This is a genomic window from Streptomyces sp. NPDC023723, from assembly GCF_040639815.1.
Lineage (GTDB): Bacteria > Actinomycetota > Actinomycetes > Streptomycetales > Streptomycetaceae > Streptomyces.
Window position 1 is genome coordinate 190373 of the sequence record NZ_JBFAAP010000001.1, and the last position, 54179, is coordinate 244551.

The window sequence follows — 54179 nt, forward strand, 5'->3', positions numbered from 1 at the left end:
GGCACCAACCGCCGCACCGACGCCTACGGCGGCGACCCGGTGGCCCGGACCAGGTTCGCGGCGGAGATCGTCGCGGCCGTGCGGGCGCGAGTGTCGGCGGACTTCCCGGTCATCTTCCGGTACTCGCAGTGGAAGCAGGACGCCTACGGCGCCCGGCTCGCCGAGACCCCGCAGGAGCTGGAGGCGATTCTCACCCCGCTCGCCGCGGCCGGCGTCGACGCCTTCCACGCCTCCACCCGCCGCTACTGGCGGCCCGAGTTCGACGGCAGCGACCTCAACCTGGCCGGCTGGACCAAGAAGCTGACCGGCAGGCCCGTCATCACGGTCGGCTCGGTCGGCCTGGACGGCGAGTTCGGCCAGGCGTTCCTCGGCAAGGGCGCCGAACTGCGCGGCCTGGACGACCTGCTGGAGCGCCTGGAGCGCGACGAGTTCGACCTCGTCGCCGTCGGCCGCGCCCTGCTCCAGGACCCGCACTGGGCCGAGAAGGTCCTCGCCGGCCGCTTCGCCGAACTGGCCCCGTACGACGCCGCGTCGCTGAAGACCCTCAGCTGAGCCGGGTGCGGACGGCCGCGTAGGGTCCGTGAAATCACCAGCTGGTATCCAGTGAGGAGTGGTCGATGACGGACATCCAGGCCGCCGAGGCCGTGGTGCGCACCGCCGCCGGTGCGGTGCGCGGACGCCGCGAGGACGGCCTCACCGTCTTCCGCGGCGTCCCGTTCGCCGCCCCGCCGGTCGGCGCGGCCCGGTTCGCCGCCCCGCGCCCGCCGGCGAAGTGGGACGGCACGCGGGACGCCTACGCCTTCGGCCCGCCGCCCCCGCAGGACCTGCTGGTGCCGGGCCGGCGGGGCCCCGGCTCGGGCGACGGTGACTGGCTGACCGCCAATGTCTGGACGCCCGACGCCGACCCGGCCGCCCGCCGCCCGGTGCTGGTGTGGATCTACGGCGGCGCCTACAAGCTCGGCCACGGCGGCAGCCCCGGCTACGACGCCCGGCGGATAGCCGCCGACGGCGACCTGGTCGTCGTCACCTTCAACTACCGCGTCGGCATGGAGGGCTTCGCCCGCATCGGGGGAGCGCCCGCCAACCGGGGACTGCTCGACCAGGTGGCCGCGCTGGAGTGGGTCCGGGCGAACATCGCCGGCTTCGGCGGCGACCCCGGGCAGGTCACCGTGTTCGGGGAGTCGGCCGGCGCCGGGTCCATCGCCGCGCTGCTGGTCATGCCGGCGGCGGCCGGACTGTTCCGGCGGGCGATCGCGCAGAGCGTGCCGGGCACGTTCTTCTCCGACGAACTGGCCCGGGACATCGGTGCCGCCCTCGCCGCCGAGGCGGGCCGCCGCCCGACCGCCGCCGACCTCGCCGCCGTCGACCCGGACCGGCTGGTCGGCGCCGGGCAGACACTGGCCGCCAAGATGGCCGGGTACACCGGCCGTTGGGGGCAGGCCGCGCCGACGGTGACGCCGTACTCGCCGGTGGTGGACGGCGAGGTGCTGCCCGTGCTGCCGTGGCCGGCGCTGGCCGCCGGGGCGGCCCGGGACGTGGACCTGGTCGTCGGGCACAACCGCGACGAGTTCCGGCTGTTCGTCGCCCTGGCCGGACAGCTCGGGCAGATCGGCGAGGAGCGGGCGGCGGCCGCGCTGCGGATGTACGCCCCCGGCCCGGACGGAGCGGCCGCCTACCGGGCCGCCTTCCCGGCCGCGAGCGCCGGGGAACTGTACGAGAAGGTGCAGACGGACTGGCTGTTCGCGGTGCCGACGATGCGGCTGGCCGAGGCGCAGCTCGCGGGCGGCGGCCGGGCGCACGCCTACGAGCTGACCTGGCCGGCCCCCGGCGGCGGCGGTGCCCTCGGCGCCTGCCACGCCCTCGACCTGCCGCTGCTCTTCGGCACCTTCCGGGCGGACCTGGGCGCCCTGCTGTTCGCCGGGACCGAACCCGACGCGACGGCACTGGCCCTGTCCGCCCGGTTCCGCGCGTCCTGGACCGCGTTCGCCCGGACCGGCGACCCGGGCTGGCCGGCGTACGACACCGAGCGCCGCCTGGTCCAGGTGCTCGACGCCGAGCCCGCCGTCGTGCCCTACCCGGAGGAGAAGACCCACCGCCTGTGGGACGGCCACGAGATCACCGCGCTGCCGCTGCTCGGCTAGCGCATGGTCAGGGCATCGGCATCAGGGCGTCAGGGCATCGGCTCGATGTCCATCCGGACCGGCGTCCCCCACACCCGCAGCACCTCGTAGTCGGTGAACTCGTGAACCAGCCGGTAGGCCGGCGCCGGGCGGGGGCCCCGGCGCTCGGCCGCGAGATACAGCTCGGCCTCGCGGCGGTCGCGGCGCGGGGTGCCGCACAGCTGCCACGCCTGGCCGTTCCACGCCTCCGGGAGCCAGCGCTGCTGGGGCTGGGGGCGCTCGTCGCGCAGCCCGTACCGGGACTGGACCGGCTCGGCGGGGCGGGGCCGGCCGGGACCGCCGCCGTACTCGGCGCGGCGGGCGGAGCGGCGCCGGGTCTCGCACAGCAGGCACAGGTCGGGGGCGGCCTCGTCCACCGGCCCGTTCGGATGCTCCGGGCAGCGGGTGCTGGGCGCGGCCGTGCCCGCGCTCTCCTCCAGCAGGTCCAGGGCGCGGCGCAGATCACCCCGCATCTCGTGCAGCTTGGCGTCGGGGGTGTCGGTGCTCAGGGCCTCGCCGTGCTCACCGAGGAGACGCAGGGCGCGGCCCAGGGCGGTCAGCTGGGCGTGGTTCATGTCCTTCAGAATCGCACACCGCACCGACAACGCCCGTCCCGCGCAGCCCGCCGAACAGATAGGTGGCCGCGAAGCCGACCACGTACCCGGTCAGCAGCCCGCCGCCGTACACCGCCGCCACCACCGCCAGTCCCCGGTCCCCGGCCAGCAGCGGGAACAGCGCCCAGCCGGACGGGCCGATGGCCGTCGCCCCGACCTCGGTGCCGAGCATCGCGAACAGCCCGACGAAGGCGCCGCCCGCCGCCCCGCCCGCACAGGCGGTCAGGAAGGGGCGGCCGAGCGGGAGGGAGACGCCGTAGATCAGGGGTTCGCCGACGCCGAGCAGTCCGGCGGGCAGCGCCGACCTGATCGTCGTGCGCAACGACGTGTCGTGGCGCAGCCGGACGTACACCGCGAGCGCCGCGCCGACCTGGCCGGCGCCCGCCATCGCCAGCAGCGGCAGCAGCACGGTGTGGCCCTGCTGCTCGATGAGGGTGGTGTGCAGCGGGATCAGCGCCTGGTGCAGGCCCAGCATGACCAGGGGCAGGAACAGGCCGCCGAGGAGCAGTCCGGCCGCCGCGCCGGTGGTCGCCAGCAGCCAGGTCGCCGCGGTGCCGACGGCGGACGCCACCTCGCCGGCCGCGTACATGAGGACGTACAGCGTGGCCAGGCCCGCGACCAGGACGGTCAGGGTGGGGGTGAGCAGTACGTCCAGGGTGCCGGGGAGCCGGGCCCGGCACCACTTCTCCACGTACGTGCCGAGCAGCGCCGCCGCCAGCGCGCCGAGCACGCCGCCCTGCCCGGGGACCAGCGGCGCGCCGAACGCGGTCACCTGCGCCACCCCCGGATAGACCACCACGGCGGCGACCGCGCCGCCGAGCACCGGCGTGCCGCCGAACTCACGCGCCGTGTTGTGCCCGACGAACACCGCGATCAGTGCCATGAAGGCGGCGGAGAGCGCGGTGAGCGCCGGGGTGAGTCCGGGCAGCAGCCGCAGATTCCGCAGCAGTCCGGCGGCGCCCGCGAGCAGGCCGCAGCCGATCAGGGCCGGGATGAGCGGCACGAAGACGTTGGCGACGCGCCGCAGTCCGGCCTTCACCGGGGTGGCGTTGCGTTCCTTCTGCCGGGCCTTCAGCTCGGCCCCGCGCCGGGCCAGCTCACCGGCCGTGTCCGCCGCGCCCGGCAGCAGCGCCTCGAACGCCGCCGCCACCCGCCCGACCACCCCCGGCCCCAGCACCACCTGGTACGAAGCCCCGTCCTCGACCACCCCGAGCACCCCGGGCAGCGCCCGCAGCTCGGCGTCCCGCACTCGCTCCCGGTCGGCCAGGGCCAGCCGCAGCCGGGTCACGCAGTGCGCGACGGAACGGACGTTGTCGGCGCCGCCGACCAGCGGCAGCAGGGCGGCGGCGGTGGCGTGGGGGTCACGGGGACCACGGGGCTCGGGGTGCACCCCCCGAGCCTGCGGCTCACCCCCGCGTCGCGCCCAGCGCGGCACGCAGCCGGCCGCCGGAGTCCTCCAGAAGGCGGGCGGCCGTCGGGCCGTCCACCCCGGCCAGCAGGATCAGCACGGCCTGCTTGACCTCCCCGCCGGCGGCGTCGAGCGCCCTCTCGATCTCCTCGTCCCCGGCCCCCGTCGCCAGCGCGACGATCCGCCGCGACCGGGCCCGCAGCTTCTCGTTCGAGGCCCGTACGTCGACCATCAGATTCCCGTACGTCTTGCCCAGCCGGACCATCGTGATCGTCGACACCATGTTGAGCACCAGTTTCTGCGCCGTGCCCGCCTTCAGCCGGGTCGAGCCGGTGATCAGCTCGGGTCCGGTGACGACCTCGATGCCGTGCTCGGCGGCGGCGGCCAGCGCGCTGCCCGCGTTGCCGGCCAGCCCGACGGTCAGCGCGCCGAGCGCCCGCGCGTGCTCGACGGCGCCGACGGCGTACGGCGTCCGCCCGGAGGCCGACACACCGACCACCGTGTCGTCGGGGGTGAGGGCGAGCGCGCCGAGGTCGGCCCGGGCCAGCTCGGCGGAGTCCTCGGCGCCCTCGACGGAGGACACCATCGCCGCCGGCCCGCCCGCGATCAGCCCGACCACCTGCCCCGGCGCCGTGTTGAAGGTCGGCGGACACTCGGACGCGTCCAGCACCCCGAGCCGCCCGGCGGTCCCGGCCCCGGCGTACACCAGCCGCCCGCCGCGCCCCATCCGCCCGGCGATCGCGTCGATGGCGGCGGCGATCTCGGGCAGCCGCGCCGCCACGGCGGCGGCCACCTGGGCGTCCTCCCCGTTCATGAGCCGGGCGAGGTCGACAGTGGGCAACTCGTCGATCTCGGCGAACTCCGGCCGGAAGGCTTCAGTGGACAGACCGTCGAGCTGGGACCGCAGGTCAGGTGTATAGGTCATGGAGGCTCGGCTCTTTTCGGCTCAGGCGAAGGTGACGTACGTCAGGGGCGCGGGGTACCGCGCGACCAGCCACAACGAACCCGCGGCCGCCCACGCACGCTCAACCCCTAGGATCTACCGCGCCGCCCCCCATGCCGATGAGCCAACGCCTCGTAGGACGCCGACAACGCCGGCCCCGCCGCGTCGTAGGTCCGCTGCGCCACCCCCACGAACAGACAGTCCACCACCAGCAACTGCCCCGTCCGGGAGGACATCGCGGCCGGCCGCAGCTCGCTCTCCCGGGCCGTGGACGTCGTCAGCACATGGTCGGCGTACTGCGCCACCGCCCCGTCCGGCCGCCCGGTGACCGCCACCGTCGTCGCCCCCCGCTCGAACGCCACCCGCAACGGCTCGATCACGTCCCCCGTCGACCCGGAGTGGGTGACCGCCACGGCGACGTCGCCCGCCCGCAACTGCACCGCGTTCGTCACCGCCAGGTGCGGATCACTGTGGGCGTGCGCTATCAGGCCGATCCGCAGCAGCTTCTGCACCAGGTCCTGGGCGACCAGCCCGGACGCCCCGATCCCGTACACGTCGGTGCGCCGTGCCCCGGCGAGCGCGGTCACGGCCGCCGCGAGCTGCCCGGTGTCCAGGGCGGCCGCCGTGTCCGCGAGGGTCTGCTGCTCGTCGTAGGCGAGTTTGGCGACGACGTCGGCGAGCGGGTCGTCGACCGCGATGTCGGTGGTGAGGGCGGGCGCCCGCCCGGACTGCTGGTGCGCGGCGAGTCCGGCCAGCGCGAGCCGCAGGTCGCGGTAGCCGGGGTAGCCGAGCAGCCGGGCGGTGCGTACGACGGTCGCCTCGCTGGTGCCGGTCAGCTCGGCGAGGCCGGTCACGGTGAGCGCGGCGCAGCCCGCCGGGTCGTGCGCGACCGTCTCGGCGACCCGCTGCATGGAACGGGTCATGGACGGTGCCAGGGTGCGCACCTTGGCGGCGAGCGCGCCGGGCGGCGGTGCGAAAGTTTCCTTCACGTCATCGGGCACCCTGTGAAAGGTATTTTCATTCCGGGGGTGGGTCAACAGCGCGCACAATGGGGGCATGGACCCCATCAGCCCCCTGGAACAGGCGCTGCACGCCGCGCGCGCCCTGGTCCTCGCCGATCTCGTCGCGGGCGAGGTCGCCGAGGCGGACGTCGTCTCGCTGGTCGAGGAGTCCGTCGCGCAGCGGCGGTGGTGGGTGGAGCAGTGGCCGGACGGGGCCCCGTTCGTGGCGGGGCTGGTCGCGCAGGACGTGCAGGACGCGCTGCTGGAGCGGTACGGCCGCTGGCCGCTGTGCCCGGTGTGCGCCGTCGGCGACCCGCACGCCCTGGAGGTGGCACCGGAACTGGGCGCCGACCCGCACTGGGTGTGCTCCGAGGCGGGCGTGAAGGTCGCCGCGGTGGGCTCGCTGGGCTCGGTCATCGGCGGCCCGGCCGCCCCGTGAGCGTCTACATCGACCCGCCGGCCTGGCCCGGCCACGGCCGGCTGTGGTCGCACCTGGTCAGCGACGTCTCCTACGACGAACTGCACACCTTCGCCCGCCGCCTGGACGTGCCCCGCCGGGCCTTCGACCGCGACCACTACGACCTGCCCGCGCACCGCTACGCGGACGCGGTGCGGGCCGGCGCGCGGGAGGTGAGCAGCCGCGAGGTGGTGCGGCTGCTGCACGGCGCGGGGCTGCGCCGCCGCAAGGGCCGGGGTCAGCCGCGCAGTTCGTAGGCGACGTACTCGTCGTCCTGGTCGCCCCGCGCGAGCCGGGTGAAACCGGCCCGCGCCAGCACCGCCCGCGAGGCGTGGTTGTCCGGTTCGGCGAGGGCGAAGACGCGGTGCACTTCGGGCCGGGCCAGCGCCCGCGCCGACAGCGCGCGCAGCGCCTCGGTGGCGTACCCGTGGCCGCGGGCCGCCTCGACCAGGTCGTAGCCGACCTCGACCCGGCCGTCCTCGTCCGGTACCCCGTGGAAGCCCATCGCGCCGACCGCCAGCCCGTCGGTGCGGCGCACCAGCACGTACATCCCCCACTCGGGCCGGTGCACGCCCCCTTCGTACGCCTTCACCACCAGGCCGGCGCCCTCCCGGGTGCCGTCGATCGGCCCGCCCGCGATCCAGCGGAAGCCGCCGTCGCCGCCGAGGGCGAGGTCGTTCGCGGCGGCCGGGGTGACGCCCTCCAGGGTGAGCCGCTCGGCGTGCACCACGAGGTTGTTGCACCATTTCCAGCCGTCCACCGGCGGTCGGCCCGGCAGTTCGTCCCGCCCGGTGGCCCACAGCAGGGTCCGCCAGGCGTCGGCGGCGGGCCGCACGTGCGGGAAGATCCGGGTCAGGACGTATGAGCACAGCTCCGCGGACGGCTCGTACGCCACCCCGAGACCGTCGGCCATGTCGTGGGTGTGCAGCAGGACTTCGGCGACCCCCATGGCGGCGAAGCCGTCCCGGTTCGCGTCCCGGAAGGGGTACGGGTGGAAGGCGCGGACGTCGCGGGGGGTGGTGCGGACGGTGGCGGCGAGCAGCGCGCCGGTGGTCCGGATCACCTGGAGCAGGCCCGCGTTGCCGGTGCCCTTGTCCAGGGCGATCTCGAAGGGGACGTACGCCTCGGTGGCCCGCCCGGCCAACTGTCCGGCGTAGGCGATCAGATCGCTCGCGACATGCGCCGCCGTCCGGCGGCAGCTCCACTCCAGCCGCCCGGCCCGCACCGCCGCCCAGTCCCGGTCCACCGCCGTCCGCAGCGCCGCCACGGCGCCCGCGACGGCCGCCTCCACCTGTTCCGCGCCGAGTTCGCCCGTGTTCCGCATGGCGGGCAGGCTACGGGGCCGGGGAGCCGCCCGGCGACGGCATTTCCAGCTCGGCCAGCTCGGCCAGTTCGCCGGTGAGGTTGCGCCGGGCGGTCGCCGCCCACTCCCGCTGCCCATGCGGGGTGCGGAACAGCCGGGGCAGGTCGAGGAGTTGGCGCAGGATCGCGGCCCGGCCGGTGCGGAAGGCGTGGTCCGGCACGAAGTGGTACTCCTGGCGGACGGCCGCGGTGTAGGCGGCGTACGCGGCGGGCGGCGCGGCGAGGATCGCCAGGTCGGCGTCGCACAGCACCTGCCCGTCGCGGTCGTCGTCGGCCGGGTCGTGCGTGACGGTGAGCCGGACCAGCCGGGCCACCTCGGCGGTCTTCGCGTCCGGCAGACCGGCCTCGCGCAGCGCCCGCTCGGCGAGCCGCGCCGACCGCTCCTCGTTCTCGGACCGCTCCGGCAGGTAGACGGCGTCGTGGAACCAGGCGGCGAGGCGGACGATGTCCGGGTCGGTGGCGTACTCCGCCAGTACGTCGATGTGGTCCAGGACGGCGGTCAGGTGCGCGGCCGTGTGGTAGTGCCGCTGCGGTTCCTGCCAGCGGGCCAGCAGGTTGGCGGCGTACGGCGCGGGGTCGCGGCCGGCGGCGTCCGCGCCCCGGGCCCCGGCCAGGGCGCGGGCGAAACGGGCGCGGAGGGCATCGGCATCGGCGTCGGTATCGGTATCGGCATGGGCATCGGCCATGCCGCCATTCTCCCGTGACCGGCCCCCGGCCCCCTAGCGTGGGCGGCATGACGACACCTGCCGATGTGCACGACGTACGCGACCCCGAACTGCCGGGCCGGCTGCTGGCCGCCGAACGGGACGCGCTGGTGCCGCTGCTGCGGTCCCGAGCCGAGGCGGACTACGCGCTGCCGGTGCCGGCCTGTCCCGGCTGGACCGTCCGGGACGTGCTGGCGCACTGTTCCGCCGCGCTGACCCGGGTGGTGGAGAACCGCTTCGAGGAGGGCGTCTTCTCGCCCGAGTCCAACGAGCGGGACATCGCCGAGCGGGCCGACTGGAGCAACGAGCGGATCGTGGCCGAGCTGGAGCGCGGCCTGACCGACGCCGGGCCGGTGATCGCGCGGGCGGACGGGGCGCTGGACCGGCTTGCGCTCGGGGAATGGGTGCACGCGGGCGACGTGCGGGTCGCGCTCGGGGCGCCGGAGGCGTACGCCGGGCGCGTACTTCCCGAGGCGCTGGCGCTGCTCGCCTCGGTCACCGCCGACCTCGGCCATGTCCCGCTCCACGCCGACCTGGACGACGTGGACGAGCCGCTGAAGCTGGGGGAGGTGAGCGGCGCGCGTCCGCCGGGCCGGTTCATCGGCGACGCCGCCACCCTCGTACGGCTCTACGCGGGGCGGCCGGTGGACGGCGCGGCCTATGAACTGGCCGGGGTGGCGGAGCGGGAACTGGACATCTTCGGGTGAGGTGATCGGCGCAGCCCCGGGGCGCGGGGGTGCAGGGCGCTAGTCTGTGATTGGACTAGACCTGTAGTCGTCGATGAATGGGGCCCTATGAGCAAGCGTGCAGTCCTGGAGGTGATCGCGCTCGACGTCGAGGACGCGGTCGCCGCCCGGGCCGGAGGCGCGGACCGCCTCGAACTGGTCACCGACATGGCGGCCGACGGACTCACCCCGTCGGCCGCCACCGTCACCGCGATCCGCGCGGCCGTCGACATCGACGTACGGGTGATGCTGCGGCTCGCGGACGGCTTCGCGGCCGGGGACGTCCAGCGGCTGGTGCGGGTCGCGGGGGAGCTGCGGGAGGCGGGCGCCGACCAGTTCGTGCTGGGGTTCCTCGACGCGGACGGGGACGTGGACCTGGCGGCGGTGGAGCGGCTGGCGGCGGTGCTCGACGGGTGCCGGTGGACGTTCCACCGCGCCATCGACCGGGCCGCCGACCGGGGCGCGCTGCGCAAGCGGCTCGCGGACTTTCCCGGCCTGGACACGTATCTGACGGCCGGGGCGGCGGGCGGCGTCGACGCGGGGCTGGACGTGCTGGTCGCCGAAGGGCGGCGGCAGGGGGAGCCGGGGTACGAGCAGCAGCTGCTGGTCGGGGGCGGGCTGCGGCTGGAGCATGTGCCGACGCTGCTGGACGCGGGGATCGACGGGTTCCACATCGGCGGCGCGGCGCGGCCCGCCGGATGGAGCGGGCCGGTTTCGGCGGAGGCGGTCGCGCGGTGGCGGGCGGTGCTGGGGGACTGACCGTCCCTTGGGCGGTGACTGGCGTTGTCGCGGGGGTGGGTGGCGCGATCCGGTGCGCGGCGGGTGCCGACCCGGTGCCGTGCCGGTGCTGGTCGGGTGCCGACCCGGTGTCCGTGCCGGCCGGGTGCCGTCCCGGTGCTGGCCGGAAGCGGTCCCGGTGCCGGCCGGGTGTTGGCCGGGCGCTGACCCGGTGTCCGTGCCGTCCCGGTGCCGACCCGATGCCGCCGCACCCACCCGCGCCCGCCCGGCGGCACAGCTGCCAGCGGTTGCGCGGCTACGCGGCCATGCGTTACGCGGCCATGCGCTACGCGGCCACCCGCCTGGCCACGCGGCCACGCGGCCACGCGGCCACGCGGCCACGCGGCCACGAGGTCACGAGGTCATGCGGCGACGAGGCAACGCGGCCATGCGGTCACGCGGCGACGAGGTCACGCGGCCACGCGGCCACGCGGCCACGCGGCCACGCGGTCACCCGCCGAGCTGTTCCGGCAACGGCCCCCCGTGCGTCACGATCAGCCCCGACACCGCTCGGGTCAGGCACACGTACAGCCGCCGCAACCCCGTCCGCTCGTCCGGCTCCCCGTCCACCACCGCGCCCGGCTCGTCGAGGACCACGTAGTCGTACTCCAGACCCTTGGCCAGCGAGGCGGGGACGAGGGTCAGCCGGACGCCCTCCGTGGTCTCCGTACCCGGCGCGAGATGGCCGATCCCCGCCGCCGCCAGCTCTCCGGTCAGCTCGGGCACCCGGGCGTCCGCGCAGATCAGGCCCACCGACCCCTCCCGCTCCAGCAGTTCGGCGCAGGCCGCCACCGGGTCCCCGGCGTGCCGGATCTCGAAGAAGCCGGGGTTCTCCCGGATGGACGCCACCGGCGTCAGCCCCGGCGCGATGTGCGGCAGCAGCCGCGACGCGTACCCGATCACGTCCGTCGGTACCCGGAAACCGGCCGTCAGCTCCTCGACCACCGCCCCCTCCTTGCCCAGGTGGGACAGGGCCTCCGGCCAGCTGCGGGTGGCCCACGGCGTGGTGCCCTGCGCCAGGTCGCCGAGGACGGTCGCGGAGCCGGTGGTGCAGCGCCGCCCCACCGCCCGGTACTGCATGGGGGAGAGGTCCTGCGCCTCGTCCAGCACCACATGACCGAGGGAGTGGGTCCGCTCGACGAGGTCGACCGCCTCGTCGATCAGCACCGCGTCCGCCGCCGACCACTTGGCCGTCTTCACCGACCGGTACGGCTTCGCCCACAGCACCGCCTTCCGCTCCTCCGCGTCGAGCAGCCCCTCGGCGTGCGCGGCGAGGAACTCCGGCTCCGACAGCAGCCGCAGCACCAGCCTGGCCGGGTCGACGGCCGGCCACACCGCCTTCACGCACGCCTTCACCGCCGCGTTGCGCGCCACCGCGTTCTGCACCCGGTCGTCCGGCGCCTCACCGGCCCGTTCCATCTGCACCAGCACGGCGTGCGCGATCCGCTGCGGCAGCGCCTCGCGGGCCGCCCCGTACCGGATGTCCCGGTCCAGCAGCTCCCGCACCAGCTCCGCCACCTCGTACGCGGCCACTCGCCAGCGCCGTGAGCCGCGCACGACCACGACCGGCTCGACGGGCATCGAGACGTGCGAGTACAGCGCCCGGCGCAGCACCTGGGCCATCCGCGCGTCGCCCTTGACCACCGCCGTCGCCGCCTCGTCGGTGCCGCGCACCTCGACGTGTGCCACCAGGTCGGTCACGGTCGCCTGCCGCACGGTCAGCTCGCCGAGCGCGGGCAGCACCTGTTCGATGTAGTGCAGGAAGGACTTGTTCGGCCCGATCACCAGGGTCCCGGTGCGGGCGAGCCGCTCGCGGTGCGCGTACAGCAGGTACGCCACCCGGTGCAGGCCGACGGCGGTCTTCCCGGTGCCGGGGCCGCCCTGCACACACACCGAACCGGACAGCCCGGCGCGCACGATCTCGTCCTGCTCCGGCTGGATGGTGGCGACGATGTCCCGCATCGGGCCGACGCGCGGCCGTTCGATCTCCCGCTGGAGCAGCTTGCTGGTGGTCTCGGTCCCCGCCGGGTCGTCCAGCCGCTCGTCCTCGTACGCGGTGATCTCCCCGCCGGTGTAACCGAACCGGCGGCGCAGTGCGACGTCCTTCGGGTCCTTCTTGGACGCCTGGTAGAACGCCTGCGAGACCGGCGCCCGCCAGTCGATGACCATCGGGTCGCCGTCCGCGTCGTGCACATGCCGCCGCCCGATGTAGAAGCGCTCACCCGCCGCCCCCTCCGCCTGCCCGGCGCCCGGCGCGCGCAGACAGTCGAGCCGGCCGAAGAACAGCGGGGTGTCGCTGAGGTCGGCCAGGGCCTTGATGCGGTCCTCGATCTGGCGTTCCAGGACGGCGGCGTTGACCCAGTTCGCGGTGACGTCGCTGATGTCGAGGGACTCGACGTCCGCTCGCATGGCGCGCAGCGCGGCACGGGACGCGGCGAGGTGGGAGCGCTCTCGGGACAGGGGATCGTCGACGGGCGTGGACAAGGGGGTGCCTCCGGCGGAGCTGTGGGTGGCGACTGCGGATGCCGTCCGGTTTCCGTCCGGACGGCGGCACTCCACTGCGTGAGGGAGGCGGCAAGAGCGGAGATTCTAGGGCGGCGCGGCCGGCCCGCGCCAATCCTTTTCCGCGCCCCCGCCCCGCCTCCCCACCTCCCCGTCCCGCGCGCCCCGCACGCGCCCCTGAGGGCCGGCTCCTCCCTGAGACGTACGCGGCAGCCGGCGGGTGGGCCGCGAGACGGAGGCGGCCGACGGGGAGAACGGGCCCGGAGACCGATGCCGGTCAGGGGGCCGCCGTCGCACCCTGGACGTATGAGCGCAGCAACCATCTCCCCCGCGAGGGCGGTCCACCCGACCGCCGTGCACCGCCTGGCCCACGCCCTGCGCGCCGTCCGGGTCTTCACGGGCGCCGCCTTCGACGTGGCGGTCCTGGGCCGGTACGAGGACGAGGCGGCGGGGGTGCGGCGCAGGCGGTGAGCGTCGGGCGGTGCGCGTCAGCCGTCCCCGGCCAGCAGCTCGTCCGCGTCCATGATCCGGTACGCGTACCCCTGCTCCGCCAGGAACCGCTGCCGGTGCGCGGCGAAGTCCTGGTCCAGGGTGTCGCGGGCGACCACCGAGTAGAAGTGGGCCTGGTGGCCGTCGGCCTTCGGGCGCAGTACCCGGCCCAGCCGCTGCGCCTCCTCCTGCCGCGACCCGAAGGTGCCCGACACCTGCACGGCGACCGTCGCCTCCGGCAGGTCGATGGAGAAGTTCGCGACCTTCGACACCACCAGCACGTTGATCTCGCCCTGCCGGAACGCCTCGAACAGCTTCTCCCGCTGCGCGTTGGACGTCTCGCCCTTGATGACCGGCGCGCCCAGGTGTTCGCCCAGTTCGTCGAGCTGGTCGATGTACTGCCCGATGACCAGGATCTGCTGCCCGGCGAACCGCCGCACGATCGCCTCGGTCACCTTCCGCTTGGTCGCGGTCGTCGCGCAGAAGCGGTACTTCTCCTCCGTCTCGGCCGTGGCGTACGCCAGCCGCTCCGTCTCGGTCAGGTTGACCCGCACCTCCACGCAGTCGGCGGGCGCGATGTACCCCTGCGCCTCGATCTCCTTCCACGGCGCGTCGAACCGCTTCGGGCCGATGAGGGAGAACACGTCCGACTCGCGGCCGTCCTCGCGCACCAGGGTCGCGGTCAGCCCGAGCCGCCGCCGGGCCTGGAGGTCGGCGGTGAACTTGAAGACCGGGGCCGGCAGCAGGTGCACCTCGTCGTAGACGATCAGCCCCCAGTCCCGGGAGTCGAACAGCTCCAGGTGCGGGTAGACGCCCTTGCGCCGGGTGGTCAGCACCTGGTACGTCGCGATGGTGACCGGCCGGATCTCCTTCCGGGTCCCGCTGTACTCGCCGATCTCGTCCTCGGTCAGCGAGGTCCGCTTCACCAGCTCGTGCTTCCACTGCCGGGCGGAGACCGTGTTCGTGACGAGGATGAGGGTCGTGGACTTCGCCTGGGCCATCGAGCCCGCCCCGACCAGTGTCTTGCCCGCGCCGCAGGGCAGCACGACGACGCCGCTGCCGCCGTGCCAGAAGTTCTCCACCGCCTGCTGCTGGTACGGGCGCAGCGCCCAGCCGTCCTCGGCCAGCTCGATCGGGTGCGCCTCGCCGTCCACGTACCCGGCGAGGTCCTCGGCCGGCCAGCCCAGCTTCAGCAGCGTCTGCTTGATCTGCCCGCGCTCGGAGGGGTGCACGGCCACCGTGTCCGGGTCGATGCGGTTGCCGACCAGCGGCGCGACCCGCTTCGACTTCAGCACCTCCTCCAGGACCGGCCGGTCGGTGGTGGTCAGGACCAGACCGTGCGCCGGGTGCTTGGACAGGGTGAGCCGGCCGTAGCGGTCCATCGTCTCGGCGATGTCGACGAGCAGCGCGTGCGGCACCGGATAGCGGCTGTACTGCACCAGCGCGTCCACGACCTGCTCGGCGTCGTGCCCGGCGGCCCGCGCGTTCCACAGGCCCAGCGGCGTCACCCGGTAGGTGTGGATGTGCTCCGGCGCCCGCTCCAGCTCGGCGAACGGAGCGATGGCACGGCGGCAGTCGCCGGCCAGCTCGTGGTCGACTTCCAGGAGCAGCGTCTTGTCGGACTGGACGATCAGCGGACCATTCACGGGCGGCACCTTTCGCGCGCGTACGGCCGATGACGACGAAACGGCTCGGCCAAACGTCCAGTGTGCCTGATCGGACAGCCTGTCCTACTGGATGTCTTTTCATTCCAACGTGTGGTGTGAATGCACCTTTCCCCGGTCGGCCCCCGAAGATGAGCCACCGTGCCCCCTGTGCAGAACGCTCCGATGCCGACGCTCGGCTACGCCCTGTTCGCCACCCGCTGGTTGCAGGCTCCGCTGTATTTCGGCCTGGTGGCCGCCCAGGGCGTGTACGTCTACAAGTTCTTCAACGAGCTGTGGGTCTTACTCCTGCGCTGCGTGAGCGGACGGGCCAGCGAGACCTACGTCATGCTCGCCGTGCTCAAACTGGTCGACGTCGTCATGATCGCCAACCTGCTGATCATGGTCATCGTCGGCGGCTACGAGACCTTCGTCTCCCGCATCGGCCTCCAGGGCCACCGTGACCAGCCCGAATGGCTGTCGCACGTCAACTCCAACGTGCTCAAGGTCAAGCTGGCCACCGCCATCGTCGGCATCTCCTCGGTCCATCTGCTCCAGATGTTCGTGGACGTCCACCACACCTCCCGGCACGCGCTGCTGTGGGGACGGTCATCCACATGGCGTTCATCGTCTCGGCGGCGATCCTGGCGTACATGTCCGGCCCGATGACCCGGCGGGCGGAACGCGTCCACCTCCCCGAGCAGCAGCAACCGCAGCCGCAGCCGCAGCCGCCGCCAACCCCCGCCCCCGTCCCCTTCCCGGCCCAGCGGCAGGCCGCGGAGCCGGTGGTGCCGGTGGCGCCGGTGCGCGAGACCGCCGGGGCGGAGGACCGGGTGCGGGACGCCGGTTTCCCGGGGCGCAAGCTGCTGGAGGACTTCGACGAGAGCCATCCCCTCGCCTTCGACCGGGAGACCGTGGCCCGGCTGGGCAAGCTCGACTTCGTCACCGCCCGGCGCAACGTGGTGTTCACCGGCCCGCCCGGCACCGGCAAGACCCATCTGGCCGTCGGCCTCGGGGTGCGGGCCTGCCAGGCCGGGCACCGGGTGCTGTTCGCGACCGCCGCCGAGTGGGCCGCCCGGCTCGACGCGGCCCGCGCGGCCGGCCGGCTCACCGAGGAACTGGCCGACCTCGACGCCTACCCCCTGCTGATCGTCGACGAGGCCGGCTACACCTCCTTCGACCCGGCGGCCACCGCCCTCCTCTTCCGGCTCGTCGCCCACCGCTACGAACGCGGCTCGCTGATCGTCACCGGGGACCGTCCGCCGGCCCGCTGGGACGAGGTCTTCGGCGGCCCGTCCGTCCCCGCGATGGTGGACCGCCTCGTCCACCACGCCGAGCTGGTCCGCATCGAGGGCGACAGTTACCGCACCCGCCGGGCTACCGGAGTGTGGGCAGACTGATGTTGTTGAGCAGCGGTCCCTCCACCGAGATCAGCTCGCCGTTGGCCCGGGTCTCGGTGCCGGCGCCGGGCAGCGGCAGCGGCAGCGCGGTGGCCTGCGGGACCAGCGCGGCGATCATCAGCGCGGCGGCCACGAGCAGGGCGCTGAGCGAGACGGCGACGGCGGAACGTACGGAGACGGAGGGCTTCGAAGTGATCATGGCGGAGCCTTTCGCGGGCGAGCGGGCCGGCCCGGGAGGGGCCGGCCCGCGAGGGAGGGGAGGGCAGGGGGGCGGCTCAGAGGGTGACGCCGCCACCGAGGTCGATACCGATCGCGGCGGCCTCGGCGGCGAACGCGGTGAGCAGCGCGGCGGTGGTGGTCAGGACGGCGGCGACACGACGAACGGCACGCATCGGGAACTTCCTTTCGTTCTGGTTCAGGACACCCGGTGGCTGCCCGAGCCGGAACGACCCGATGCGGTTTATGAAGAAAGCTCCCCCCGGGGTGGGAAACCCCCGGCGTGGCGGGCATGAACCGCCGCGTACACCCGAAAGTGCGAAGCGGCGCGGGCCGCGCCGGCCGGCCGCGTAAACCGGGGGTTCAGCCCGTCTCGTCGGCGAGCTCCGCGACCCCTGTGATCCGGTGCAGCGCGAAGGTGCGGACCTCGTCCGCGGTGTGGTCGTACGCCGTCACGAACCCGCCCTCCACCCGCACCGGGGCGATCACCCGCTGACTGGCGGCGCCCTCCGCGTTCACGTACCCGATCCACAGCGACTCGCCGGTCAGCACCGCCGCCTGCACGGTCGCCAGCGTCTCGGCGGCACCGGTACGCGGCGGCTCCCCGCCGGCCGGCGCGGCGCCCGCGTCCGGCCGGCGCGGCGCGGTGGCGGCCAGGTCGCCGGCCCGGATCGCCCGGATCGCGGCGCTCAGCAGCGCGTCGTCCGGCACCGGCGGCCCCTCCGGGACCGGCTCGGGGGCGGTGCGCGGCGCGGTGCGGCGGGCGTCGGCGCGGGCGATCAGCACATCGCCGCCGTCCGATTCGGCGGCCGGCGCGAACCCCATGCCGCGCAGCCCCTCCAGGAGCGCCGCCGGGTCGGCCCGCGCGGCCAGCACGGTCGGCGCGAGCCGCCGCAGCCCGAGGCCGGCCGCCCGCTTGTCGGCGAGGATCTCGTCCAGCGTCGCGTCGTCGTCGCAGCGGACGTACGCGGCGGCCGCGCCGATCCGCAGCCGCCCGTGCCGCCGGGCCACGTCGTCGATCAGGTACGTCAGCGGCTGCGGCACCGGCGTCCGTGAGTAGCGGGCGAGGAAGGTGTGCAGGTCGGCGGCGGTCTGCCCGGAGTCCAGGGCCCGGCGTACGGAACCGGGCGTGAACCGGTAGACGGTGGCCCCGCCCTTGGACTCGACGTCCGCCACCAGGTCAAGGAGCTCCGCCAGCGGCCGCCGCAGCGGCCCCGGCGCCACCGCCGTCAGATCGGCCTGGAGCAGCACGTGGTCCAGCGGCTCGGGCAGCAGCGGCGCCAGCACCCGGGCGGCGGCGGCCGTCGCGGCGGCCTGCTCGGCGGGCGCCAGCGGCTCGGGCGCGGGGGGCGTGTGGTGGTGCACGGGGAGTTTGGCACCCGGACCGGACGCCTCCCCGGGCCCGTGGTCCGCTTCCCGCGCGGGCGCCCCGATCAGCGCCCGCCCCGGTGCCGCCAGCGCGCCCCGGCCGGTCACCCCGAGCAGTTCCGCCTCGGCCAGCGTCCACCGGGCCAGCCGGGCCCGCGGGTCCTCGGTCTCGGGCCGCTCCGCGCGCCGCGGCCCGCGCGGCGGACGCTCCCAGCGCAGCCGGGCCAGCACCGACTCGGCCTGCGGCGCGGCCCCCTCGGGCAACTGCGCCAGCAGCGCCAGCACCCGGTGCCGTACCTCCGGCGCCGCCGACCGGTCGAGCCCGGGACCCAGCGCCGACAGCGCGCGGTCCTTCGCGTCCCGGCCGCCGACCAGCCCACTGGTCCGGGTGCCGAGCAGCCACGCCTGGGCCAGCCGCGCCCAGCGCTCGGCCGGCGGCAGCTCCCGCCACTCGTCGTACGCCGGGGTCGCCGCGTACCGCTCGTCGGCCTCTCCGTCGGAGGCCAGCAGCCCGGCCGCGTAGGCCAGTTCGACCCAGAACGCGGCGACCGGCTCGGCGACGTCCAGGGCGACCGCGGTGCGCTTCAGGTCGCGCACGCTCAGCCCGCCCGCCCGCAGCACCGCCGGACCGCCCTCGTCCCAGTCCTTCAGCAGTTCCGCCACGACGGCCAGCGCCCCCTGCGCCTGTCCGGCGGCGGCGCCGTCCACAGCCTCTGGACGGTAGGTGGCGGCGGGCGTCACCGGCGGCGGTACCGGCGCGGGCGTCCGGTGCGCCCGCCCGGCCCGCAGGTGCAGCGCCACCTCGCGGGGCAGCACGACCGTGCCCGGCGCGGTCGGCAGCAGCAGCCCCCGGTCGAGCAGCCAGCGCAGATGCGCCGCCGGATCATGGGTGACCTGCCCGTACGGCGGCCCCCACACCAGCCGGTCCAGCACCTGACGGGACTCCTCGGGCGAGCCGGCGAGCAGCGCGTCCATCGCCGCCCGGTCGCTGAACAGCGCGGTCAGCGCGTCCACCGCGGACACCGGATCATGCGTCGAGGACAGCCCGGCGGCGGCCAGCACCTCCTGCACCCGCCCCGGCGACATGCCCGCCGTGGCCTCCCGCACGGTCGGCCCCAGACCGGTCGGGGAGGGATGCTGCGGCGAGGGCACCAGCAGCTCGCGCGCGGTGCGCACCAGCCGCAGCCGGTCGTCGCCGCCCCACACCAGCGCCTGCTCGCGCAGCACGCCGAGCGCCCGCGGCAGCGCGGCCACCACCTCCGGGTCCCGGCCGTCCCCGGCCATCAGCCCGGACAGCTCCGCGTACGTCGCCGGATCGCCCGCCACCGCCAGCGCCTCGGCCGTCTGGAGCGCGAACCGGTCGAGCCGCTCCAGCGCCCGCACCACCGAGGCCCGGGTGCCGGCCCGGGTGGCGAGCTGGGTGAGATCGGTGGGGACCGGCGTGACGAGGTCGGGACGGCTGCGCAGGAGGGCGGCCAGGGAACCGTCGTCCCTGCCGCGCAGCGCCTCCGCGAGGGACCGGGGTGGAGCGGGCTTCTCCTCGGGGCTCATCCGCCCCACGGTAGCGGGTCGCCCCCGGCCCACCGAGCCCTTCCCGGGCGGCGGCAGGCGGTACCGTCGTCCGGCGGGGTACCAACAACGAGCCACCCCGGAGGGGTTCGTGGGCATCGAGAGCGACCAGGTCGTCTACGAGTATCTGAGCCGCGTCGGTGACGTGGCCCAGCAACAGCAGCTGCCGTCGGCCACTCGCATGCGTCTCGTCGCCGATCTGCGCAACGAGATCGACAAGCGCCGGTCCAGGACGGTCGTCGACTCCCCGGCCGCCGTCCGCCGCATCCTGGAGCGGCTCGGCAGCCCCGACGAGGTGGTCGAGGCGGCCGGCGGCGACCCCCGGGCCGCGACCGCGACCTGGGAACCGCCGCCCTCCGTGCCCGTCCAGCCGGACGGCGGCCCGCAGCGCAAGGAGCGGCTGGGCGGCCTGCGCCGGGTGGTGCCGCGCCCCCGCCCCGCCGATCCGCCCCCCGCCCCCGCCGAGCGCCCCACCCCGCCGCACCTGGCCCAGGCGCACGAACTGGGCGACGCCACCGTCCCGCGCCCCGACTGGTGGCGCTCGCAGAGCGGCCCGTTCGGCGGCGGCGACCAGGTGCCCGGCTTCGTCGGCGGCATCGAGATCCCCGACCTGCTCAAGCCCCCGCCGCCGCCCGGGGGACCGGCGGCGGAACCGGAGCGGGCCGCCGTCCCGGCACCCCCCGAGGAGACGGCGAAACCCCGCCGGTCGTGGTGGCCCCGCAAGACCCTGCTGGCTCCGGCCGCCGGCCGCGCCAACCCCCTCCTCCTGCTCGCCGCCGCCCTGCTCCTGGTCGGCGCGTTCCTCGGCAACCTGCTGCCCCTCGCCCTCGGCTGGGTCCTGGCCTTCCTCTCCCGCCGCCTGACCCCGGCCCAGGCCAAGTGGGCGGTCCTGGGCCTGCCCGGTCTGGCGGCGGCGGCCGGCGTCGGCTATCTCTGGGGCCGCACGGAGGGCCGCTGGGGCGACCCCATCGCCGAGGGCCACATGAACGAGGCGCTGACGCAGACGTGGCCGTGGGTGCTGAAGGGGGCGGCGCTGGCCTCAGCCGCGTACCTGCTCTGGAAAGCCCGCCGCGTCGGCGACTGAGGACGCCGGAAGCAGAGAGCTGCCTGGGGCGGGCGCGACCGGCCGCAACGCACCCGCACGCGACAATGGACCCCATGCCCACCACAACCACCGTCGGCTTCGACCTCGACATGACCCTCATCGACAGCCGCCCCGGCATCCACGCCTGCTACACCGAACTCTCCGCCCGAACCGGCACCCACGTCGACGCCGACCTCGCGGTGACCCGCCTCGGCCCGCCGCTGGAACAGGAACTCGCCCACTGGTTCCCGGCCGAGCGGCTGACCGCCACCGCCGACCTCTACCGCTCCCTCTACCCGGCGTACGCCATCGCCGCCACCCCCGCGCTGACCGGCGCCCGGGAAGCCGTCGCCGCGGTACGGCACCGCGGCGGCCGGGCGATCGTCGTCACCGCCAAGTACGAGCCCAACGCCAGACTGCACCTGGACCACCTCGGCATAGCACCGGACGCGGTCATCGGCGACCTGTGGGCCGAGCAGAAGGCCGTCGCCCTGCGCGAGCACGGCGCGGACGTCTACGTGGGGGACCACCTCGGCGACATCCGCGGCGCCCGGGCCGCCGACGCGCACGCCGTCGCCGTCGCCACCGGCCCGTACACCACCGGCGAACTGCGCGCGGCCGGCGCGGACACGGTCCTCGCCGACCTCACGGAGTTCCCGGCCTGGCTCGACTCCTACCTGGAGGCGGCGGCGGCCCGGGCCTGACGCCGCCCGGCGGCGATCGACCGCAGCACCCCCGCCCCGGCGATCAGGAAGCCGACCCCCATGAGCATGCTCAGCAAGAACATGTACGTGGGGAACGGCGTCGTGCCCAGAAACAGCGGGGCCACCGTGACCACCGTGGCCACGGTGCCGAGGAAGAAGACGATGGCGCCGGCACGGATCAGCCCGTCGCCGGGCGCGGCGGAATTCGTTTGGGTTTGTTCACGCACTCGACCAGGGTAGTTCCCGACCCGAGGGAACGACCGGGGGACGTCTTGTCACCGGCCTGAAGACCATTAGCCTGGGTATCGGCGGGTCCCAAGACCCGCCCGAGTGCTATCAAGAGCAGTTTTCCGCAGCGGTTTTCCGACGAGTACGAGGACGAGGACAGACGTGCCTACCGGCAAAGTCAAGTGGTTCAACACCGAGAAGGGCTTCGGCTTTCTCTCCCGTGACGACGGCGGTGACGTCTTCGTCCATTCCTCGGTCCTCCCCGCCGGAGTCGAGGCCCTGAAGCCGGGCCAGCGCGTGGAGTTCGGCGTGGTCGCCGGCCAGCGCGGCGACCAGGCCCTGTCCTTGACGCTGCTCGACCCGGCCCCCTCCCTCGCGGCGGCCCAGCGCAAGAAGCCGGACGAACTCGCCTCCATCGTCCAGGACCTGACGACCGTGCTGGAGAACATCACGCCGATGCTGGAGCGGGGCCGCTACCCCGACAAGGCGGCCGGCGCGAAGATCGCCGGTCTGCTGCGCGCGGTCGCCGACCAGCTCGACGTGTAGGACCCGTCAGGCGAAGGCGAGCGCGTCGGGGCCGAGGGCCGGTACCAGTCCCTCGGCCGCCGCCCGGGTCAGCAGCCCGCGGACCGCCGCGTAGCCGGCCTCGCCGAGGTCGGCGGTGAACTCGTTGACGTACAGCCCGATGTGCTGGTCGGCGACGGCCGGGTCCATCTCCTGGGCGTGCGCCATGACGTACGGGCGGGAGACCTCGGGGTCGTCCCAGGCGGCCCGGACGGAGGCGCGGATCGCGTCCGCGAGCCCGGTCAGCGCCTCGGCGCCCAGCGACCGGCGGGCGATGATCGCGCCGAGCGGGATGGGCAGGCCGGTGGTGGCCTCCCAGTGCTCGCCCATGTCCGCGAGCTTGTGCAGACCGTAGTTCTGGTACGTGAACCGGGCCTCGTGGATCACCAGTCCCGCGTCGACCTTCCCGTCCCGCACGGCCGGCATGATCTCGTGGAACGGCATGACGACGATCTCACCGACCCCGCCGGGGACGGTGTCCGCCGCCCAGAGCCGGAACAGCAGGTACGCGGTCGACTTCTCGCTCGGCACCGCGACCGTCCTGCCACGCAGGTCGGCGCCGGCCTCCCGGGTCAGCACCAGTGGCCCGCAGCCCCGGCCCAGCGCGCCGCCGCAGGGCAGCAGCGCGTAGTCGTCGAGGACGTACGGCAGCACGGCGTACGACACCTTCAGCACGTCCAGCTCGCCGCGCTCGGCCATGCCGTTGGTGAGGTCGATGTCGGCGAAGGTCACGTCGAGGGCGGGGGCGCCGGGGACGCGGCCGTGCGCCAGGGCGTCGAAGACGAAGGTGTCGTTCGGGCAGGGGGAGTACGCGATCCGCAGGGTGCTGCTGTCAGTGGTCATGGGGGTTCCAACTCTTCAGGGCGGGGGTGAGCTTCCCGAAGGCGGCCGTGAGGGCGGTCAGGGCGTCGCCGATGCGCCAGGCGGCGCGGTCGCGGGGGCCGACGGGGTTGGAGACCGCGCGCAGTTCCAGCACGGGCACGCCGTGCGCGGCGGCGGCCTCCGCGACGCCGAAGCCTTCCATGGCCTCGGCGAGGGCTCGGGGGTGGCGGGCGCGCAGCGCGTCCGCGCGGGCGGCGGTGCCGGTGACCGTGGAGCCGGTCAGCACGGTGCCGGGGCGGGCGCCGGTCGCCTCGGCCACCGCGTGGACCAGGGCGGGCGGCGGCCGGTGGGTGACCGTGCCGAAGCCCAGCTCGGTGACCGGCAGGAAGCCGTCGGCACTCTCGGCGCCCAGGTCGGCGGCGGTGATCTCGTCGGCGACGACGAGGGAGCCGACGGGGGCCCCGGGCGCGAAGCCGCCGGCGATGCCGGCCGAGACGACCAGGGCGTAGGGGCGGCCGTCGAGGGCGGCGGCGGTCAGCGCGGTGGCGGTGGAGGCGGCGGCGAGCGCGGGGCCGACGCCGGCCGCGAGCAGGTCCCAGTCGTCGGCGACGCGGTGCACGGTGGCGCCGGGCAGGGGTATCTCCTGGCCGGGGCCGGGAAACGCCCGGGCCACCGCGTCCCGTTCGGCGGGGACCGCGGTGGCCACCAGGACCCGGACGGCAGGCGTGGTCAGTCGCCCTTCTTCAGCTCGAAGGCCCACACGCCGGTGAACGACGTGCCGCCCTCCTTGCCGTTGCCGGCCACGATGGCGACCTTGGTGGAGTCGCCCTGCGCGCCGTACTGGGCGTTGAAGAACACGCTGCCCGGGACCGTGCGGTAGGTCTTCTTGCTGTCGTCGGTCAGCGGCTGACCGTTCATCAGGATCGTCCAGCGCTTGTCGGCGATGTCCGGGTCGACACCGAAGCGGACCGTCTCGTCCGGGTCGACCGTGATCGACTCGATGTCCTTGTCCTGGAGGCACTTGGTCAGGTCGGCGGTCTTCAGGGCTTCGTCGCCCTCGCCGCCACAGGTGGCCTCGGAACTGATCGAGTCGCTGCCGACGGTGATCGTCGACAGCGGCGTCGGCTTGTCGCAGGCCGACAGGACGAGCAGTCCGGCGGATACGGCGCCGGCGGCGGCGACGGCACGGCGGCGTCGCGCGGCGCGGTGTCCGAGAGCGGCTGCGCCGCGGGGCAACGTGGTCATGGGCGAAGGTTATCGGGCCCTTATCACCAGCCGCCCACCTGGGTACGGCGTGCCGTGCTCACGCCACCCTCGGCCTGCGCCGCGCATACGGCACCACAGGCACCGGCGGTCGGCCCGCGTGCCGGCGGGGTGCCTGCCCGGTGGTGCGTGGTGCCCGGGCTCACGCCACCCCCGACCGGCGGCCGCCGTACCGTGCCGAGCTGATCAGGCCGCGTACGGTGCTCAGCCAGCCGGTCGCGATGATCACGGCGCCCACCGTCAGGCCGAGGGTGCCGTTGAGCGGCAGCGCGATGCCGACCGCGCCGCCCAGCACCCAGGCCATCTGGAGCAGTGTCTCGGAGCGGGCGAAGGCGGAGGTGCGGACCGGTTCCGGCACGTCCCGCTGGATCAGCGCGTCCAGGGACAGCTTGGCCAGCGCCTGCGCGAACCCGGCGATCGCGGCCAGGAACGCCACCAGCACCGCGCCGAAGAAGACGGCCGCCACCGCCGCCGCGGCCAGCACACCGGCCAGCACCGTCACGATGATGATCTCCGGGGCGCGGGACCGCAGCCAGGCCCCGACCGCGGTGCCGAGCGCGTTGCCGGTGCCCGCCGCCACGCCGACGATGCCGAGCGAGACCGCCGCGCTCTGCCCGGTCATCGGGTGCTCGCGCAGCAGGAACGCCAGGAAGAAGATCAGGAAGCCGGTCAGGCAGCGGACCGCCGCGTTGGCGGCCAGCGCGTGGGTGACCGCCGTACCGACCGTGCGCAGCCCGGGGCGCTTGACCTGCCGCCGGTGCGGGCCGTGCAGATGGGCCCCGTCGGCGGCGAGCAGCGCGGTCGCCTCGCCGCGGGCCGAGTCGACCTTGCGGGGCAGCGTGAACGACAGGAACGTTCCGGCGACGAAGATGACGAACGCGCCGTACAGCGGCCAGCGCGGCCCGATCTGCTGGAGCCCGGCGCCGATCGGGGCGGCGGCGCCGGTGGCGAGCAGGCCGCCGAGGGTGACCCGGGAGTTCGCCTTCACCAGCGAGAAGGCGGGCGGCAGCAGCCGGGGCACCACGGCGCTTCTGACCACGCCGTACGCCTTGGAGGAGACCAGCACGCCGAGCGCCGCCGGATACAGCTCGATGCCGCCGCTGATCACCGCCCCGGACAGCACCAGGGCGAGCAGCGCGCGGGCCGCCATGGCGGTGGCCATCGCCGCGCGGCGGCCGTGCGGGACGCGGTCAAGCAGCGGGCCGATCACCGGGGCGAGCAGGGTGAAGGGGGCCATCGTGATGGCGAGGTAGAGGGCGACCCGGCCGCGCGCCTCGTCGGTGGGCACCGAGAAGAAGACGGTGGAGGCGAGGGCGACGGTGATCATGACGTCGCCGGCGCCGTTCACCCCGTGCAGCTCGATCAGCTTGCCCAGCCCCGACTCGCCGGCCCCGTGCGCGTGCGTCACCCGGCGGATGCCCCGGGCCGGGCCGGTCACCGGCAGGTGCAGCGCGCGGCCGACCGCGCGGAAACGCCCGGGACCGCGTCCCCGGACCCCGCCCTTCAGTTCCGTCCGTTCCGTCCGTGCGGCTGCCACCCCGTCATAGTGCCCCGAGAGCCGGGGGTATAGCGCGGTCATGGCACGGATGGAGCTGATCGGGTCGGGTGGGACGGCACCGGGCGCCGGACGGGAAACTCCCCCGGTGTCCCCCGTCGGTGTAGGCCCAGCGCAGCTGAGCAGGTAGCGTGCGTAGCGCGTCGTGGCGAATGTTCTCGGCCGCGCGCCTCTCAGTCATCCCGCAGAATGGATGACGTAGGCGCGCCCGAGCGCGTCGGGCGCGGACGTCGACGCGGTCCCCGGGTCCGCTCCGTCCGTACCCCGCCGCAAGTGGCGCACCCGTGAGACGGCGTATGGAGAGAAGCGATACCTGTGAGCGCAGCGACAACGCGAAGCCGCACCCCTGACCGCCTGTGCGCCGAGGCCGTCGACCTCGCCAGGGCAGCGGCCCAGGAGGCGGCCGCGCCCGGTGTGGTCGGTGCACCCGCCGGGCTGGTCTCGGAGGGTGACCGCGTTGTCACGCACTACTTCGAGTGCATGGAGCTCGGGTACCGCGGCTGGCGCTGGGCGGTGACGGTGGCGCGGGCCTCCCGCGCCAAGCTCGTGACGGTCGACGAGGCGGTGCTGCTGCCCGGCCCGGACGCCGTGCTGGCCCCCGAGTGGGTGCCGTGGAGCGAGCGGCTGCGCCCCGGCGACATGGGACCCGGCGACCTGCTGCCCACCGACGCGGAGGACCTGCGCCTGGAGCCGGGCTGGTCCGGCGAGGACGAGCCGCCGCCGAACTCCGCCGTCTCCGAGCAGATGGCCGAGCTGGCGGAGGCGGAGGACGCCGAGGTCACCGCCGCCTCCCCGGCCGAGCTGGCCCTCGCGCCGCCGCGCGGCACGATCGCGGCGGTCGCCGACGAGCTGGGGCTGCGGCGGGCCCGGGTGCTGTCCCGGTACGGGCTGCACACGGCCGCGGACCGCTGGGAGGAGGCGTTCGGGCCGAAGACGCCGATGGCGCAGGCGGCGCCCGCGCCCTGCGTGTCCTGCGGGTTCCTGCTCCGGATCGGCGGCTCGCTCGGACAGGCGTTCGGAGTGTGCGCGAACGAGTTCTCGCCGGCCGACGGACGGGTGGTGTCGCTGGCGTACGGGTGCGGCGGGCACTCCGAGGCGGCGGTCATGCCGAAGCCGCCGCAGCCGGCTTCGCCGGTGATCGACGAGACGCGGGTCGATCCGTTCCCGCTGCGGCGGGCGGCCGACGCCGGGTCGGTGCCGGTGGGTGACGACGCGGCGTCGGCCGACCTGGGGCACTCCTGAGCGGGTCCCTCTTTCGGCCTGAACGGCCTCGTCCTCAAGCGCCGGACGGGCTGGGAGTACCGGCCGGCGTCCAGAGTGGCCGGACGGGCTGGGAAATGCCGCCCGGCATCGGCAGGTGATCCGCGCGGTACCTTCGACCCCACGCCGTTGAGGTCGTCCAGGGCCGATGAGGAGAGATCAACGTGAGCAAGTTCGTGCGGCCCGCCGCCGAGGGCGCGGACCCGTTCGGTACGGCGCGGCTGCGGCGCGGGGTGCTGGACGCCTGGGCGGCCAGCGGCGCCCGGTTCCGGGAGGACGCCAACGCCGAGGAGGACCTGGTCCTCGGCGGCTACCGGGACCGCCTGGTCGTGGAGCTCGCGCAGAACGCCGCCGACGCCGCCGCCCGCGCCGGGGTGCCGGGCCGGCTGCGGCTCACCCTGCGTGACGGCGTGCTGATCGCCGCCAACACCGGCGCCCCGCTGGACGCGGCCGGTGTCGAGTCGCTGGCCACGCTGCGCGCCTCCGCCAAACGGGACACCGCCGAGGGCGCGGTGGGCCGGTTCGGGGTCGGCTTCGCGGCCGTGCTGGCCGTCACCGACGAGCCCGCCGTCGTCGGCCGGCACGGCGGCGTGCGCTGGTCGCTGGCCGAGGCGCGGGACCTGGCCGCCGACGTCGCCCGGCACGCCCCGGGCCTCGGCGACGAGATCCGCCGCCGGGACGGACACGTACCGCTGCTGCGGCTGCCGCTGCCCGCCGAGGGCACCGCGCCCGACCCGTACGACACGGCCGTCATCCTGCCGCTGCGCGATTCCGCCGCCGCCGATCTGGCCGAGCGGCTGCTGGCCGGCGTGGACGACGCGCTGCTGCTCGCCCTGCCGGGGCTGGCGGAGGTGGTGGTCGAGACGGCGTCCGGGAGCCGGACGCTGCGCCGCCGCACGGACGCCGCCGTCACCGTCGTGGAGGACTCGCGCGAGGGCGTCAGCCGCTGGCGCACCGCCACCGCGCACGGCCCGCTCACCCCAGACCTGCTCGCCGACCGCCCGGTCGAGGAGCGGCTGCGTCCGCACTGGTCGGTGACCTGGGCGGTGCCCGTGGACGACGAGGGCGCCCCGGTCCCGCCGCGGACCAGCCCCGTGCTGCACGCGCCCACCCCGAGCGACGAGCCGCTCGGCGTCCCCGCGCTGCTCATCGCGTCGTTCCCGCTGGACTCCACCCGCCGGCACGCCGCCCCCGGGCCGCTCACCGACTTCCTGGTGCAGCGGGCGGCGGACGCCTACGCCGGGCTGCTCGCCGACTGGTCGCCGGTCACCGACCGGATCATCGGCCTGGTGCCGGGCGCGCTGGGCCGGGGCGAGCTGGACGGCACCTTGCGGCAGGCGGTCCTGGACCGGCTGCCGCGCACCGCCTTCCTGCCGCCCGCCGCCGTGCCGGGCGACGATCCCGAGCTGCCGGTGTCGCTGCGGCCCCGGGACGCCGAGGTGGTCGAGGGGGCGGGCGCGGAGACCGTACGGGTGCTGGCCGAGGTACTGCCGACGCTGCTGCCGGCCGGCCTGGAGCGGCGCGTCGAGCTGCGCACGCTGGGCGTGGCGCGGCTGCCGCTGTCCGAGGTGATCGACCGGCTGGCCGGGCTGGAGAAGGAGCCCGGCTGGTGGCGGCGGCTCTACGACAGCCTGGCCGGGGTCGACCCGGACCGGCTCTCCGGGCTGCCGGTGCCGCTCGCCGGGGGCACCGACCGGGCTCTCGGCTCCGGGGGCGGCCGTACGGTGATCGGCCCCCGGCAGGTGCTGCTGCCGACGCCGGACGCGCCCGCCCTCGACCCCGAGGTGCTCGCCCGGCTCGGGCTGAAGGTCGCCCATCCGGACGCCGCCCATCCGCTGCTGGAGAAGCTCGGCGCCCTGCCGGCCACCCCGCGCGCCGTGCTCACCACCCCGCAGGTGCGCGCCGCCGTCGCCGCCTCGCTGGCCGACGAGGGCGGCGCGAACTGGGAGGACGACGCCCTCGACGCGGAGGAGCTGGCCGACACGGTGCTGGGGCTGGTCCGGGACGCCGCGCTGGAGCCCGGCGAGGAGCCCTGGCTCGGCGCGCTGGCGCTGCCCGACGAGGACGGCGAGCTGTCCCCGGCCGGCGAACTGGTCCTGCCCGGCGGGCCGTTCGCCCAGGTCATGCGGGCGGACGAGGTCGCCGCGGTGGACGCGGAGCTGGCCGAGAAGTGGGGGCCCGAGCCGCTGGCCGCGTGCGGGGTCCTGGTCACCTTCACCCTGGTGCGCGCCACCGACGTCGTCCTGGACCCGGACGAACTGGAGCCCCGGGACGGGGACTTCGCCGAACCCGACGACGCCGGGCTGCTCGACGCGGTGGACGTGTGGTGCGAGGACATCCTCGACCGGTTCCCCGACACCCCCGTCCCGCCGGTCGCCACCGAACTCGTCGCCGTCCGCGACCTGGACCTCGTCGACGACGACAAGTGGCCCGAGGCGCTCGCCCTGCTGTCCCGGCCGCCGCTGCGCGACGCGCTGGTCCAGCCGGTGCGGATGCTGCTGCCGGACGGCACCCACGAGACCGTACGGCCGTACACCGCGTGGTGGCTGCGCGGGCACCCGGTGCTCGGCGGGCGCCGCCCGGCCGGACTGCGCGCGGCCGGCGGCGACCCGCTGCTGCGCGGCCTGTACGACGAGGCGGACGCCACCGGCTTCGACGACGAGCAGGTACTGCGGGCGCTCGGGGTACGGACCTCCGTCGCCGCGCTGCTCGACGAACCGGGCGGCGCGGCCGAACTCCTCGACCGCCTCGCCGACCCGGACCGCCCCGTCACCGCCGCCCAGCTGCACGGCCTGTACGGGGCGCTCGCCGACCTCGACCCGGACCGGGTGACGCTGCCGGACGAGCTGCGCGCGGTGCTGGACGGCGAGCTGCGGGTGGTGGACGCCGCCGACGCGGTGGTCGTCGACTCGCCCGACCTGCTGCCGTTCACCGGCGGTGTGCCGCTGCTGCCGGTGCGGCCGGCCCGGGCCGCCGAACTGGCCGAACTGCTCCAGGTACGGCGGCTGAGCGAGTCCGTCACCGGCCGCGTCGACTCGGCCGGCACCGAGCACGAGGTACCGGAGCCGGTACGGGTGCTGCTCGGCGCCCGGACCCCGGCGTCCTACGTCGAACACGAGGAACTCGTCGTGGACGGCGTGGAGCTCGACTGGCGGTTCGCCGCGGACGGGGTGCTGCACGCCGCGACTCTGGAGGGCGTCGCGGCCGGTCTTGCCTGGTCAGCGGGCCAGTGGCCGCGCCGCTTCGAGGTGGCGGCACTGCTGGAGGACCCGTCCCGGACGGCGGAACTGGCGCGGGACCGCTGGTTCGACTGACGGCGGCGGGGCGGCGACGGGCGGGAACGGAGCGATCTCGGTCACATCTTCTTCACCTCCGTACAACCATTCGTTTCCCTTGTTGATCTGATCACGCGAGTCAACAGACTCCCTGATCACTTGGGCCCCGGCGTGACACGAGCCGCTGGGGGGCGACGACCGCCGGGGCCCCCTTTCCCACTTGGGGATCGCATGCGCATGCGCGCCACCGTGGCAGCCCTCACCGGCGCCCTGGCCCTGTCCGCCCTCGTCGTGCCGGCCGCGCAGGCCGACGACCCGTCGTACCGACAGGCGGCGGCGGAGGCCTTCGCCGCCCATCACGGCGCCTCCTCCGCCGCGTCCACCTCCGCCCGGTCGTACGGCATCACCGCCGCCGCCGAGGGGACCATGGACGTCTCCTTCTCCAACTTCAAGATCGCCAAGGCGGTCAAGGTGGGTACCACCAACCACGTCTCCACCACGGTCACCTACAAGCTGACCCACGGCACCGACGTGGACATCCACGCCGCCGACTTCGCCACCGGCCCGTACATCTACAAGGGCGCCTTCGACACCCCGGCCAACATGCTGTTCGGGGTCTACGCGGCGACCTGCGCCGACACCTCGGCGACCACCGCGACCTGCACGGGCGACATCGACGTCTATCCGTACGACGGCGAGCTGTTCAACTCCGACGCCGGCACCTGGAAGGGCGCCGCCCTCGCCCTCGACTACACCACCGGCGACTACGCCGACCAGGGCTCGCTCGGCAGCACGCTGGTGCAGCGGTACTCCAAGCTGACGGTCAACGCCTCGCCGGAGCCGGTGAAGAAGGGCAAGACCCTCACCGTCACCGGCAAGCTCTCCCGGGCCAACTGGGAGGACAACAAGTACCACGGCTACACCGGCCAGTCGGTTCAGCTCCAGTACCGCAAGAAGAGCTCCAGCACCTACACCACCGTCAAGACGGTCAAGACCAGCTCGACGGGCACCTTGAAGACCACCGTCAAGGCATCGGCCGACGGCTACTACCGCTTCAGCTTCGCGGGCACCTCGACGACCCCGGCGGTCAAGGCCGCGGGCGACTACGTCGACGTCAAGTAAGCGACGCCGAGCAAGCAACCGACCGCCTTTCACTGGGGGAACATCCATGCGCATACGTTCCGTCGCGACCGCCGTCACCGGCGCCGTGGCCCTGTCCGCCCTCGTCGTGCCGGCCGCGCAGGCCGCGTCCACGCCGAAGGACGTCGTCCTCGGCGACACCACCATCACCAAGGTCGTCGTCGACGGCGACAACAAGGTGTCCATCGGCACCTCGGCCGCCAAGACCATCAAGGTCAGCGTGACCGCCAAGGACGACTCCGGCATCGCGAGCGCCGAGACGTTCTCGCTGTCCGGCCCCGACTACGGCTACCTGACCACCGGCAAGCCGACCTGCGCGAAGGTCAGCTCCACCACGTCCACCTGCTCCGCCACGGTCAAGGTGGCCCCGAAGGTGGACTACCTCAGCAACGCCGAGGCGGGCACCTGGTACGTGGACGCGATGATCAACGCCAACGACGAGGACTTCGTCTGGGAGGAGAAGGCCGGCTCCTTCAAGTTCCAGCGGGCCTCCCAGCTCACGGTCAACGCCTCGCCGGAGCCGGTGCAGAAGGGCAAGACCGTCACCGTCACCGGCAAGCTGTCCCGGGCCAACTGGGAGACGCTCAAGTACGCGGGCTACAGCGGCCAGTCGGTGAAGCTCCAGTACCGCAAGAAGAGCGCCGGCTCGTACACCACCGTCAAGACCGTCAAGTCCAGCTCGACGGGCGCGCTGAAGACCACCGTCAAGGCCACGGCGGACGGCTACTACCGCTTCGCCTTCGCGGGCACCTCGACCACCCCGGCGGTCAACGCCACGGGTGACTACCTCGACGTGAAGTAACTCGCCCGCCAGCACCGGCAGTTTACCTTCAGGATCACTGGGTGAACTGCCGGTGTCCGGTATCCCAAGTCTTCACAGGATGTACAACCTCCAAGGTGACCGTCAACGCCGCCCCGGAGCCGGTCAAGAAGGGCGCCACCCTCACCATCACCGGCAAGCTCACCCGCGCCGACTGGGACACCAACAAGTACGTCGGCTACGGCACCCAGTCCGTGGTCCTGCAGTACCGCCCGGCGTCCTCCACCGCCTACAGCAACGTCAAGGGCATCAAGTCGACCTCGACCGGCGCCCTGAAGACGACCGTCAAGGCCTCGGCCGACGGCTACTACCGCTTCGTCTTCAACGGTTCCGCGACCGGCGGCAAGGCCACCGCGGCCGGTGACTACATCGACGTGAAGTAACCCGCTACGAAGTAACCCGCTACCCGGGAAAGCGGCGGTCGACCAGTCTCCACAGCAGTTCCAGGGCGGCCGCCGCCACCGCCGCGATGCCGACCGCGGTCCACGGCATCGTGGTGCCGACCAGCTTCAGCGCGAAGAAGTCCTGGAGCCACGGCACCGCCAGCACCACCAGGAACCCGGCGCCCATCGCCGCCACCAGCGCGATCCGCCACCAGGTGTAGGGGCGGGCGATGATCGCCAGCACCCACAGCGAGATCAGGAACAGCGTCAGCGTCGCGGCGCTGGTCTCCGCGTCCAGCGCGCCCGGCCCGCGGTAGTGGTGCCGGGCCACCAGGTACGTCACGAAGGTCGCCGCCCCGGCCAGCACCCCGCCGGGAATCGCGTACCGCATCACCCGCCGCACGAAGTGCGGCCGGGCCCGCTCCTTGTTGGGGGCCAGGGCGAGGAAGAAGGCCGGGACGCCGATGGTGAGGGTGGACAGCAGGGTGAGGTGGCGGGGCAGGAACGGGTACTCCACCCGCGCGCACACCACCAGGACCGCCAGCAGCACCGAGTAGACCGTCTTGACCAGGAACAGCGTCGCGACGCGGGTGATGTTGCCGATCACCCGGCGGCCCTCGGCGACCACCGACGGCAGGGTGGCGAAGCTGTTGTTGAGCAGCACGATCTGCGCGACCGCCCGGGTCGCCTCCGACCCCGAGCCCATCGCCACGCCGATGTCGGCGTCCTTCAGGGCGAGCACGTCGTTGACGCCGTCGCCGGTCATCGCGACCGTGTGCCCCCGGGACTGCAGGGCGCCCACCATGTCCCGCTTCTGCTGCGGGCTGACCCGGCCGAACACCGTGTGCGCGTCGATCTCCGCGGCCATCCCGTCCCGCTCGGCGGGCAGCCGGCGCGCGTCCACCGCCGTGCCGGAGAGCCCCAGCTTGGCGGCGACCGCGCCGACCGAGACCGCGTTGTCCCCGGAGATCACCTTGGCCTGCACCTGCTGCCGGTCGAAGTAGCGCAGGGTGTCGGCGGCGTCGGCGCGCAGCCGCTGCTCCAGCACCACCAGGGCGACCGGCTCGGCGCCCTCGGCCGCCTTCGGGTCGTCCGGGCCGCGCCCGGCGGTCCGGGCCAGCAGCAGCACCCGCAGCCCCTGCTCGTTGAGCCGGCCGGTCTCCGCAAGGGCCGGGTCGTCCTCGGCCAGCAGCACGTCGGGCGCGCCCAGCAGCCAGGTGTGCGCGGTGCCGTCCGGCTCCTCGACCGAGGCGCCGCTGTACTTGCGGGCGGAGGAGAACGGAAGGGTGGCGGCCGGCCGCCACTGCCCGGCGCCCGGGTAGGCGTCGACGATCGCCCGCAGGGACGCGTTCGGGCGCGGGTCGGCGGCACCGAGCGCGCCGAGCACCCGCTGTACGTACGTCTCGTCGGCGTCGGACAGGACACGCAGCCCGGTGACGTCCATGCCGCCCTCGGTCAGCGTGCCCGTCTTGTCCAGGCAGACCGTGTCCACCCGGGCCAGGCCCTCGATCGCGGGCAGCTCCTGCACCAGGCACTGCTTGCGGCCCAGCCGGATCACGCCGATCGCGAAGGCGACCGAGGTGAGCAGCACCAGGCCCTCCGGGACCATCGGCACGATGCCGCCGACCGTGCGGGCGACGGCGTCCTTCAGGTCGTTGTCCTCGCCGACGAGCTGGCTGACGATCAGGCCGATCGCGGTCGGCACCATCATCCAGGTGACGTACTTCAGGATCGTGGAGATCCCGGAGCGCAGCTCGGAGTGGACCAGCGTGAAGCGGGACGCCTCCTCGGCCAGCTGGGCGGCGTACGCCTGCCGCCCGACCCTGGTCGCCCGGTACGCCCCGCCGCCCGCGACCACGAAGCTGCCGGACATCACCTGGTCGCCGGGGTGTTTGACCACCGGGTCGGCCTCACCGGTGAGCAGCGACTCGTCGATCTCCAGACCGTCGGTCTCCACGCACACCCCGTCGACGACCACCTTGTCGCCGGGCCCGAACTCGATCACGTCGTCCAGCACGATCTCGGATGTGCCGATCGGGGTCGCCGTCCCGTCCCGCCGCACGGCCGGCCGGGCCTCACCGATCAGGGCCAGCGAGTCCAGCGTCTTCTTCGCCCGCCACTCCTGCACGATGCCGATGCCGGTGTTGGCGAGGATGACGAACCCGAACAGGCTGTCCTGGATCGGCGCCACGATCAGCATGATCACCCAGAGCACGCCGATGATCGCGTTGAACCGGGTGAAGACGTTGGCCCGGACGATGTCCAGGGCCGACCGGCTGCTGCGCACCGGCACGTCGTTGACCCGGCCGCGCGCCACCCGGTCGGCGACCTCCGCACCGCTCAGCCCGGCCGCCGACAGGGGGAGCGGCACCGGGTGCACGGGATCGAGTTCGGCACCCGCGTCGATGTGCGTCATGCGTTCGACGGTACGTGCGGATTTGGGGCCGCACCCGGTGGAAGAGCCCAAGAAGAGCGGAAGTTCCGACCTGGGGAGGACGGCCGCCGGGGCCGGATGCTGCCGTGGTACTACGCGGCGCCCTGGCCTTCCGGCCCGCCGTCCCCCTGCCGGGCCCGCTTGAGGGCGGCGTCGCGTCCCCGGACGTACCAGATGCCGATCAGGCCGAGTCCGGCGCCGGCCAGGCAGGTCCACACCCACCACAGGTGCCCGTGGTCGTCGAACCAGCCGTAGAAGGGCAGCTGGACCAGGAAGAGGACGAACCAGATGACGGTGCCGCCGGTGATGGTGGCGACCACGGGGCCCTCCAGGGGCTCCGGCGCCTCGTGCTTCGGTGTCCACTTCGCCATGCGCACAGCTTACGAGGCACGGCCCCGGACCCGTCCGGCGCACGGGTCTACGCGCGGAGATAGCCTTATCTCCCTCATACCTTCATACTGAATCCGTTTGTAGTTGACCACTTTTATTCGTAGAAAACACCAAGTGGCTGGGTGGGGAGCCGTTCGGTGATGAGGTCTCGCATGTCCACCCCGGCCCAGCCCCCGTACGGGGCTCTCGACCGCTACTTCAAGATCTCCGAACGCGGCTCCACGCTCGCCCGCGAGGTCCGGGGCGGTCTCGCCACCTTCTTCGCGATGGCCTACATCGTCGTGCTGAACCCGATCATCCTGGGCAGCGCGAAGGACATGTACGGCCACCAGCTGGACAACGGCCAGCTGGTCACCGCGACCGCCCTGACCGCGGCGTTCACCACGCTGCTCATGGGCGTCATCGGCAACGTACCGATCGCGCTCGCCGCCGGTCTCGGCGTGAACTCCGTGGTCGCCCTCCAGCTCGCCCCCCGGATGTCCTGGCCGGACGCGATGGGCATGGTCGTGCTGGCCGGTTTCGTGGTCATGCTGCTGGTCGCCACCGGGCTGCGCGAGCGCGTCATGTCGGCCGTGCCGTACGGGCTGCGCAAGGCCATCTCGATCGGTATCGGCCTGTTCGTCATGATCGTCGGCCTGGTCGACTCCGGGTTCGTCACCCGGATGCCGGACGCCGCCCAGACCACCGTGCCGCTCCAGCTCGGCGACGGCGGCCACCTGAACGGCTGGCCGGTGCTGATCTTCGTCCTCGGCGTGCTGCTCACGCTGGCGCTGATCGTGCGCAAGACGCCCGGCGCCATCCTGATCTCCATCGTCGTGATGACGGTGATCGCGGTGGTCGTCAACCTGGTCGCCGACATCCCCTCCTGGGGCCTGACCGTCCCCGAGTGGCCCGGCAACCCGGTCTCCACCCCCGACTTCGGGCTGGTCGGCGAGGTCAGCCTGTTCGGCGGGTTCGACAAGGTCGGTGTGCTGACCGGCGTGCTGTTCGTCTTCACCGTGCTGCTGTCGTGCTTCTTCGACGCGATGGGCACGATCATGGGCGTCAGCGACGAGGCCAAGCTGACCGACGCGCAGGGCCAGATGCCGGGCATCAACAAGGTCCTGATGATCGACGGTCTGTCGGTCGCAGCGGGCGGCGCCAGCTCCTCCTCGGCCACCACCGCGTTCGTCGAGTCCACGGCGGGCGTCGGCGAGGGCGCCCGGACCGGCTTCGCCAACGTCGTCACCGGCCTGCTGTTCGCCGTCGGCCTCTTCCTCACCCCGATCGCCACGATGGTGCCGTCCCAGGCGGCCACGCCCGCGCTGATCGCGGTCGGCTTCCTGATCCTGGCCGGCTCGGTCAAGCAGATCGACTGGGCCGACTACACCATCGCCATCCCGGCCTTCGTGACGATGCTGATGATGCCGTTCACCTATTCGATCACCAACGGCATCGGCATGGGCTTCATCACCTTCACGGTGCTGCGGCTCGCGGCCGGCCGGGGCCGCGAGGTGCCGGCGGCGATGTACGTGGTCTCCGCGGTGTTCGCCTTCTACTACCTGATGCCGGCGCTGGGCCTGACCTGATCGACGCGATCGGGCCTCACGTGACCGGCCCGTAGAACCTCTCGGTCTCTTCGACGGCGGACTGGAACCGCTCGTCGAAGTCCTCGCGGATGAGCGTCCGGACGACATAGTCCTGGACGCTCATTCCGCTTTTGGCGGCCCGCTCCCGGAGCCGGCCGAGCAGCTCCCCGTCCATCCGCAGGCTGAGTACGCCGGTCTCCGCGGTCCCCGTGGTCGTCATGCCGACGAGGGTCGCCCCGGGGGCCGGGTGACACACGGCTTTCCCGCACTTGCTCACTCGTACGAGTGATGTGACGGTCGAGTGGCCGGGATCACGGGCGGTGTCGTGCCTCCCCGGGTCCCTCTCTCGGTCCCCCCGCTCCGGTTTTCCTTCGCGTATCTAATGAGTTATGCTAAGGACATGCCGGACCTCACCCACGGCGACGACGCCGCCGCCGTGAACTCCCTGCGATCCGCCGTGATGCGGCTGTCCCGTCGGCTCAAGCACCAGCGCGTCGACGAGTCGCTCAGCCCCACCGAGATGTCGGTGCTCGGCACGCTGTCCAACTGCGGCCGTGCGACCCCGGGCGAACTGGCCCGCAAGGAGCACGTCCAGCCGCCCTCGATGACCCGCATCGTGGCGCTGCTGGAGGCCAAGGGACTGGTCAGCCTGGAACCGCACCCCGAGGACCGGCGCCAGAAGGTCGTGACGCCGACCGAGCAGGCCGTGGTGATGCTTGACGAGAGCCGCCGCAAGCGGAACGCGTTCCTGGCCACGCTGGTCGACACGCTCGACGAGGACGAGTGGGCGAAGCTGCGCGCGGCCGCCCCCGTGCTGGAGAAGCTCGCGCACCAGTAACCGCTGTTTTCCGTTGCATTAACGAGGAGGCGAACGCTTTTGAGTTCGGGACCCGGAGCAGACTCCGCCCCCGCACCTGGCACCCACGACGACCCGCCCATACCCGAGACGGTCCGCAAGACCTCGATGTTCGCCTCCCTGCGAAACCGGAACTACCGCCTGTTCTTCATGGGCCAGGTCGTCTCCAACATCGGCACCTGGATGCAGCGCATCGCCCAGGACTGGCTGGTCCTGAGCCTCACCGGCTCGTCCGCCGCGGTCGGCATCACCACCGCCCTCCAGTTCCTGCCGATGCTGCTCTTCGGTCTCTACGGCGGTGTCCTCGTCGACCGCCTGCGCAAGCGCCCCACGCTGCTGGTCACCCAGTCCGCGATGGCCCTGACCGCGCTGTTCCTGGCGGTGCTCACGCTGACCGGCCATGTCCAGGTGTGGCACGTCTACGTCGCCGCCTTCGTCATGGGCCTGGCCACCGTCGTCGACAACCCGGCCCGGCAGTCCTTCGTCTCCGAGCTGGTCGGCCGCGACCAGTTGCAGAACGCGGTCAGCCTGAACTCGGCCAACTTCCAGTCCGCCCGCCTGGTCGGCCCCGCCGTCGCGGGCCTGTTGATCACCGGCATGGGCACCGGCTGGGCGTTCTTCCTCAACGGTGTCTCGTTCGTCGCCCCGCTCACCGGGCTGCTGCTGATGCGGGCCCGCGAGCTGCACGTGGTCGAGCGCGCCCCGCGCGGCAAGGGCCAGCTGCGGGAGGGCCTGCGCTACGTCGCCGGCCGCCCGGACCTGATCTGGACCATCGTGCTGGTCGGCTTCATCGGCACCTTCGGCTTCAACTTCCCGGTGTTCCTGTCCGCCTTCGCCGACGACATCTTCGACTCCGGCGCGGGCACCTACAGCCTCTTCAACACCCTGATGGCGGTCGGTTCACTGGCCGGCGCGCTGCTCGCCGCCCGGCGCGGCACCACCCGGCTGCGGGTCCTGATCGCGGCGGCGCTCGGCTTCGGCGCCCTGGAGGTGGTGGCCGCCGTCGCCCCCGACCTGTGGCTGTTCGCCCTGCTCATGGTCCCGATCGGGGTGTTCAGCATGACGGTCAACGTCACCGCCAACACCAGCATCCAGATGTCCACCGACCCGGCCATGCGGGGCCGGGTGATGTCCCTGTACATGATGGTGTTCCTGGGCGGCTCACCGGTCGGCGCGCCGATCGTCGGCTGGGTCACCGACACCTACGGCCCCCGGATCGGCTTCGCGGCCGGCGGCACGGTGGCCTTCCTGGCGGCCGCGGTGACCGGCGTCATCCTGGGCCGGCTGGGCAACCTGCGGCTCGCGGTGGGCTGGCACCACGGCCACCCGCAGGTGCGGTTCGTGCCGCGCGGCGGGCGGGAGGAGCTGGCACCGGCGGCGTGACGCTCCTCAGTCCCTGGGGAACCCGTCGGTCTTCAGGACCAGGCCGACGGGGGAGTCGGTGAGGTCGATGTCCTCCCCGAACCCGAAGCTGACACTGCCGTGGTAGGTGCCGTCCTTGGGCAGCGTGTGCAGGTGCCACTGGCCGGTGTACGGGTCGACGATCAGGTAGACCGGTACGCCGGCGGTGGCGTAGGTGTCCTTCTTGGGGCCGTAGTCGTTGGCGGCGGTGTCCTTGGAGATGACTTCGGCGACGAACTCGACGTCCTGGTAGCGCCAGCGACCCCTGCTCTCCACGCTGCCGTCGGCGATGGCAGCCACGTCACACGCGAAACCGTTCAGCCGTCCCGGAAAGTCGATCCGTACGTCCGAGGCAAGATGCTCGACCGAGTACCTGGCATTCAGCTGCTGCAGAATCCTGAAGATGATCTCGAAGTGAGTCCGTCGCTGTGGCGACATGAAGATGTTCCCCCCGATGATCTCAACCTTGGTTCCCTCGGGGACGGGCAATGTCGCGAGCCACTCGAACATGACGTCCAACGTCAGCTCGCCGCTCTCCTCGGCCATCTCGATCCTGTCTGCAAGGACGGTCATCGTGGCGCTCCTCCCCGGCCGCCGCTCGATACGGGCAGCCGCGCAGTACAACGATACGCACGGTGACCAGGACACGCCGGGCAGACTGAGCCCCATGAGACTCTTCGCCGCCGTGCTGCCGCCGGAGGACGCCGTCCGGGAGCTGGCCGTCGAGGTGGACCGGCTGCGGGCGCTGCCCGGCGCCGACCGGCTGCGCTGGACCGGCCGCCCCGGCTGGCACTTCGCCCTCGCCTTCTACGGCGAGGTCGACGACACCCTCGTCCCCGAACTGTCGCAGCGGCTGGCGCGGGCCGCGCACCGCACGCCGCCGTTCGCGCTGGCGCTGCGCGGCGGCGGCCAGTTCGGGCACGGCCGGGCGCTGTGGGCCGGCGCGGCCGGGGACCTGCCGGTGCTGCGGCTGCTGGCGGAGCGGGCCGAGGCGGCGGGGCGGAAGGCGGGCGTGGACATGGGCGGGCACCGCCGGTACACCCCGCATCTCACTGTGGCCCGCAGCCGGGAGCCGTTCGAGGCGGGGCCGTACCTGGCGGTGCTGGACGACTTCGCCGGGCGGACCTGGACGGTGACCGAGCTGGCCGTGGTCCGCAGCAACCTCCCCGGCTCCGGGGTGCCGGGCGAGCAGCCCCGGTACGAGACGCTGGTCCGGCTGCCCCTGGGGTGAGGTCAGGGCCAGACGGTGGCGGTGGCCCGGAAGGTCTCGGCGTCGCTCTCCTGCGGCAGTACGCACACCAGGTGCCCGCCGGGCGCGCGCAGCACATGGCACTCCTGCCACCGCGCGACCGGCTCCGCCCCCAGCCCGGTCAGCCGCGCGACCTCCGCCTCGATGTCGTCGGTCTCGATGTCCAGGTGCATGCGCGGCGCGTCGTCGACCGCCTGCACGGCGCTGACCAGCCCCGGCAGGGCGCCCGGCAGGCTGGTGAACTGGGGCGCCGGCGCGAACGGCCGGGCCTCGACGCCGAGCGCCGCCGCCCAGAACCGAGCCGCCCGGGCGGCCTCGGCCTCGGGCGCGTCGATGATGACGGCGTACACGCGGCTGCTGTGCATCGGACGTGTCCTTCCTGGACCCGGGGTCGGTGCAGTGCCCGGCGAAGAATTAGGCTCGGTGCCGTGGACCCGAAAACCCGGAACCGGATCATGGCCGGTGTGCTTGTGCTGATGCTCGTGGTGGTGGCGGTGGCGGCGGCGCTCGGAAACTAGCCGCGCTGCCGCCGCCGCCCGCCTTCCTGGCGGGGGACTACCAGGCGAAGGCCTCCGGAGCGGGCCCCGGGCCGGGGAAGATCTCGTCCAGCCCGGTCAGCAGCTCCTCGGACAGTTCCAGCTCGACGGCGCGCAGCGCGGAGGCGAGCTGGTCGGCGGTGCGCGGGCCGACGATCGGGCCGGTCACGCCGGGCCGGGTGAGCAGCCAGGCCAGCGCGGCCTCGCCGGGTTCGATCCCGTGCTTGTCGAGCAGGTCCTCGTACGCCTGGATCTTCGCCCGGGAGGCCGGGTCGGCCAGCGCGTCGGCGGCCCGGCCGCCCGCCCGGCGCCCGCTGGTGGCCTCCTTCTTCAGGATGCCGCCCAGCAGACCGCCGTACAGCGGCGACCAGGGGATGACACCGAGGCCGTACTCCTGGGCGGCCGGGATGACCTCCATCTCGGCGCGGCGCTCGGCCAGGTTGTACAGGCACTGCTCGCTGACCAGGCCGATGGTGCCGCCGCGGCGCGCGGCCAGCTCGTTGGCCTGGGCGATCTTGTAGCCGGGGAAGTTGGAGGAGCCGACGTACAGGATCTTGCCCTGCTGGATCAGGACGTCGATGGCCTGCCAGATCTCGTCGAACGGGGTGGCGCGGTCGACGTGGTGGAACTGGTAGACGTCGATGCGGTCGGTCTTCAGCCGCTTGAGGCTGGCGTCCACGGAGCGCCGGATGTTCACGGCGGAGAGCTTGTCGTGGTTGGGCCAGGCCGGCCCGTCGTCCAGGGCCATGTTGGCGTACATCTTGGTGGCCAGGACGGTCTTGTCCCGGCGGTCGCCGCCCTTGGCGAACCAGTTGCCGATGATCTCCTCGGTGCGGCCCTTGTTGGCGCCCCAGCCGTAGGCGTTGGCGGTGTCGAAGAAGTTGACGCCCGCGTCCAGCGCGGCATCCATGATCGTGTGGCTGTCGGCCTCGTCGGTCTGCGGGCCGAAGTTCATGGTCCCGAGGACGAGGCGGCTGACCTTGAGTCCGGTGCGTCCGAGCTGCGTGTACTTCATGGTCCCCAAGCCAACGACTTGGAGTGCGCTCCAGGCAAGCGGGGGCGTGCGGTCAGTCGCGGGGGAAGGCGTCGGTCCGCAGGGTGAGGCCGAGGTGGGTGGTCGTCATGTCGACGTCCCCGCCGTACTCGACGGACGTGTCGCTTACGTAAGTCCCTTCCTTGGGCTGGGTGAACAGGCGGCACCTGCCGACGTACGGATCGGCGACGAGATAGACCGGTACCTCCGCGAGGGCGTAGGCGGTCTTCTTGGGCCCGTAGTCGTTTCGCGCTGTGTCCTTCGAGATGACCTCGGCGATGAACTCGACGTCCTCGTACCGCCACCTGCCGGTCTCGTCCTTCTGGGCTCCTTCCTTGATCTTTGCCACATCCGGGCAGAATCCGTTCTCCCGACCGGGAAAGTCGATGCGGACGTCCGAGAACAGCCTGGCCTGCCGCCCGAAGCGGTCTTCCAAAGCCCAGATGATCATGCGGATGGTTTCCCAGCGGATGTCCCGCTGCGGCGCCATGTAGACGGCTCCCCCGACGATTTCGACCTTGTAACCCTCGGGGACGGGCATGTTCTCGAGTCGCTCGAACATGTCGTCGAGTCGACGCGTATTGTCGATCTCGGCCATCGCGATCCTGTCGTCAAGGACGGTCATCGTGGCGCTCCTCCCCGGCAGCCCACTGACCGGAAACCACCGCGCAGTACAACGATACGCACGGCGACCGGGACACGGGTCACCCGGCGTACGGCCCGCCCAGCCCCCACCCCTGCTCCATGGCGTCCGCGAACGCCCCCGCGATCCGGTGCTCGCCGCTCGGGCCGGGGTGCGTCCCGTCGTACGTGTCGCTGTGGACGTCGTACGCGGGCGGGACCGAGGCCAGGAGGATCGGTGAGCGGGGCTCGTCCAGGTCGGCGGCGGCCTTGGCGAGCAGGTCGTTGAAGAGGGTGACCTGGGCGCCGAAATCGGGGTCCTGCTGGGCGCGGATGTTGGGGATCACCGGGAGCAGGACCATGCGGACCCGGGGCCGGGCGGCCCGCGCCTCGGCCACGAAGCGGCGCACGTTGCCGGCCGTCTGCTCCGCGTTCGTGTAGAAGCCGAGGTCGATCAGGCCGAGGGCGACGAGCAGCACGTCCGCGCGGTGCGCCCGGACCGCCTCGCCGATCAGCGGGGCCATGTGCAGCCAGCCCTCGCCCCAGCCGGCCAGGTGGGCGCGCGGGAAGCCGGGGTCGGCGTAGGCGAGGGAGGTGGGCGCGTCGGCGGCCTTGTCGTACAGCGTCTCGCGCGGGCCGACGAAGGTGAACGGACCGCCGTACTCCGCGCACAGGTGCTGCCACAGCCGGTAGCGCCAGGTGTGGTCGCCCGCGCTCCCGATCGTCTGGGAGTCACCGACGGGCATGAACCTGAGCATCCGTACATCATGGACGATCGCCGGCCCTGTCACGAACACCCGTCCGGGATGGCAGGCTTGGCCCCATGCGCCGATCCCTCACCTTCCTCGCCGCGATCCTCCTCACGGGGGCGTGCGCCGTACCCGCCTTCGCCGTCGACGGGGACGAGGGGTTCACCATCAGCGACTCGCGGATCACCGAGTCCAGCGGCCTGGCCGCCTCCCGGCTGCACCCCGGCATCTACTGGACCCACAACGACCAGGACACCGGCCCGTACATCTACGCGGTGGACGGTTCGACGGGCAGGACGGTCGCCCGGGTCTCGCTGGCCGGCATCGGCACCCCGCGCGACGTCGAGGCGATCTCCATCGGGCCGGACAACCGGATCTACGTCGGTGACATCGGGGACAACCTCGGCGGCACCTGGCCGTATGTGTGGATCTACGAGCTGCCCGAGCCGACGGAGCTGAAGGACCAGACGGTCGAGGCGAAGCAGTACGTGGTGAAGTACGCGGACGGCGCGCGGGACGCCGAGTCGATGGTGGTCCACCCGAAGACCGGCCGGGTCTACATCATCGACAAGAACGAGGACGGCGGGCACCTGTACGAGGGGCCGGCGGAGCTGTCCACGTCGGGCACGAACGTCTTCACGCGCACGGCGGCGGTCGACCTGTGGGCCACGGATGCGGCGTTCTCGCCGGATGGGAAGCAGTTGACGGTGCGGGGTTACCTCGGCGGTCTGTACTACGACTGGAACGACGGGAAGATCACCCGCAAGGGCCGGATCAGCGTGCCGCTGGGGCAGGGCGAGTCCGTCACCTACACGGTGGACGGCAAGAAGCTGCTGCTCGGCATGGAGGGCTCCGACAGTGTGGTGAAGGCGCAGGACGTGCCGGGCGGGAGCGCCGGGTCGTCTTCGGGGGCGGGCGGGAGTTCGACGGCCTCGGCCTCGGGCGGGGGCTCGGGCGACGACGGCAAGACGCTGAAGATCGGCGGGGCAGTCGGGCTGCTGGCGGTGCTGGTGCTGGTGTTCGGGGGGCGGCGGCTGTTCCGGCGGTCATGACGGCAGGGGGCAGGGGAGCTCCGGGCGGGTGCGGTGCGGGGAGCAGGTAACGAGGGTGAGGGATAGGTAGGCGGGGCGCTCCAGGTAGAAGCCGAGCGCGATGTCGCCGCCGGTGGTGAGGCGGGCGGTGGCGGCGGTGACGTGGGCGGTCAGGCGGCGGGGGGCGCGGTGCGCTTCGGTGGCGAACCGGGGCGCGTACTCGGTGAGCCGGTCGCGCAGCCAGGCCGCCGCGCTGGCGGCCTCGTCCCAGGTGCCGTGGATCAGGGCGGGCGGTTTGAGCAGCCAGTACGCCGGTTCCAGCGGTGGGAGGTCGGATGCGGGAAACGCCGTGGCCACCTCGCGGTAGCGCTGGACCAGTTCCGGGCGGCTGTCGGGCGGGGGCGGGCCGGGGTGCGGCGGGCGGCGCAGGGCCTCCTGGTCGAAGCGGGCCTTGGGGCCGGTCCAGAGGTAGCCGTGGTGGTGCACCGGAGTGGCTGAGGCTCAGAGGGGCAGCCCGAAGCGGGCGGGGTCGATACCGGCGACGGCCAGCTCCTCCGAGCTGAACCGCAGGGGCGACAGGTCGGGCCGCTTGCTGTCCCCGAGGGCCCAGGCGTCCGCACCGATCCGGGCGAGGGTGAGACAGCCTTCGCTGCACGGGCCTCCGCAGGCTTGGACGAAGGTGGCGGTGGTGATGTCGAGGGCGTAGAGGTCGGGGGTGTTCGGCATGGGGGTGCCTTCCGTCTGGCCCTGTAGGGGCGGGGGTCGGTCGTCTGGCGATGACCGTAGGAGGGAAGGGCGTGGCAACCGGGTCGAATATTCTCGACTATTCTCGCGCGGTCACTCTGAATGCATGGACTTTCACTCAGAGTCCCCGGAATGCTGGCTGCGTACGAGATTCGTCGACACCCAGGGGGTGGTTGTGCGTGGCGCGCAGGTTGCGGTTCAACGGGACCGGGAGCGGTGAGGGCGGATGCCCGTCCGTGCATGAAGATCTGGACAGTGGTGAGGTGATCGTGCATGGTCCTCCGCTCACCGATCCGGAGGAGATCGCGCAGCTCCAGCGATTGTCGGAGGGGGAAGTCGCGATCGTGGTTCCGCGGGACCTGTTGACCGACTGGGCTCCGAAGGACCGAACGAGGAAGGCGCGGACGATCGGTCTGGAGGAGTTCAGCGATTTGTTCGGCAAGTTCGAGCACACCGCATGGCGACTGGAGACGCGCAGCCGGTACGCGAGTGACGAAGCGACCGACACCTATCGTCAGTTCGTGGAGACCGGCCGGGTCGACTGGACCTTCGATCACCCGTACTGCAAGACGATCCGCGAGCAGACGGACCTGGGCAAGCGTGTGGAACGCGTGCGCATCGTGGATCAGCCGCCGACCACTGGCCAGCTCTACCTCCTCGACAACGCCAAGCGGAACAGCGGCATGGGGGAGGACATCCGCAACCTGTGGCGTGCCGACGCCGACCGGCTGCGGCTGCCCGCAGAAGACTTCTGGCTGTTCGACAGCCGTCTCGTCGCGCTCCTGCGCTTCGACGACGACGATCAGCTCACCCACGTCGACCTGATCACGGAGCCGGCCGAGGTGGTGCGGTGCTCGATGATCAGGGATGCTGCATGGCATTACGCCGTGCCGTGGGAGGAGTTCACGGCCGGAATGTAGGCGACAGAGCGGGTACCGGTGAGCACGGACTATCAGAGGGCGCGTGAGGAACTTGGCCGCAGACTGAGAGAGCTGCGTGTCGAAAGCCCTCATGGCCGGCTCACCGGCACCGACCTTGCGCGGCGGCTCCAGTGGCCCCAGTCGAAAGTCAGCAAGCTGGAGAACGGCAGGCAAACGCCCACGGATGACGATCTACTGGCGTGGGCCGAGGCTGTGGGGCAGCCCGCTGCCGTCTCCGAGCTACAAGCCCGGCTGAAGGGGTTCGAAAGCCATATTCGTTCCTGGCAGCGACAGTTGTCCGCAGGACATGCGCCGGTCCAGGAAGGATGGAACACCCTCATTGGCGAGGCGCGGACCTTGCACGCATGGGACAACTTCGTGGTCAACGGCATGCTGCAGACCGCTGACTACGCGCGGAACCTCTTCGAGCGCTACGCGGAATTCCGACGTTCCCCACGGGACGCGGAAGACGCGGTGCGAGCCCGCATGAAGCGGCAGGAATGGCTGTACCGGCCGGGCAAGCAACTGCACACGCTCATGTGGGAGGGGACGCTGTGGACTCGGACGTGCCCGCCCGAGGTGCTGGCGGCCCAGTTGGACCGATTGCTGGGAGTGGTGGGCATGGACACCGTCCGTCTTGGCATCGTGCCCCTGGACGCGGAGCTGCGGTTGCCGCCGGCGAACGGCTTCTGGCTCCTGGACGACCGGCTGGCCGCCGTCGAGAACTGGCACGCCGAACTCTGGCTCGACGACGCCGAGACGATCGCGCTGTACCGGCGGGTCTGGGACACCTTCGCGGAGGCTGCCGTCTTCGGGGCGGAGGCCCAGCGGGTGATCGCGAAGGTGCGCCGGAGTATCCAGGTGTGAGCCGCGGCTCTCAGTCGAGGCAGAACTCGTTGCCCTCGACGTCCTGCATGACCAGGCAGGACTCGTTGAATCCGTCGGCACGCAGCAGGTGTACGCGGGTCGCGCCGAGGGCGACCAGCCGCTCGCACTCCGCCTCCAGCGCGGCGACGCGTTCGTCGCCGACCAGGCCGGTGCCGACGCGTACGTCGAGGTGGACGCGGTTCTTGACGACCTTGCCCTCGGGGACGCGCTGGAAGAACAGGCGGGGGCCGACGCCCTCGGGGTCCATACAGGCGAATGCCGAGCCCTGGCGCTCGGGCGGCAGCGACTGGTCGAAGGCGGCCCAGCTGTCGAATCCCGGCGGGGGCGGCGGGACGACGTATCCCAGCACCTCGCACCAGAAGCGGGCGACGCGTTCGGGGTCGGCGCAGTCGAAGGTGACCTGGACCTGCTTGATCGACGTCATCCGGTCACCATAGGGCGCGGGCTGCTGACCGGCATCCGGATTCGCCGGCGACACTCAGGGTCGGAGGACGTACGGGCGCACCACGTCGTCGTCCGTCGACCAGGAAGCGTGCGGTACCGGGGCGGTGGCCTGCGCCTCCCCCTGCGGGAACGGCAGGTAGCGGCCGGCCGCGCGGCAGCGTTTGTGCCAGCGGCGCCAGCGGGCGTCGTGGGGCGTCGGCAGCCGCCAGACGTACGGGTCGGGGGTGCGGACCGGTGCGTCCGGGAGAGGGCGCGGGCGGGCAACGGCGTCACGGAGTCGGCGGAACACAGGTCTCCCACCTCGCCCACACGCACTTCGCGTACGTCTCCTGACGGCATCCCCACGCATCGGCCAAGGCCGCGACCAGGGCGAGTCCGCGTCCGCCTTCCTCGTCGGGGGCGGAGTCGTGGAGGCGCGGGAGCCGGTCCCGGTCGGGGTCGGAGACCTCAAGGAGCAGTTCCGTGCCGTCGAGCGCCAGTATCACCCGCACCTGGGCGTGGGAGACGCGGCAGTGGGCCACGGCGTTGGTGACGAGTTCATTGGCCAGCAGGGTGACCAACTCGGCCTGCTCGCCGCTGACTCCCCAGTCGGCGAGCGCTTTGCGCAGACGGTGGCGGGCCGTCGGCACGTGTCGTCTGTGTTTGGGGATGCGGAAGGTTTCGGTTGTCGGCATGCGGTGAAGGTAGGGCCGCATGCTGGCCAGGTGCAAGGCTTCCAACTGAATGTATTCACCTGTCCACTCGATCGAGTGAAGGAGTCTCAGGGCTTGCGTCTTGTGTGGCAGGGTTGCCTGCGAAGAGGGGAGTACTCATGCCCGCAGGTGGACGACCGACCGTACGCAGCAGGCGTCTGGGCATGGCGCTCAGGCAGTACCGGCAGGCCGCGAAACTCGATCAGCCGCAGGCTGCGGAGATCATCGCCGCAAGTCAGGCACGAATCAGCCGACTTGAAAGCGGACATGTCACCGCACGTGTCATCGAAGTGCGGTTGTTGCTGGATGCCTACGGCGTCGATGATCCGGTAGTGCGTGCCAAGTTGGAGGAACTGGCGAAGCACTCGAAGAACCGGGGATGGTGGCTGGAACATGCCGCGCATCTGCGGCCGGACTACCTCGACCACATCGCACTGGAAGACGACGCGACCTACATCCGGGAGTGGCAGCCGGTCATGGTGCCGGGACTCCTGCAGACTCCGACCTACGCGGCGGCAACCATCGCCGACGGCCCTCACTACATGGACCCCGAGCGTGTCGCTCAGTTGGTGAGGGTACGCGTAGGACGGCAAGCCAAGATCGAGGAGGGCGGAACCTCCTACACCGCCGTCGTCTCCGAGGGGGTCATCGCGCATCCTCTGGTAAGCGTCGAAACCCATCGGGAGCAATTGGCTGCGCTCCTGGAAATCGGGCAGCGGAAGAACGTCACCCTTCAAGTGCTGCCGTTCAGCGCGGGCGTCCTGGTCGGTTACACATCCGCCTTCTCTTCCTTCAGCTTCGACGAGGAGCCAACCGTCGAAGCGGTCACCATGGACAACCTTCGAGGAACGTCGGTCCTCGAAGGCGCCGAGGATCTGGCGGCTTACGCCAACGCGTACGACCTACTACGATCGTCAGCGTTGGCACCGGACGCGAGTGCGAAGCTCATCCGGGGCATACTGCGGACCTTGAAGGAAGACGCATAGTGACCGAGGTTGTAAGCCCCTTCTGGAAGTCGTCGTACTCGGGGCAAGAGAACAACTGCGTCGAGGTCGCCGATACGGCTCCCGGCGGCCGAGCCGTCCGCGACAGCAAGCAGCAGAGCGGCCCATTCCTTACGGTGTCTCGTCAGAGTTGGAACGTCTTCCTTAGTCAATTCGCGTAGGAGGTCACACTGTGACCGCACTTGTAGGCCCCTTCCGTAAGTCCTCCTACTCACAGGCGGAGAGCAACTGCGTCGAAGTGGCCCCCACAGCCGCCCGAGGCCGAGCCGTCCGCGACAGCAAGCAGCATGAGGGCGGCCCCCTCCTCACCGTCTCCCGGGAGAGCTGGCGCGCTTTCGTTCGGCAGTTCGCGTAACGCGTCTCAGAAGCCGTTCAGCGCGACGGTCAGGTCGGAGACGAACGTCCGCCATGACGGGATCTCGCCGACCGGACCGTCGCGGTCCAGTAGGTCGAGGAGCCGGTGCCGGTTGCGGGGGAACCGCTGCTGCAACTCCGTCAGGCGCCGCCCCTTGCAGCCGCTCGCCTTGGCCAGGGTCTCCTTGAGGCGTTGCTTGGGGTCGGCAATGCGTTCCACGGACGTCGGCTTCGGCAGGTCCAGCGGGACGCGTCCGCGTGGGTTGCCGGCCACCTCCCGGATGGCCTGCTCATCCAGGAGCAGCCACGCCTCAAGCATCCGTACGGGGACGACCGGCACGTGTGCCAGTCCCGGCCACTGCGTGTGAACGGCCTCCGTGATCTCCGCTTTGCGGACCTCCGGCGGCCCGTTGTCCGCATCGCGTTGGACCACCGCCACGTCGTAGGGACCACCGAGTTCCCTGGCGGCGCGGAGTTTGTCGGAGACGGAGTGGCCCACGGCCGACCGCAGCCAGCGCAGATCCGGTGCGCTCACGGTGACCGGTACCCCCTGGTCGGCCGCGATGCCCTCGACATGGCTCACCAACCCCTGGTCGCTGCTGCCCTCGCTCAGGAACAGGACCCGTACCGTCATGCCGCACGTCCGTCCAGGTTCAGGGTGAGCTGCGCGTCGGGCGGTGCCTCCAGGTAGGGGAGGATGTCCAGTTTGGTGACGTAGTCGCCGGCCGTGTCCGACGCCCGCCAGGTGCCGGTCAGTGGGCGGAGCCGCAGCCGCCGGGTCACTTGGCCGTTGGAGGTGCGGTAGGCGGAGGTGTCCGCGAACAGCAGGTCCTGGGCGTCGACGAGTTGGACGACACCGGGTGAGTGGGTGTTGATGAGGACCTGGCGGAAGGGGTTGTCGTCGCCCGGAGTTTCCCGCGGGTCGACCGCGAGGTCGCGTACCAGGTCCACCATCGCGGAGAGGTTCGCTGGATGGATGCCGTTCTCCGGTTCCTCCATGCACACCAGGCCGCGGATCTCGGGGTCCTCCAGCAGCACGCACAGGGCCAGGAACCGCAGCGTTCCCTCGGACAGGCTCCGGGCGGGCAACACCATCCCGCTGATCTCGTGCAGCCGGACGGTGAGCAGTTCCCGTACGTCGTCCTCCTGCACGTCGAGCGTGCGGACCTGGAGGCCGGACAGGTCCGACAGACGGCCGGCCACCTGTGAGTAGAGCCGGGCGGGGTCGTCGGGAGACGTGTGCAGGGCGATGCGGAACAGGGTGCCGGGCAGGTGGAGTCCGTCGGGTCCCATCGACCGGGGAGCGGTGTAGCCGTCCGAGCTGCGCAGCGCGGACGGTTCCAGGGCGAGCCGCCGCCAGGACTGCATCTCCCGGCGGACGGCCAGGATGGTCGGATCGTCGCTCGTGTTGACCGTCGACACGACGGTGGCACGGGCCCGGGAGGCGGCGGCGGGCCGGGGCTGGCCGCGGCTGCCGCCGTCCTGGTGGATGCGGATCACCGACTCGGGGCCCTCGACCGTGGTCGAGATGTAGGAGACGCCCGAGCGCCGCCCAGTGACCACGGCGTCGCGGAACTGCGCCTTGGAATGCGGGAAGCGCAGCCGTGACCGGGCGTCCCCCTGTTTGATGTGGCGCAGGCTCTCGTGCACCAGGGACAGCCGGCCGATCTTCTCCGCGCCCTTGGGCGGCTCGTAGCCGAGTTCGAGTTCGTAGCGGAGGAACGAGGTGGTCGGTCTGGCCGGGCGGCCGAAGTCGTCCTCGACCTCCTGCGGCGGCACCAGCATCTCCGCCGCGAACCGCATGCGGTGCGTTCCGTCGTCGTACCCGTTCCAGAACAGGTCGCGGGCGTCGCCGTGCCGTTCGCCGTGGGTGCCCCGTACCTCCTGGGCCGCCTCCATCAACGGCCGGTCGGCGAGCAGGCTCAGGAACTGGATCGCGTCGAAGACGTTCGACTTGCCCGTGCCGTTCTCGCCCGCGATGCAGGTGAACGGGCCCAGCTCGACGGTCAGGTCCAGGAGGTTCTTGAACCCGTCGACCTCTAGCCGTGTGAGCATCCGTCCTCCCAGGTGGTGCGGCCGGTCCCTGCACCGGCCGGAACAGCGTCCTCAGCAGCATAGATGCCGAAAGGGCGCCCGGCGTGCTGCTCTGCCGGGCGCCCTTCGCGCTGTGTACGCCGAGAAGTCAGAGCTTCTCGATCACGTAGTCGACGCACTTCGTCAGGGCCTCGACGTCCGCCGGGGCGATCGCCGGGAACATCGCGACGCGGAGCTGGTTGCGGCCCAGCTTGCGGTACGGCTCGGTGTCGACGATGCCGTTGGCGCGGAGTGCCTTGGCGACGGCGGACGCGTCGATGTCGTCGGAGAAGTCGATCGTGCCGATGACCTGGGAGCGCTTGGCCGGGTCCGAGACGAACGGGGTCGCGTACTTGGATTCGTCGGCCCAGGTGTAGAGGCGGGTCGAGGAGTCCTTCGTGCGGGACGTGGACCAGTCCAGGCCGCCCTGGCCGTTCAGCCATTCCAGCTGGTCGTTCAGGAGGAACAGGGTGGCCAGGGCCGGGGTGTTGTAGGTCTGGTTCTTGCGGGAGTTGTCGATCGCCGTGGGGAGCGAGAAGAACTCCGGGATGTGGCGGCCCGATGCGTGGATGCGCTCGGCGCGTTCGATCGCGGCGGGGGAGAAGATGCCGATCCACAGGCCGCCGTCGGAGGCGAAGGACTTCTGGGGGGCGAAGTAGTAGACGTCCGTTTCGGACACATCGACCGGGAGGCCGCCGGCGCCGGATGTGGCGTCGACCAGGACGAGGGAGTTGTCGTCGGCGCCCGGTACGCGCTTGATGGGCATCGCGACGCCGGTCGACGTCTCGTTGTGGGTGTAGGCGTAGACGTCGACGCCGGACTCGGCCTCGGGGGACGGGTGCGTGCCGGGGTCGGAGGAGATGACCGTCGGGTCCGCCAGCCACGGGGCCAGCTTGGACGCCTTGGCGAACTTGGAGCTGAACTCGCCGAAGGTCAGGTGCTGCGACTTGTTCTCGATCAGGCCGTGGGTCGCGATGTCCCAGAAGGCCGTGGAGCCGCCGTTGCCGAGGACGACCTCGTAGCCCTCGGGGAGGCCGAACAGGTCGCTGATGCCCTCGCGGACCTTGCCGACCAGGTTTTTCACCGGGGCCTGGCGGTGGGACGTGCCCATGAGGGAGGTGCCGGTGGCGGCGAGGGCGTCCAGCGCCTCCGTCCGCACCTTGGAGGGACCCGCGCCGAAACGTCCGTCCGCGGGCTTGATGTCAGAAGGAATCCGGATCTCAGCCACGTGGCCGAGGGTATCCGTTGCGGGAAACCTGGGCGAAACGTCGTCCGTCGGGTGAGACGGTCAGGAAGACGTCAGGAAGACATGGCGGGCGTGGCGGAGAACGTCACCGGCAGGCTCGTCAGGCTGCGCATCCACGGTGACTCGCGGCGGCGCAGGGAAGCGACGGGTACGGCGAGGTCGATGTCCGGGAGCCGGTCCAGGATCACCTCGATGCCGGTACGGGCGATGACCTCCGCGATCTCCTGGGCCGGGAACGGGCAGCGGTGCTTCCCGTGGCTGAAGGAGAAGTGCGCGTTGTTGCCGCCGGTCAGCGTCGAGCCGTCGGTGCGGACCTGGGGGTCGGAGTTGGCGCCCTGCAGGCCGAGGATCAGCAGGTCGCCGGCGTCGACGCGGCGCCCGCCCAGGGTGGTGTCGCGGGTGGCGTAGCGGCCCGGCATGTTCTGGGTGGGGGTCTGCTCCCACAGGACCTCGTTCATCGCCTCGCCGACGCTGCTGCGGCCGCCGAACATCGAGGCCGCGAAGCGGTGGTCGGTCAGCATCAGGTGCAGGGACGTGCCGATCCAGTCGGCGGTGGGCTGGTGGCCCGCCGACATCAGGATCATCAGGTCCTGGACCAGTTCCTCGTCCGTGAAGTCGGACCGGGCCTCGATCATGCGGGAGACCACGTCGTCGGCGGGGGACGTCTTGCGGTCGGCGACGAGGGCCTGGCAGGAGTCGTGCAGATGCTTCTGGCCGGCCAGCGCGCGGTCGCCCGCGTTGATCATGTCGGTCATCGAGGTGACCAGGGCCAGGCCCTCCGCGTCCGACCAGCCGTACAGGTGGGCCAGCACGCGGACCGGGAGCAGCATGGCGTACTCGTTGACGAGATCGGCGCCGCCGCGGCCGCAGAACGCGTCGATCAGCTCGTCCGCGAAACGCTCGGAGTCGGCGCGCAGGACCGCCGGGTCGACACCGTCCAGGGCGTCGCTGAGCATGCCCGAGCGGCGGCGGTGGCGTTCGCCGACGGTGTAGAGGATGGACGGCTGGCCGCGGTTGATGACCGGGCGCAGCGGCCAGTCGTCCGGCACGTTGTCCCACTGGTTCCACAGCTCGGAGTCCCGGCTGTACAGCTCCGGGTCGCCGGTGACCTGGTGCAGCTCGCGGTAGCCGATCACCAGCCAGGCCGGGATGCCGCCGTCGAGCAGCACCGGGGCCACCGGGCCGTGCTCGCGCCGCATCGCCCGGTAGAGGTCGGCCGGTTCCTCGTGGGATCCGGGGCCGCGAAGGGGGAGGGGGCTCACACCAGCTCCTGGGTGGATTGTGCGGGGGTGGCGGCGGGGGTGGAAGCGGTCCTCGCGTAGCGGGTGTAGACGTGTTCCACCAAGGTGATCAGGATTTCCTTGGCCGACTCGCGCGAGCGGGCGTCGCAGCGCAGCAGCGGGACGTGCGGGTCCAGGTCGAGCGCCTCGCGGATCTGGGCCGGGGCGAAGTCGGGGCCGCCGAAGTCGTTCAGGGCGACCACGAACGGCGTGCCGTTCCGTTCCAGGCGG

59 protein-coding genes and 1 pseudogene (2 of these 60 running past the window's edge) are annotated in these 54179 nt (G+C 72.6%); 27 read left to right on the forward strand and 33 right to left on the reverse strand.

The features are described from left to right. Window positions 1-552, forward strand: the 3' portion of a protein-coding gene (locus AB0G32_RS00955; protein WP_361156290.1) for an NADH:flavin oxidoreductase. Its footprint begins 576 nt before the window's first position; only the last 552 of its 1128 coding nucleotides appear in the window; its start codon lies off the left edge, out of view; the stop codon is at window positions 550-552. A gap of 65 nt (window positions 553-617) precedes the next feature. Continuing rightward, window positions 618-2141: a carboxylesterase family protein gene (locus AB0G32_RS00960; protein ID WP_361156292.1), complete on the forward strand. Its 1524-nt coding sequence runs from the start codon at window positions 618-620 to the stop codon at window positions 2139-2141. Window positions 2142-2170: 29 nt separating this feature from the next. Here the strand turns inward: AB0G32_RS00960 and AB0G32_RS00965 are convergent, their stop codons facing one another. The 4 genes from AB0G32_RS00965 to AB0G32_RS00980 form a co-directional block, all read right to left on the reverse strand. Further along, complete coding sequence (locus AB0G32_RS00965) at window positions 2171-2734, reverse strand: hypothetical protein (RefSeq protein WP_361156294.1); 564 nt, start codon at window positions 2732-2734, stop codon at window positions 2171-2173. Next, complete coding sequence (locus AB0G32_RS00970; protein WP_361156297.1) at window positions 2682-4163, reverse strand: PTS transporter subunit EIIC; 1482 nt, start codon at window positions 4161-4163, stop codon at window positions 2682-2684. The genes AB0G32_RS00965 and AB0G32_RS00970 overlap by 53 nt, the downstream gene beginning before the upstream one ends. 16 nt (window positions 4164-4179) lie before the next feature. Next, a complete protein-coding gene (murQ, locus tag AB0G32_RS00975; RefSeq protein ID WP_361156300.1) occupies window positions 4180-5106 on the reverse strand; it encodes an N-acetylmuramic acid 6-phosphate etherase in 927 nt (308 codons plus the stop codon). Window positions 5107-5213: 107 nt separating this feature from the next. Next, complete coding sequence (locus tag AB0G32_RS00980) at window positions 5214-6113, reverse strand: MurR/RpiR family transcriptional regulator (protein WP_361156303.1); 900 nt, start codon at window positions 6111-6113, stop codon at window positions 5214-5216. 67 nt (window positions 6114-6180) lie between these two features. On the opposite strand from AB0G32_RS00980, the gene AB0G32_RS00985 reads away from it, so the two are divergent. Both AB0G32_RS00985 and AB0G32_RS00990 read left to right on the forward strand, forming a co-directional pair. Continuing rightward, on the forward strand, window positions 6181-6564 hold the full coding sequence (locus tag AB0G32_RS00985) for a hypothetical protein (RefSeq protein ID WP_361156305.1): 384 nt from the start codon (window positions 6181-6183) through the stop codon (window positions 6562-6564). Further along, window positions 6561-6839, forward strand: a complete 279-nt coding sequence (locus tag AB0G32_RS00990; RefSeq protein WP_361156307.1) for a DUF4031 domain-containing protein — start codon at window positions 6561-6563, stop codon at window positions 6837-6839. The genes AB0G32_RS00985 and AB0G32_RS00990 overlap by 4 nt, the downstream gene beginning before the upstream one ends. On the opposite strand, the gene AB0G32_RS00995 is transcribed toward AB0G32_RS00990, so the two are convergent. Together AB0G32_RS00995 and AB0G32_RS01000 are read right to left on the reverse strand one after the other, a co-directional pair. Then, window positions 6821-7873: a GNAT family N-acetyltransferase gene (locus AB0G32_RS00995; protein ID WP_361157127.1), complete on the reverse strand. Its 1053-nt coding sequence runs from the start codon at window positions 7871-7873 to the stop codon at window positions 6821-6823. The two genes, AB0G32_RS00990 and AB0G32_RS00995, sit on opposite strands and share 19 nt — an antisense overlap. 43 nt (window positions 7874-7916) lie before the next feature. Beyond that, window positions 7917-8630, reverse strand: a complete 714-nt coding sequence (locus tag AB0G32_RS01000) for a hypothetical protein (protein WP_361156309.1) — start codon at window positions 8628-8630, stop codon at window positions 7917-7919. Between the two features lie 47 nt (window positions 8631-8677). Here AB0G32_RS01000 and AB0G32_RS01005 point away from each other — a divergent pair, with 47 nt between their 5' ends. Then, window positions 8678-9355, forward strand: a complete 678-nt coding sequence (locus tag AB0G32_RS01005; protein WP_361156312.1) for a maleylpyruvate isomerase family mycothiol-dependent enzyme — start codon at window positions 8678-8680, stop codon at window positions 9353-9355. An 87-nt stretch (window positions 9356-9442) separates the two neighbouring features. Continuing rightward, window positions 9443-10132, forward strand: coding sequence for a copper homeostasis protein CutC (locus tag AB0G32_RS01010; protein ID WP_361156314.1), 690 nt, complete (start codon window positions 9443-9445; stop codon window positions 10130-10132). 468 nt (window positions 10133-10600) lie between these two features. Here AB0G32_RS01010 and AB0G32_RS01015 read toward each other — a convergent pair whose 3' ends face one another. Next, window positions 10601-12634, reverse strand: coding sequence for an AAA family ATPase (locus AB0G32_RS01015; protein ID WP_361156316.1), 2034 nt, complete (start codon window positions 12632-12634; stop codon window positions 10601-10603). Window positions 12635-12958: 324 nt separating this feature from the next. Here AB0G32_RS01015 and AB0G32_RS01020 point away from each other — a divergent pair, with 324 nt between their 5' ends. Next, complete coding sequence (locus tag AB0G32_RS01020; protein WP_361156318.1) at window positions 12959-13123, forward strand: hypothetical protein; 165 nt, start codon at window positions 12959-12961, stop codon at window positions 13121-13123. A 17-nt stretch (window positions 13124-13140) separates the two neighbouring features. Here AB0G32_RS01020 and AB0G32_RS01025 read toward each other — a convergent pair whose 3' ends face one another. After that, complete coding sequence (locus tag AB0G32_RS01025) at window positions 13141-14787, reverse strand: DNA repair helicase XPB (RefSeq protein WP_361156321.1); 1647 nt, start codon at window positions 14785-14787, stop codon at window positions 13141-13143. A 168-nt stretch (window positions 14788-14955) separates the two neighbouring features. On the opposite strand from AB0G32_RS01025, the gene AB0G32_RS01030 reads away from it, so the two are divergent. Both AB0G32_RS01030 and istB read left to right on the forward strand, forming a co-directional pair. Further along, a complete protein-coding gene (locus AB0G32_RS01030) occupies window positions 14956-15453 on the forward strand; it encodes a TIGR00645 family protein (protein WP_361156324.1) in 498 nt (165 codons plus the stop codon). Then, the gene (gene istB / locus AB0G32_RS01035) at window positions 15402-16184 is read left to right on the forward strand and encodes an IS21-like element helper ATPase IstB (protein ID WP_361156326.1); all 783 of its coding nucleotides are present in this window, start codon (window positions 15402-15404) and stop codon (window positions 16182-16184) included. Before AB0G32_RS01030 ends, istB begins: the two co-directional genes overlap by 52 nt. On the opposite strand, the gene AB0G32_RS01040 is transcribed toward istB, so the two are convergent. Next, the gene (locus AB0G32_RS01040; RefSeq protein ID WP_361156329.1) at window positions 16162-16383 is read right to left on the reverse strand and encodes a hypothetical protein; all 222 of its coding nucleotides are present in this window, start codon (window positions 16381-16383) and stop codon (window positions 16162-16164) included. The two genes, istB and AB0G32_RS01040, sit on opposite strands and share 23 nt — an antisense overlap. A 380-nt stretch (window positions 16384-16763) precedes the next feature. Then, complete coding sequence (locus AB0G32_RS01045; protein ID WP_361156331.1) at window positions 16764-19319, reverse strand: helicase-associated domain-containing protein; 2556 nt, start codon at window positions 19317-19319, stop codon at window positions 16764-16766. 109 nt (window positions 19320-19428) lie between these two features. On the opposite strand from AB0G32_RS01045, the gene AB0G32_RS01050 reads away from it, so the two are divergent. Together AB0G32_RS01050 and AB0G32_RS01055 are read left to right on the forward strand one after the other, a co-directional pair. Continuing rightward, the gene (locus AB0G32_RS01050) at window positions 19429-20421 is read left to right on the forward strand and encodes a hypothetical protein (protein ID WP_361156334.1); all 993 of its coding nucleotides are present in this window, start codon (window positions 19429-19431) and stop codon (window positions 20419-20421) included. Between the two features lie 74 nt (window positions 20422-20495). Next, window positions 20496-21125, forward strand: coding sequence for a haloacid dehalogenase-like hydrolase (locus AB0G32_RS01055; protein ID WP_361156337.1), 630 nt, complete (start codon window positions 20496-20498; stop codon window positions 21123-21125). Here AB0G32_RS01055 and AB0G32_RS01060 read toward each other — a convergent pair. Beyond that, entirely contained in the window at window positions 21095-21352 is a 258-nt protein-coding gene (locus tag AB0G32_RS01060) for a hypothetical protein (protein ID WP_361156340.1), read from the reverse strand. The two genes, AB0G32_RS01055 and AB0G32_RS01060, sit on opposite strands and share 31 nt — an antisense overlap. A 163-nt stretch (window positions 21353-21515) precedes the next feature. Here AB0G32_RS01060 and AB0G32_RS01065 point away from each other — a divergent pair, with 163 nt between their 5' ends. Continuing rightward, window positions 21516-21899, forward strand: coding sequence for a cold-shock protein (locus tag AB0G32_RS01065; protein ID WP_361156342.1), 384 nt, complete (start codon window positions 21516-21518; stop codon window positions 21897-21899). A gap of 6 nt (window positions 21900-21905) precedes the next feature. Here AB0G32_RS01065 and AB0G32_RS01070 read toward each other — a convergent pair whose 3' ends face one another. From AB0G32_RS01070 to AB0G32_RS01085, 4 genes are all read right to left on the reverse strand, one after another. Next, window positions 21906-22760, reverse strand: a complete 855-nt coding sequence (locus AB0G32_RS01070) for a 1,4-dihydroxy-6-naphthoate synthase (RefSeq protein ID WP_361156345.1) — start codon at window positions 22758-22760, stop codon at window positions 21906-21908. Next, window positions 22750-23445: a futalosine hydrolase gene (locus AB0G32_RS01075; protein WP_361156347.1), complete on the reverse strand. Its 696-nt coding sequence runs from the start codon at window positions 23443-23445 to the stop codon at window positions 22750-22752. Before AB0G32_RS01075 ends, AB0G32_RS01070 begins: the two co-directional genes overlap by 11 nt. 23 nt (window positions 23446-23468) lie before the next feature. After that, the gene (locus AB0G32_RS01080; RefSeq protein ID WP_361156350.1) at window positions 23469-23984 is read right to left on the reverse strand and encodes a DUF2771 domain-containing protein; all 516 of its coding nucleotides are present in this window, start codon (window positions 23982-23984) and stop codon (window positions 23469-23471) included. A gap of 160 nt (window positions 23985-24144) precedes the next feature. After that, window positions 24145-25581 (reverse strand): MFS transporter, encoded by a 1437-nt coding sequence (locus AB0G32_RS01085; protein WP_361156352.1) that lies wholly within the window; start codon window positions 25579-25581, stop codon window positions 24145-24147. Window positions 25582-25872: 291 nt separating this feature from the next. On the opposite strand from AB0G32_RS01085, the gene AB0G32_RS01090 reads away from it, so the two are divergent. The 5 genes and pseudogenes from AB0G32_RS01090 to AB0G32_RS01110 form a co-directional block, all read left to right on the forward strand. Continuing rightward, complete coding sequence (locus AB0G32_RS01090) at window positions 25873-26799, forward strand: DUF3027 domain-containing protein (RefSeq protein ID WP_361156354.1); 927 nt, start codon at window positions 25873-25875, stop codon at window positions 26797-26799. 182 nt (window positions 26800-26981) lie between these two features. Further along, window positions 26982-30131 (forward strand): molecular chaperone Hsp90, encoded by a 3150-nt coding sequence (locus AB0G32_RS01095; protein ID WP_361156357.1) that lies wholly within the window; start codon window positions 26982-26984, stop codon window positions 30129-30131. Window positions 30132-30323: 192 nt separating this feature from the next. Then, on the forward strand, window positions 30324-31214 hold the full coding sequence (locus tag AB0G32_RS01100; protein ID WP_361156359.1) for a hypothetical protein: 891 nt from the start codon (window positions 30324-30326) through the stop codon (window positions 31212-31214). Between the two features lie 46 nt (window positions 31215-31260). Then, entirely contained in the window at window positions 31261-32034 is a 774-nt protein-coding gene (locus AB0G32_RS01105; RefSeq protein WP_361156362.1) for a calcium-binding protein, read from the forward strand. Between the two features lie 89 nt (window positions 32035-32123). After that, window positions 32124-32435, forward strand: a pseudogene (locus tag AB0G32_RS01110) (calcium-binding protein); the annotation flags it as partial. A 19-nt stretch (window positions 32436-32454) separates the two neighbouring features. Here AB0G32_RS01110 and AB0G32_RS01115 read toward each other — a convergent pair. Then, window positions 32455-34851 carry an HAD-IC family P-type ATPase gene (locus tag AB0G32_RS01115; RefSeq protein WP_361156364.1) on the reverse strand — a complete coding sequence of 799 codons (2397 nt, stop codon included), beginning with the start codon at window positions 34849-34851 and terminating at the stop codon, window positions 32455-32457. 110 nt (window positions 34852-34961) lie between these two features. After that, a complete protein-coding gene (locus AB0G32_RS01120; RefSeq protein ID WP_361156367.1) occupies window positions 34962-35240 on the reverse strand; it encodes a DUF2530 domain-containing protein in 279 nt (92 codons plus the stop codon). A 159-nt stretch (window positions 35241-35399) separates the two neighbouring features. Here AB0G32_RS01120 and AB0G32_RS01125 point away from each other — a divergent pair, with 159 nt between their 5' ends. After that, window positions 35400-36827 carry an NCS2 family permease gene (locus AB0G32_RS01125; protein WP_361156370.1) on the forward strand — a complete coding sequence of 476 codons (1428 nt, stop codon included), beginning with the start codon at window positions 35400-35402 and terminating at the stop codon, window positions 36825-36827. Between the two features lie 16 nt (window positions 36828-36843). Here AB0G32_RS01125 and AB0G32_RS01130 read toward each other — a convergent pair whose 3' ends face one another. Further along, window positions 36844-37047 (reverse strand): ribbon-helix-helix protein, CopG family, encoded by a 204-nt coding sequence (locus tag AB0G32_RS01130; protein WP_361156372.1) that lies wholly within the window; start codon window positions 37045-37047, stop codon window positions 36844-36846. 180 nt (window positions 37048-37227) lie between these two features. Here AB0G32_RS01130 and AB0G32_RS01135 point away from each other — a divergent pair, with 180 nt between their 5' ends. Both AB0G32_RS01135 and AB0G32_RS01140 read left to right on the forward strand, forming a co-directional pair. Next, window positions 37228-37665: a MarR family transcriptional regulator gene (locus AB0G32_RS01135; RefSeq protein WP_361156374.1), complete on the forward strand. Its 438-nt coding sequence runs from the start codon at window positions 37228-37230 to the stop codon at window positions 37663-37665. 39 nt (window positions 37666-37704) lie between these two features. Continuing rightward, on the forward strand, window positions 37705-39066 hold the full coding sequence (locus AB0G32_RS01140) for an MFS transporter (RefSeq protein WP_361156377.1): 1362 nt from the start codon (window positions 37705-37707) through the stop codon (window positions 39064-39066). Window positions 39067-39072: 6 nt separating this feature from the next. On the opposite strand, the gene AB0G32_RS01145 is transcribed toward AB0G32_RS01140, so the two are convergent. Further along, window positions 39073-39657: a Uma2 family endonuclease gene (locus AB0G32_RS01145; RefSeq protein WP_361156379.1), complete on the reverse strand. Its 585-nt coding sequence runs from the start codon at window positions 39655-39657 to the stop codon at window positions 39073-39075. Between the two features lie 94 nt (window positions 39658-39751). On the opposite strand from AB0G32_RS01145, the gene thpR reads away from it, so the two are divergent. Further along, complete coding sequence (gene thpR / locus AB0G32_RS01150) at window positions 39752-40315, forward strand: RNA 2',3'-cyclic phosphodiesterase (protein WP_361156381.1); 564 nt, start codon at window positions 39752-39754, stop codon at window positions 40313-40315. A gap of 2 nt (window positions 40316-40317) precedes the next feature. On the opposite strand, the gene AB0G32_RS01155 is transcribed toward thpR, so the two are convergent. The 4 genes from AB0G32_RS01155 to AB0G32_RS01170 form a co-directional block, all read right to left on the reverse strand. Further along, window positions 40318-40698, reverse strand: a complete 381-nt coding sequence (locus AB0G32_RS01155) for a VOC family protein (RefSeq protein ID WP_361156383.1) — start codon at window positions 40696-40698, stop codon at window positions 40318-40320. Between the two features lie 190 nt (window positions 40699-40888). Then, on the reverse strand, window positions 40889-41884 hold the full coding sequence (locus AB0G32_RS01160) for an aldo/keto reductase (RefSeq protein ID WP_361156385.1): 996 nt from the start codon (window positions 41882-41884) through the stop codon (window positions 40889-40891). Between the two features lie 52 nt (window positions 41885-41936). Further along, complete coding sequence (locus AB0G32_RS01165) at window positions 41937-42527, reverse strand: Uma2 family endonuclease (RefSeq protein WP_361156387.1); 591 nt, start codon at window positions 42525-42527, stop codon at window positions 41937-41939. A 79-nt stretch (window positions 42528-42606) separates the two neighbouring features. Continuing rightward, the gene (locus AB0G32_RS01170) at window positions 42607-43281 is read right to left on the reverse strand and encodes a GDSL-type esterase/lipase family protein (RefSeq protein ID WP_361156390.1); all 675 of its coding nucleotides are present in this window, start codon (window positions 43279-43281) and stop codon (window positions 42607-42609) included. A 65-nt stretch (window positions 43282-43346) separates the two neighbouring features. On the opposite strand from AB0G32_RS01170, the gene AB0G32_RS01175 reads away from it, so the two are divergent. Next, window positions 43347-44324: a WD40 repeat domain-containing protein gene (locus AB0G32_RS01175; RefSeq protein ID WP_361156392.1), complete on the forward strand. Its 978-nt coding sequence runs from the start codon at window positions 43347-43349 to the stop codon at window positions 44322-44324. On the opposite strand, the gene AB0G32_RS01180 is transcribed toward AB0G32_RS01175, so the two are convergent. Next, the gene (locus tag AB0G32_RS01180) at window positions 44319-44789 is read right to left on the reverse strand and encodes a hypothetical protein (protein WP_361156395.1); all 471 of its coding nucleotides are present in this window, start codon (window positions 44787-44789) and stop codon (window positions 44319-44321) included. The genes AB0G32_RS01175 and AB0G32_RS01180 overlap by 6 nt on opposite strands. A 15-nt stretch (window positions 44790-44804) precedes the next feature. Further along, window positions 44805-45029, reverse strand: coding sequence for a DUF397 domain-containing protein (locus AB0G32_RS01185; RefSeq protein WP_361156397.1), 225 nt, complete (start codon window positions 45027-45029; stop codon window positions 44805-44807). 197 nt (window positions 45030-45226) lie between these two features. Here AB0G32_RS01185 and AB0G32_RS01190 point away from each other — a divergent pair, with 197 nt between their 5' ends. Beyond that, the gene (locus AB0G32_RS01190) at window positions 45227-45967 is read left to right on the forward strand and encodes a DUF6879 family protein (RefSeq protein WP_361156399.1); all 741 of its coding nucleotides are present in this window, start codon (window positions 45227-45229) and stop codon (window positions 45965-45967) included. A gap of 18 nt (window positions 45968-45985) precedes the next feature. Further along, window positions 45986-46834: a helix-turn-helix transcriptional regulator gene (locus AB0G32_RS01195; protein ID WP_361156402.1), complete on the forward strand. Its 849-nt coding sequence runs from the start codon at window positions 45986-45988 to the stop codon at window positions 46832-46834. A 10-nt stretch (window positions 46835-46844) separates the two neighbouring features. Here the strand turns inward: AB0G32_RS01195 and AB0G32_RS01200 are convergent, their stop codons facing one another. The 3 genes from AB0G32_RS01200 to AB0G32_RS01210 are packed head-to-tail and all read right to left on the reverse strand — an operon-like array spanning window position 46845 to window position 47973. Beyond that, complete coding sequence (locus tag AB0G32_RS01200; RefSeq protein WP_361156405.1) at window positions 46845-47279, reverse strand: VOC family protein; 435 nt, start codon at window positions 47277-47279, stop codon at window positions 46845-46847. A 54-nt stretch (window positions 47280-47333) separates the two neighbouring features. Beyond that, on the reverse strand, window positions 47334-47588 hold the full coding sequence (locus AB0G32_RS01205; RefSeq protein WP_361156407.1) for a hypothetical protein: 255 nt from the start codon (window positions 47586-47588) through the stop codon (window positions 47334-47336). Beyond that, window positions 47569-47973 carry an ATP-binding protein gene (locus AB0G32_RS01210; RefSeq protein WP_361156408.1) on the reverse strand — a complete coding sequence of 135 codons (405 nt, stop codon included), beginning with the start codon at window positions 47971-47973 and terminating at the stop codon, window positions 47569-47571. The genes AB0G32_RS01205 and AB0G32_RS01210 overlap by 20 nt, the downstream gene beginning before the upstream one ends. A gap of 137 nt (window positions 47974-48110) precedes the next feature. On the opposite strand from AB0G32_RS01210, the gene AB0G32_RS01215 reads away from it, so the two are divergent. From AB0G32_RS01215 to AB0G32_RS01225, 3 genes are read left to right on the forward strand one after another with little or no spacing between them, the layout of a single operon-like run. Continuing rightward, window positions 48111-48977 (forward strand): helix-turn-helix transcriptional regulator, encoded by an 867-nt coding sequence (locus AB0G32_RS01215; RefSeq protein ID WP_361156410.1) that lies wholly within the window; start codon window positions 48111-48113, stop codon window positions 48975-48977. Then, window positions 48977-49156 (forward strand): DUF397 domain-containing protein, encoded by a 180-nt coding sequence (locus tag AB0G32_RS01220; protein WP_361156413.1) that lies wholly within the window; start codon window positions 48977-48979, stop codon window positions 49154-49156. Before AB0G32_RS01215 ends, AB0G32_RS01220 begins: the two co-directional genes overlap by 1 nt. Window positions 49157-49167: 11 nt before the next feature. After that, window positions 49168-49350 carry a DUF397 domain-containing protein gene (locus AB0G32_RS01225; RefSeq protein WP_361156416.1) on the forward strand — a complete coding sequence of 61 codons (183 nt, stop codon included), beginning with the start codon at window positions 49168-49170 and terminating at the stop codon, window positions 49348-49350. A 6-nt stretch (window positions 49351-49356) separates the two neighbouring features. On the opposite strand, the gene AB0G32_RS01230 is transcribed toward AB0G32_RS01225, so the two are convergent. From AB0G32_RS01230 to AB0G32_RS01250, 5 genes are all read right to left on the reverse strand, one after another. Beyond that, window positions 49357-49983: a hypothetical protein gene (locus tag AB0G32_RS01230; protein ID WP_361156418.1), complete on the reverse strand. Its 627-nt coding sequence runs from the start codon at window positions 49981-49983 to the stop codon at window positions 49357-49359. Then, the gene (locus AB0G32_RS01235) at window positions 49980-51404 is read right to left on the reverse strand and encodes an AAA family ATPase (protein ID WP_361156420.1); all 1425 of its coding nucleotides are present in this window, start codon (window positions 51402-51404) and stop codon (window positions 49980-49982) included. Before AB0G32_RS01235 ends, AB0G32_RS01230 begins: the two co-directional genes overlap by 4 nt. A 127-nt stretch (window positions 51405-51531) precedes the next feature. Beyond that, complete coding sequence (serC, locus tag AB0G32_RS01240; RefSeq protein WP_361156423.1) at window positions 51532-52650, reverse strand: phosphoserine transaminase; 1119 nt, start codon at window positions 52648-52650, stop codon at window positions 51532-51534. A gap of 71 nt (window positions 52651-52721) precedes the next feature. Further along, the gene (locus AB0G32_RS01245) at window positions 52722-53930 is read right to left on the reverse strand and encodes a cytochrome P450 (RefSeq protein ID WP_361156426.1); all 1209 of its coding nucleotides are present in this window, start codon (window positions 53928-53930) and stop codon (window positions 52722-52724) included. Then, on the reverse strand, window positions 53927-54179 hold the 3' end of the coding sequence (locus AB0G32_RS01250) for an ATP/GTP-binding protein (RefSeq protein ID WP_361156429.1). 386 nt of this gene lie beyond the right edge of the window; only the last 253 of its 639 coding nucleotides appear in the window; the start codon falls outside the window, past its right edge; its stop codon occupies window positions 53927-53929. Before AB0G32_RS01250 ends, AB0G32_RS01245 begins: the two co-directional genes overlap by 4 nt.

What these genes read in the sequence shown, in the direction of transcription:
- AB0G32_RS00960 (WP_361156292.1), top strand. Translation starts at nt 618, where the DNA reads ATGACGGACATCCAGGCCGCCGAGGCCGTGGTGCGCACCGCCGCCGGT.
- AB0G32_RS00965 (WP_361156294.1), bottom strand. Translation starts at nt 2,734, where the DNA reads ATGAACCACGCCCAGCTGACCGCCCTGGGCCGCGCCCTGCGTCTCCTC.
- murQ (WP_361156300.1), bottom strand. Translation starts at nt 5,106, where the DNA reads ATGACCTATACACCTGACCTGCGGTCCCAGCTCGACGGTCTGTCCACT.
- AB0G32_RS00985 (WP_361156305.1), top strand. Translation starts at nt 6,181, where the DNA reads ATGGACCCCATCAGCCCCCTGGAACAGGCGCTGCACGCCGCGCGCGCC.
- AB0G32_RS01000 (WP_361156309.1), bottom strand. Translation starts at nt 8,630, where the DNA reads ATGGCCGATGCCCATGCCGATACCGATACCGACGCCGATGCCGATGCC.
- AB0G32_RS01005 (WP_361156312.1), top strand. Translation starts at nt 8,678, where the DNA reads ATGACGACACCTGCCGATGTGCACGACGTACGCGACCCCGAACTGCCG.
- AB0G32_RS01010 (WP_361156314.1), top strand. Translation starts at nt 9,443, where the DNA reads ATGAGCAAGCGTGCAGTCCTGGAGGTGATCGCGCTCGACGTCGAGGAC.
- AB0G32_RS01020 (WP_361156318.1), top strand. Translation starts at nt 12,959, where the DNA reads ATGAGCGCAGCAACCATCTCCCCCGCGAGGGCGGTCCACCCGACCGCC.
- istB (WP_361156326.1), top strand. Translation starts at nt 15,402, where the DNA reads ATGGCGTTCATCGTCTCGGCGGCGATCCTGGCGTACATGTCCGGCCCG.
- AB0G32_RS01040 (WP_361156329.1), bottom strand. Translation starts at nt 16,383, where the DNA reads ATGATCACTTCGAAGCCCTCCGTCTCCGTACGTTCCGCCGTCGCCGTC.
- AB0G32_RS01045 (WP_361156331.1), bottom strand. Translation starts at nt 19,319, where the DNA reads ATGAGCCCCGAGGAGAAGCCCGCTCCACCCCGGTCCCTCGCGGAGGCG.
- AB0G32_RS01055 (WP_361156337.1), top strand. Translation starts at nt 20,496, where the DNA reads ATGCCCACCACAACCACCGTCGGCTTCGACCTCGACATGACCCTCATC.
- AB0G32_RS01070 (WP_361156345.1), bottom strand. Translation starts at nt 22,760, where the DNA reads ATGACCACTGACAGCAGCACCCTGCGGATCGCGTACTCCCCCTGCCCG.
- AB0G32_RS01080 (WP_361156350.1), bottom strand. Translation starts at nt 23,984, where the DNA reads ATGACCACGTTGCCCCGCGGCGCAGCCGCTCTCGGACACCGCGCCGCG.
- AB0G32_RS01085 (WP_361156352.1), bottom strand. Translation starts at nt 25,581, where the DNA reads ATGACCGCGCTATACCCCCGGCTCTCGGGGCACTATGACGGGGTGGCA.
- AB0G32_RS01100 (WP_361156359.1), top strand. Translation starts at nt 30,324, where the DNA reads ATGCGCATGCGCGCCACCGTGGCAGCCCTCACCGGCGCCCTGGCCCTG.
- AB0G32_RS01105 (WP_361156362.1), top strand. Translation starts at nt 31,261, where the DNA reads ATGCGCATACGTTCCGTCGCGACCGCCGTCACCGGCGCCGTGGCCCTG.
- AB0G32_RS01115 (WP_361156364.1), bottom strand. Translation starts at nt 34,851, where the DNA reads ATGACGCACATCGACGCGGGTGCCGAACTCGATCCCGTGCACCCGGTG.
- AB0G32_RS01120 (WP_361156367.1), bottom strand. Translation starts at nt 35,240, where the DNA reads ATGGCGAAGTGGACACCGAAGCACGAGGCGCCGGAGCCCCTGGAGGGC.
- AB0G32_RS01125 (WP_361156370.1), top strand. Translation starts at nt 35,400, where the DNA reads ATGAGGTCTCGCATGTCCACCCCGGCCCAGCCCCCGTACGGGGCTCTC.
- AB0G32_RS01130 (WP_361156372.1), bottom strand. Translation starts at nt 37,047, where the DNA reads ATGACGACCACGGGGACCGCGGAGACCGGCGTACTCAGCCTGCGGATG.
- AB0G32_RS01135 (WP_361156374.1), top strand. Translation starts at nt 37,228, where the DNA reads ATGCCGGACCTCACCCACGGCGACGACGCCGCCGCCGTGAACTCCCTG.
- AB0G32_RS01145 (WP_361156379.1), bottom strand. Translation starts at nt 39,657, where the DNA reads ATGACCGTCCTTGCAGACAGGATCGAGATGGCCGAGGAGAGCGGCGAG.
- thpR (WP_361156381.1), top strand. Translation starts at nt 39,752, where the DNA reads ATGAGACTCTTCGCCGCCGTGCTGCCGCCGGAGGACGCCGTCCGGGAG.
- AB0G32_RS01155 (WP_361156383.1), bottom strand. Translation starts at nt 40,698, where the DNA reads ATGCACAGCAGCCGCGTGTACGCCGTCATCATCGACGCGCCCGAGGCC.
- AB0G32_RS01160 (WP_361156385.1), bottom strand. Translation starts at nt 41,884, where the DNA reads ATGAAGTACACGCAGCTCGGACGCACCGGACTCAAGGTCAGCCGCCTC.
- AB0G32_RS01165 (WP_361156387.1), bottom strand. Translation starts at nt 42,527, where the DNA reads ATGACCGTCCTTGACGACAGGATCGCGATGGCCGAGATCGACAATACG.
- AB0G32_RS01170 (WP_361156390.1), bottom strand. Translation starts at nt 43,281, where the DNA reads ATGCTCAGGTTCATGCCCGTCGGTGACTCCCAGACGATCGGGAGCGCG.
- AB0G32_RS01175 (WP_361156392.1), top strand. Translation starts at nt 43,347, where the DNA reads ATGCGCCGATCCCTCACCTTCCTCGCCGCGATCCTCCTCACGGGGGCG.
- AB0G32_RS01185 (WP_361156397.1), bottom strand. Translation starts at nt 45,029, where the DNA reads ATGCCGAACACCCCCGACCTCTACGCCCTCGACATCACCACCGCCACC.
- AB0G32_RS01200 (WP_361156405.1), bottom strand. Translation starts at nt 47,279, where the DNA reads ATGACGTCGATCAAGCAGGTCCAGGTCACCTTCGACTGCGCCGACCCC.
- AB0G32_RS01210 (WP_361156408.1), bottom strand. Translation starts at nt 47,973, where the DNA reads ATGCCGACAACCGAAACCTTCCGCATCCCCAAACACAGACGACACGTG.
- AB0G32_RS01215 (WP_361156410.1), top strand. Translation starts at nt 48,111, where the DNA reads ATGCCCGCAGGTGGACGACCGACCGTACGCAGCAGGCGTCTGGGCATG.
- AB0G32_RS01230 (WP_361156418.1), bottom strand. Translation starts at nt 49,983, where the DNA reads ATGACGGTACGGGTCCTGTTCCTGAGCGAGGGCAGCAGCGACCAGGGG.
- AB0G32_RS01235 (WP_361156420.1), bottom strand. Translation starts at nt 51,404, where the DNA reads ATGCTCACACGGCTAGAGGTCGACGGGTTCAAGAACCTCCTGGACCTG.